The sequence below is a fragment of the Oerskovia turbata genome (genome assembly GCF_000718325.1).
GTDB lineage: Bacteria > Actinomycetota > Actinomycetes > Actinomycetales > Cellulomonadaceae > Oerskovia > Oerskovia turbata.
In genome coordinates this window covers 284,775-342,445 of the sequence record NZ_JOFV01000005.1, presented here as the reverse complement: position 1 = coordinate 342,445, position 57,671 = coordinate 284,775, and the positions used below count along the sequence as shown (strand labels likewise).

The following is a 57,671-nucleotide window of genomic DNA, read 5'->3' as shown; positions in this document are numbered from 1 at the left end:
TCGGCTCCGGCTGCGCGATCGACGGTCGCACCGACCTCGAGTACGTGTACGAGAAGGACATGAAGGTCCTGCCGACCTTCGCCGCGATGCCGATCGTCGACTCCGAGGTCACCCGGACCATCGACTACGGCTATAACTACGCCGGGTCGCTGCACTGGAGCTTCGACGTCACCTTCCACCGGCCGATCACCCAGCTGGACGGGAAGCTCTCGACCAAGGTGCTGCTCAAGGGCCTGTACGACCGGGGCGAGGGCAAGGGGCTGCTCGCCCAGCACGTCGGCGACACCTACGACGACGAGGGCAACCTTCTCTTCACGAACGAGAGCTGGGACTGCCTCATCTACGACGGCGGGTGGGGTGGGCCTGCCGCGCCGAAGGACATCGTCGAGATGCCCGACCGGGAGCCCGACGTCGAGACCATCGAGACCATCCCGGAGAACCAGGCGCTGATCTACCGCCTCTCGGGCGACTACCACCCGCAGCACGTCGACTGGGAGTACGCGGCCGAGAACGGCCAGCCCCGCCCGATCCTGCACGCCGTGAGCTTCGCCGGCATCGTGTGCCGCCACTTCGTGCGCGCGTTCGTCCCGGGCGAGCCCGAGCGGCTCAAGCGCTTCAAGACGCGCATCACCGCCTCCGTCCTGCCGGGGACCCGGGTGGCGACGCAGATGTGGCGCATGGAGGACGGGCGGGTGCACTTCCGCCTGGTGGACGCCGACGACCCGTCGGCCAAGCCCTTCCTCAACTTCGGCGTGATCGAGTGGGCCTGAGCCAGGACGACCGTCGCCCCACGGGGGCGGCGGTCGTCACCGCGGCCCCCGCGCGGGTCATGCTCGACGACGTCGAGATGACCCCGTTCCTCAAGCGGGTCACCCTCTTCTCGTCGGGGGGCCCGTTCCTCGACGGCTACGTGCTGTCCATCATCGGCGTCGCCCTCATCCAGCTCGGCCCCGCGCTCGACCTCGACGCGACCTGGACGGCCGTCGTCGGGGTGGCCGCGCTCGTCGGCCTCTTCCTGGGGACCTCGGTCGGCGGTTGGCTGACCGACGTCATCGGGCGCAAGAAGATGTTCGTCATCGACATCGTGGCGATCGCGGTCCTCTCGGTCGGCACCGCGTTCGTGGGCACGCCGCTCATGCTCGTCGTCATGCGGTTCCTGATCGGCATCGTCATCGGTGCCGACTACCCGATCGCGACGTCGCTCATCGCGGAGTTCACCCCGCGCAAGCACCGCGCGATCTCCATGGGCATCGTCGCGGCCGCGTGGTACCTCGGCGCGAACGTCGCCTTCCTCGTCGGCTACCTCCTCATGGACGTCGACGGCGGCTGGCGGTGGATGCTCGCGAGCGCCGTCGTGCCGTGCCTCGTCATCCTCGTCGGCCGTTGGGACATCCCCGAGTCGCCCCGCTGGCTCGCCCGCAAGGGGCGGGGCGAGGAGGCGCGCGCGATCGTGCGTCGCATCTTCGGCGCGGACGTCGAGCTCGAGCCAGAGACCACCTCGAAGGTCGGGTACGCGACGCTCTTCCGCCGCGGGTACGTCGGCAAGATCCTGTTCGTCGGGACGATCTGGATGTGCCAGGCCGTGCCCATGTTCGCGATCTACACGTTCGGCCCCCGGATCATGACGGAGTTCGGGTTCGGAGCCGGCCAGACGGCGACGATCGGCGAGATGATCATCGGCACGTTCTTCATGGTCGGGTGCATCCCGGCCATGTTCTGGGCGAACTCGATGGGGCGGCGCAAGCTGCTCGTCGGCAGCTTCGCGATCATGACCGTCGCGCTGGCTGTCCTGGGTGTCCTGCCCACCGCCGCCATGCCCGTCGTGATCGTCTGCCTCGCCCTGTACGCCTTCTTCTCGGGCGGCCCCGGCAACCTGCAGTGGCTGTACCCGAACGAGCTGTTCCCGACGGACATCCGGGCCTCCGCCGTCGGGGCCGCCATGGCCTTCAGCCGCATCGGCACCGTGGTCTCGACCTACGTGCTGCCCGGCTTCCTCGCCGCCTACGGCACCCGCGCCACGATGACGGCGGGCGCCGTCATCTCCGGCCTGGGCCTGCTCGTCTCGGTGCTGTGGGCACCCGAGACCCGCGGCCTGACCCTCGTCGAGGCCAGTGCGCTGCGCCTCGGCGTCCGAGGCCGGCGGGCGGGCTCCGGCCCCCGCACGGCCGGGACGCCCGACTCCCCGACGGGGACGGGCACCCCCCTCACCACCAGCGACCGCGGACCCCGCGGCGACCTCCAAGGAGATGGATCACGATGAAGATTGCCGTTGCCTACAAGTGGGCACCGAACCCGCAGGATGCCGCGGTGGGAGCCGACGGGACCGTCGACTGGGTCCGCGCCAAGGCGTCGGTGTCCGAGTACGACCCGGTCGCCGCGGAGCTCGGCCGCCGCCTCGCGGACGCCACGGGCGCCGAGCTCGTCGGCATCAGTGTGGGCGGCCCCGACGTCACGTCGCCGATGGCCCGCAAGTCCGCGCTGTCCCGAGGATTCGACCGCGCGGTCGTCGTCGCGGACCCGGCGCTCGAAGGCGCCGGCCCGACGCTCACCGCCACGGTCCTCGCCGAGGTCGTCAAGCACGTCGGCGACGTCGACCTGGTCCTGACGGGCGACTCCTCGCAGGACGTCGGCGCGCAGCTCGTCCCCGCGATCCTCGCCGGCGCGCTCGGCTGGCCCGCCCTCGCGAACGTCACGGCGATCTCGGGCGGCGCGGGCGACCTCGTCGTCGAGCGCCTGCAGGACTCCGGCTCGCAGGTGCTGCACGCCACGGGCCCCGTCGTCCTCGCGGCCGCGACCGACGCCGTCGTGCCGCGCGTGCCGGGCATGAAGGACATCCTGGCGGCCGGCAAGCGCCCCGTCGAGGTGCTCTCGCTCGCCGACGTCACGCCTGCCGCACCCGTCGCCGCCACCGCGGTCGTCGCCACGGCCCGCCCCACCCTCGCAGCGCGCAAGCAGCACGTGATCGACGGTTCCGACCCGGTGGCCGCAGCCGCCGAGCTCGTCGCCGCCCTGCGCGCCGACAACGTCCTCTGACCACCCCCGATCTCCCGGGAAGGAACACCCTCATGAGCACCACCTACATCCTCGTCGCCGGGGACGCCCGCATCGACGCCCTCGTCGAGCTCGCCCAGGGCACCAGCACCACCGCGGTCGTCGTCGGCACGCGGTCCGTCGCGGAGGCCGTCGCGGCCTCGGGCGTGGACGCCGTCACCTGGCTCGGCGAGCCGGGCGACGCCCCGGTCGAGGCCTACGCCTCGACGGTCGCCACCCTGGTCGCGTCCGCCCAGCCGGACGTCGTCCTCGCCTCGAGCCGCCCGGCGGACCGGGTCCTCGCGGGGGCCGCGGCCGCCGTCCTCGGTGCACCGGCGTTCACCCAGGTCTCCGCGGTGACGGTCGTGGCCGACGGCGTCGAGCTGACCCGGTCGGTCTTCGGCGGCATCGCGCAGGAGACCGACCAGGTCTCCGGCCCGGCGGTCGTCGTGGTCGACGGCGGTGCCGTCGCCACGGGCGGCAGCGCCGCGATCGCCGAGGTCACGGCCTCGGCGATCCCCACGCTCACGGTCACGGAGAACCGCCCGGCCGAGCGCGCCGTCGTCGACCTCGGTCGCGCACAGCGCATCGTGTCGGCCGGACGCGGCGTCAAGGCCAAGGACGACCTCGGGCTCGTCGAGTCCCTCGCGGCGGCGCTCGGCGCCGAGACCGCGTGCTCCCGCCCCCTCGCCGAGGGCCTCGGGTGGTACACGCACGACCGCTACGTCGGCGTCACCGGCCAGCAGGTCTCCCCCGAGCTGTACCTCGCGGTGGGGATCTCCGGGCAGCTCCAGCACACGGTCGGTGCCCGTGGCGCGCGCACCGTCGTCGCGATCAACTCCGACAAGGACGCGCCCTTCTTCGCCGAGGCCGACTACTGCGTCGTCGGCGACCTGTACCAGGTCGTCCCGGCCCTCACGGCGGCGCTGTCATGACGAGCGAGGCGGTCGAGCCCGACTTCGACGTCATCGTCGTCGGTGCCGGCGTCGCCGGGTGCGTGACCGCGTACCGGCTCGCCGAGGCCGGCCGCTCGGTCGTGCTCATCGAGCGGGGCGAGGCGCCCGGCTCCAAGAACCTGTCGGGCGGCGTGCTCTACTCGCGGGTCATGGAGGAGGTCTTCCCCGACTTCCTCACGCAGGCCCCCGTCGAGCGGCGCATCACCCGCAACTACGTGCAGTTCCTCAACGGCACGTCGTCGGTCGGGATCGACTACCAGGACTCGCGGCTGTCCGACCCCGTGAACGCGGTGACCGTGCTGCGCGCCCGGCTCGACGCGTGGCTGGGCGAGAAGTGCGAGGAGGCCGGCGTGTTCCTCATGCCGGGGGTCCGCGTCGACGAGGTCCTCACCGAGGACGGCAAGGTCGTGGGCGTCCGCGCCGGCGACGACGAGCTGCGCGCCCACGTGGTCGTGGCCGCCGACGGCGTCAACTCCTTCCTGGCGCGCGCCGCAGGCCTGCGCCCCCAGGAGCCGACCAACCACCTGGCGCTCGGCGTGAAGGCGGTCGTCTCGCTGCCCGCGTCGACCATCGAGGAACGGTTCCACTGCGCCGACGACGAGGGCGTGGCCTACGCCGTCGTCGGCGACTGCACGCTCGGGATCGGCGGCGGCGGGTTCCTGTACACGAACCGCGACTCGATCTCGGTCGGTGTGGTGCTGCGGCTCGACGACCTCGTCGCCAAGGGCGTGCCGTCGTCGGAGGTGTTCGAGCACTTCCTGACCCACCCGTTCGTCGCCCCGCTGCTCGCGGGCGGCGAGGTGTCGGAGTACGCGAGCCACCTGGTCGCCGAGGGCGGCCTGGACATGGTCCGCGAGATCACCACGGACGGCATGGTCGTCGTGGGCGACGCCGCGGGCCTGACGCTCAACACGGGCCTGACCGTCCGCGGCATGGACCTCGCCGCGGCCTCCGGCATCGCCGCGGCCACGGGGATCGATGCGGCGCTGGCTGCGGGAGACACGTCCAAGGCCGGGCTGGCGGGGTATCGGACGGCGCTGACCGCGTCGTTCGCCGGACAGGACATGCAGACCTACGCCAAGGCGCCCGCGTTCCTCGAGCGCGAGCGCATGTACGAGCAGTACGGCTCGCTCCTCGCCGACATCATGTACGGCGCCTTCAACCACGACCTCAGTCCGCGCCGCCATCTGCGCGACGTGGCGAAGAGGGCCTTCAAGCGCTCGCCCGTGCGCCTGCGGGACCTGTTCTCCGACGGGCTGGCGGGGGTGCGTGCGCTGTGACGACGACTGGATCCGTGACCCGGGGGCTCAGGATCGGGACCGTGGCCGATCGGCTGGCCGGCAACCGGTACGAGACCGACGAGGAGGAGAGCCACATCCACCTCGACCAGGACCTCGCCCGCACCACCGGGTGCGCGCGACGGCTGGTCGCGATCTGCCCGGCCAAGGTCTACGCGGAGGAGGCCGACGGGACGATCTCCGTCGAGTACGCCGCGTGCTTCGAGTGCGGCGCCTGCGCCGCCGTGGCCGAGCCCGGGGTGCTCACCTGGCGCTACCCGCGCGGCGGCACGGGCATCTCGCTCCGCGAGGGCTGAGCTCTCACGCACCGGTGGTCCGGGCGCCCTCGGGCAGGACGCCCGGACCACGCGGGCAGGGCCCTGCGCCGACGTCAGCGCCGACCGCACGTGAGCCAGGTGCGTGCCGCGCGCGCCAGCCCCTCGCGACCGTCCGCGCCGACCTTGTGGCTGGCGCTGAAGACGTGGTTCTCGACCGTACGGACGCTGAGCACCATGCGTGCGGCGATCTCCGGGAGCGAGTACCCGCGGGCGACGAGGACGGCCACCTCGCGCTCGCGCACCGTGAGGTTCACCGCGCGGTCGAGCGGCGCGAACAGCCCGCACAGGTCTCGGCCCCGCAGGCCCGCCTGGCTCCAGGCGGAGTCGGCGTGCTCGAGCGCGGCCTGCGCCTCGCCCGCCTCGAGCAGGAGGACGGACCGGGAGACCGCGGTCCGCACGGCGAACTGGCGCAGACCCGCGCGGTACAGCGCCGACTCCTGCACCGCTAGCTGCTCCTCGTCGCCCGACGCGATCGCGACGGCATAGTCGGCGAGACGGCTGAGAAGGGGCGCTTCGCAGGTGGCCGCCATCGCAGCCACCTGGGTGGCCCGCTCGACCGACGGCGAACGCTCGACGGCTCGCACACCGGCCGTGACCGCGGCGGCGAGGAACCCGGCCTCGGCCCGCTCCAGGGCGACCTGCCAGATCGCGTCCGCGGCCGTGTCGTCGTCGGCGTCGTGCGCGAGCGCCGAGAGCAGGTCCGCGGACATCCACGGGTGCGGGCCACGGGGGCCGCGCAGGGCCGAGGCCTGCAGGGCCGTGGTGCGGGCGTAGTCCCGCCTGCCCTGCCACTCAGCGGCGTTCGCGGCGAAGGTCAGCAGCGCCGCCTGGACGTGCGGCAGATGCCGTGGCGCCGTGCCGAGCGCGAGGACCGACGACGTGAGCTCGTCGAGCTCCACGACCCGACCCTGGAGCTGCATACCGTAGCCGGCGACGTACGCGTGCTCGTGCAGCGCCTCGGGTGCCAGGTCGCGACGGGCACGTTCGACCCCGGCGAGAGCATCGTCGACGGCGCCGCGCACGTCGCAGGCCAGCAGCCTCGACAGGGCACGCAGCGAGGCGACGTGCTCCCGCCGCCCGTCCACGTCAGGGACGGCGTCGAGCAGCTCGTCGGCGCGGGCCGGGCGACCCGCGGCGAGCGCGGCGGCCGCCCGGCTCACGAGGAGAGCCGCGCGGGCGACAGGCTCGTCGTCGGCGGGCGGTGCCGCGGCGTCGAGCGCGGCGGCGGGCACGGCACCCACCAGGAGGCTGACGTCGATCGCCGCCGCGTCGAGCAGGCTCTCGCAGCCCGGCAGCGTGCCACGGTACCGGTCGACCTCGCCCAGGGCTCCGGCGGCCGTGCCGGACGACAGGGCGCGGTGGGTCGCGGTCCACGCGACGAGCCGGGCACGCTCGAGCGCCGTGCCCTCGGCGGAGGTGCCCTGCAGCACGGCCTCCACCTCGTGGTGGGCTCCGGTGGTGAGGACCACCGACTCCAGGAGCGCGACCGCTGCCGCGGGCGTCGCGCTCCTCTCCCAGGCATCCCGTCGGGCGACGCGCTCGGCGGTCCAGTGCTGCGCGAGCAGGCGCGCCTCGAGCGGGCCGCCCGCCGCCTCCGCGCCCCGGTCCACGTGCACCACGGGGACGACGTGCCGGTCGACCTCGGCGAGCCGGTCCCGGGCCAGGAGGTTGCGCATCGTCGCTCCCTCGTGGGTGATGAACTCGGCGACGAGCGGCGGGAACACGCCCACGACCGGCTCGTCGCCGTCTGCCAGGACCTGCAGCAGCCCGGCGTCGTCGAGCGACGCGAGGGTGTCGGGCGCCACCATGCGCTGCGCCGTGCGCAGGGGCAGGGTCCCGGCGAACGACAGCAGGGTCACGGCGTCGAGCCCTGCGTCGTCGATGTCGGTGAGGAACGGCTCGACGGACTGGGACATCGCCGTCGTCCACAGGCTGTCCCGCGTGACCCAGAGCCCGTCGCGCTGGACGATCCGGTTCTCCCGGCGGCCGGTGTCGACGACGGCCGCGACGAGGCCGGGCAGCCCGCCCGACTTCGCCGCGACGCGCGCGACCGTGGCCGGGTCGACGGCGCCGCCGAGCAGGTCGTGGACGAGCGTGTGGACCCCCTCGAAGCGCAGCGGGGCGAGGGTGACGCGCGCTCCGGGCTGCAGCTCGGCCGTCAGGGCGCTCGTACCCGGCTGGCGGCGCCCGCCCGGACGGGACGTGGTGAGCACGGGTGTCCGGGCGCGCGAGTGGACGGCGACGATCGCACCGACCGTCGTGGGGTCCAGGTCGTCGGCGTCGTCGATAACGAGCACGGAGGGGCGCGCGGACAGCAGGACCTCGAGGGACCCGACGGCCGAGCTGAGGGCGGGCAGCTGCCCGGGGGTGGCGGCGATCTGCACCCCTGCGACGGCGAGCGCGCTCAGCGGACGGTCCTGCAGCGCGCGCACCCCGCAGATGCGGGTCACCGAGGCCCCGCCGGCGTTGAGCCTCTCGATGACGCGGCGCACGAGAGCCGATCGACCTGAGGACCGCATGCCGACCACGTTGACGTTGGTGCCGTCGCGCAGGTATCCGAGCACCTGCTCGAGATAGCGGGCGTGGAGCACGACGTCGTCCTTGGTGGGACGGACCGGCGAGGGTTCGGGGTGGGTCGCGGGGGCGGACCCGGGGACGGGCTTGGGCATGTGGGGCGTCTCCCTCCGCCCTCCATTCTGCCTACCGTTCCGGCCGGTGGGCGCAGAGACCGGTGCGTGGTCGGTTCCTGTCCGCGGCGGCGCCCCGGTAGTCCGGCCCGTCATGCCCGACGGCGTCACTCGCCCGGGAGCGCCGCTCGCCCCGGTGCACGAGTGCACCGGAGCGAGCGGCGTCGTCGGGCAGGGAGCGGGCTGCTCACCGCACTGCTCAGAACGAGGAGAGGCCCGCCTTGGCCACGTTGAACCCCTTGCCGGTCTCGCTGTCCGTGCAGCGCATGCCGGTCTTGGAGCTCGTGCACGTGAACGACCCGACGGTCTCGGTCTGGTCGTAGTCGAGCACGGTGACGTCGTCCCCTGCCTTCTTCGGCTGGTCCGCGGTCGGGACGCACGGGATCTCGACGCCCTCGGCGGTGAGCGTGACGACGTAGCCCGTGGTGCCCTTGCAGCCGTCCACCGGGGCGGGCTGGTTCGCGAGCTCGGCGATGCCGCACGAGACGCCCTGCTCACCGATCGTGCAGGTGATGTTCCGGCTGGGGCTGGTCACGGACTCTCCCGTGACGGCGACCGGACCGGGGTTCTCGGCCGGGGCGTCGGGGGTCTCGGCCGGTGCCTCGACGGACGTGCCCGCCCCCTCGGCCGGAGCCGGTCCGGGAGCACCTCCGGCGAGGTTGATCGCGAACGCGATGACGATGCCGACGAGGATCACGTCGAGCGCGATGAAGGCGATCCACCCGGGGCTGAGCCGACGTCCGCTCCTGCCCGGACGGTCACCCGAGCCGTTGCCCGACCCGCCACCGGGGGCGGGTGCCGTCGCCTGCTGCTGCGGTGCGGGCTGGTAGGTCTGCTGCTGCGGCTGCTGAGGGGCGTACTGCGGCTGGTACGCGGGCTGCGGCTGGTACGCGTACTGCGCGGGCTGCTGCGGGGCGAACCCAGGCTGCGGGGCGACCGGCTGCGCTGGGTAGGCGGCCTGCTGACCACTGCCGGGGGCGAAGGCGGGCGGCGGCTGGTACGCGGGCTGCGCCGGCTGCTGCTGGTAGGCGGGCGGCGCCGGGGGCTGGTACGCGGGCGGCTGGTGGGACTGCTGCGCCCCGGGCCGGAAGACCGGAGGCTGCTGGGCAGGCTCGGAGTGCGGGGGCGGCGGAGGCACGGGGGCGTTGCCGGACATCACAGCTCCTCAGGGGACTCGGACCCCGCAGTTTCGGGGCAGAAGTACGCAGCATTGCACGGCCGTCCCGCCTCGGTCGAACCGCCGCCCTGTCCGATCGGTCCCGTATGCCCCCGACGCGAGGTCGGTTCGCCCCGGAGCCGCGCCGACCTTCCGTCCCGTCTCAGTCCCGCTGCTCGACGACGTCGACGCCGGTCCCGGGACGCCAGGTCTCGGCCCGTGTCACGGCGCCCTCGACCGTGGTGAGAACGACCCGGGTCAGGTCGAGCCAGAAGAGCTGGAACGGCTCGGCGCCGCCGGTCTCGGCCAGGACGGCCGCACGGTCCGGGTCGTCCCGCGGGGCGCTGCGGACCGTCCCGTCGACCTTGACGTCCCCGTCCGCGCGCGACCCGTCGCCGGGGTTCGAGTGGAGCACGAACCGTGGGTCGACGAGCAGGTCCATCGACCTGCCGGAGCGTGAGGTGGAACCGATCCACACCTCGTCCCGCCAGAACCCGACCTCGGTGCCGCTGACGCGCGGCGAGCCCGTGAGCGTCCGGGTCGCCAGGACGTGCCGGTCAGCGGCCTCGAAACGGGAGCGCACGCGGGCGGCGAGGTCGGGGGCGTCGTCGACGAGCTGCTTCCAGGTGGCCATGGCGTCGATCCTTCCACGGCTCGTCGGGGTCCGGGTCGTCGTCCCGCGCCCCGTGCGGACGGCGCACCCTCGCGCGGGGCGAGGATGCGCCGTCGGGCGGGTGGCGTCTGCCGGTGCCGGCAGGTCGGCGGACCCGTCGACCTGTCAGTCGAAGACCGGGTCCTGCGTGCGCGTGCGCTTGAGCTCGAAGAAGCCGGGCGTCGAGGCGACCAGGACGCACCCGTCCCACAGCCGTCCCGCGTCCTCGCCCTGGGGTGCGGGCGTCACGACGGGGCCGAAGAACGCGACGTCGCCGAACGCGACGACGGGCGTGCCGACGTCCTCACCCACGCGCGAGATGCCCTCGGCGTGCGAGGCGCGCAGCTCGGCGTCGTAGCGGTCGCTCGTCGCGTGCTCGGCGAGCGAGGCGGGCAGGCCGACCTCCGCGAGCGCCTCGGCGATCACGGCGTCGAAGTCGCTGCGCCCGCCCGGGTGCAGGCGCGTGCCGATCGCGTCGTAGAGCGGCTTGACGACCTCGTCGCCGTGCTCCTGCTGCGCCGCGACCACGACGCGGACCGGGCCCCAGCCCCGCTCCATGAGGTCGCGGTACTTCTCGGGCAGCTCGCGGCCCTCGTTGAGGACCGACAGGCTCATGACGTGCCAGCGCACGCTCACGTCGCGGACCTTCGAGACCTCGTCCATCCACCGGCTCGTCATCCACGCCCACGGGCACAGCGGGTCGAACCAGAAGTCGGCGGTACGCACGGGCGCGTCGCTCGCGTGCAGGTCTCGGGCGGTGTCCGACGTCGTCACAGCAGTCACGGGGCAGCTCTCCTCAGCGGGTGGGAAGGTCGGGAGGGGGCGCGGACCCGCTCCCCCGGCAGACCCAACACGCCCGATGACCCGGACATTCCGACCCGCTGGAGTCCGCGGCAAACACGGCGACCCGCGAGGTGCCCCGTGGGACAATCGACGCGGCCCACCCGGCCAGCCCGACCCGTACTGAGGAGTTGTTGTGCCCGGAGAGAACCTCACCCGCGCCGAAGCCGCCGAGCGCGCCGGTGTCGTCACCGTCCGTTCCTACGAGGTCGCTCTCGACCTCACGACCGGACCCACGACGTTCGGCTCGACCACGGTGGTGCGGTTCGCCGCGACCGCCGGGGCGAGCACCTTCATCGACCTGATCGCGCCGGCCGTCCACGAGGTCGTGCTCAACGGCGAGCCGCTCGACGTCGCCGACGTCTTCGCCGACTCCCGCATCCGGCTCGACGGTCTCGCCGCCGAGAACGAGCTCCGCGTCGTCGCGGACGCCGCGTACACCAACTCGGGCGAGGGCCTGCACCGCTTCGTCGACCCCGTCGACGGCGAGGTCTACCTGTACAGCCAGTTCGAGGTCCCCGACTCGCGCCGCGTGTTCGCCGCGTTCGAGCAGCCCGACCTCAAGGCCACGTTCCAGTTCACGGTCACGGCGCCCTCCGCCTGGCAGGTCGTCTCCAACTCGCCCACGCCCGAGCCCGTCCCCGCGACCCACGCGACCGACTCCGCCGTGGACGCCTCGACGTGGACGTTCGAGCCCACGCCGGTCATCTCGACCTACATCACGGCGATCGTCGCGGGCCCCTACGTGGTCGAGCGCAGCGAGCTCACGTCCTCGGACGGTCGCGTGATCCCGCTCGGCGTGTTCGCGCGCAGGTCGCTCGCGCCCCACCTCGACGCGGACTACATCTTCGAGAAGACCCGTCAGGGCTTCGCGTTCTTCGAGGAGAAGTTCGACTACCCGTACCCGTTCGCGAAGTACGACCAGCTCTTCGTGCCCGAGTTCAACGCCGGGGCCATGGAGAACGCCGGCGCCGTGACGTTCACCGAGACGTACGTCTTCCGGTCCAAGGTCACCGACGCCATCAAGGAGCGTCGCGTCGTGACGGTCCTGCACGAGCTCGCGCACATGTGGTTCGGCGACCTGGTCACCATGAAGTGGTGGAACGACCTGTGGCTCAACGAGTCCTTCGCGGAGTGGGCCTCGACGCTCGCGACCGCCGAGGCCACCGAGTGGCACGAGGCCTGGACGACGTTCGCGGCCATGGAGAAGTCGTGGGCCTACCGCCAGGACCAGCTCCCCTCGACGCACCCGATCGTCGCGACCATCAACGACCTCGAGGACGTGCAGGTCAACTTCGACGGCATCACGTACGCCAAGGGCGGCTCGGTCCTCAAGCAGCTCGTGGCCTGGGTCGGCATCGACGCGTTCATGGCCGGCGTCGCCCAGTACTTCAAGAAGCACGAGTACAAGAACACCGAGCTCACCGACCTCCTGACCGAGCTCGAGGCCACGAGCGGGCGCGAGCTCGGCTCGTGGGCGCGCCTGTGGCTCGAGACCGCGGGCGTCAACACGCTGCGCCCCGAGATCGAGCTCGACGCGCACGGCCGCATCGTCTCGTTCGCGGTGCTGCAGGAGGCCCCGGCCGACTACCCGACGATCCGCCCGCACCGTCTGGCGATCGGCTTCTACAACGTGGTCGACGGGAACCTGGTGCGCGAGCACCGCATCGAGATCGACGTCGACGGCGAGCGCACCGAGGTCCCCGAGCTCGTGGGACTCGACCGGCCGCAGCTCGTCCTGCTCAACGACGACGACCTCGCGTACGCCAAGATCCGTCTCGACGAGGCGTCGCTCGCGGTCGCGGTCGAGCACCTCGCGGACATCACGGACCCGCTCGCGCGCTCGCTCGTGTGGGGCTCGGCGTGGGACGCGACGCGCGACGGCGAGACGCCGGCGAGCGAGTACGTGCGCCTCGTCCTGGGCAACATCGCCCGCGAGACCGAGTCCACGACGATCCGGACGACGCTCAACCAGCTCGCGCTGGCAGCGAAGTCCTACGTGACGCCCGGCAAGCAGGCCGCGACGCTCGCGGTCGTCGGTGACGAGCTGTGGCGCCTCGCACAGTCGGCGCAGGCCGGCACGGACTCCCAGTTCCAGTTCGTGAAGTTCTTCGCGCACCTCGCCTCGACGCCGGCCCACGCCGACGCGCTGCGCGGGCTGCTCGACGGGGCCGTGACGCTCGAGGGCCTCGAGATCGACACCGACCTGCGCTGGGAGATCCTCGAGGGCCTCGTCCTGCTGGGCCGTGCGGACCAGGCCGAGGTCGACGCCGCGCTCGCCCAGGATCACACGGCCACGGGCCAGCAGTCGGCCGCACGTGCGACCGCGACGGCCCCGACGACCGAGGCCAAGCTCGCCGCGTTCGCGTCCCTCGTGGACTCGGACGAGGCCCCGAACGCGATCGTGCGCGCCACGACGCAGGGCTTCCAGCACGTCAACGACCCTGCGGTCCTGGCGCCCCTGGTCGAGAAGTACTTCTCGGCGCTGATCACGCTGTGGGCCGAGCGGAGCTACCACATCGCCGAGACGCTGGTCGTGGGCCTGTACCCGGCGCCGCTCGCGAACACCGCGCTGCGCGACGCGACGCAGGACTGGCTCGACGCCCACACCGACGCGGCCCCCGCGCTGCGTCGCCTGGTCGTCGAGAACCTCGCGGGCGTGGAGCGCGCTCTCACGGCGCAGGGCGCGGACGCCTGACGCCCTGAGGGACGGCCCACGGCCGGGGTGGAGCGGCGACTCCCTCCACCCCGGCCGTGGGCCGGGACCGCGAGATAGAGGAATCACGTCGAGGTAGAGGGCTGGAACCCTCTACCTCGACGACAGGCCTCTACCTCGACGAGGGGTCAGGACAGCGCCTCCCGCATGACCTTCGCGAGCGAGAGCAGACGGGCGTTGTCGAACAGGTCCTCGAGCAGCACCACGTTGCCCGACGAGTCGCCCAGCGGGACCTTCCAGTTGGGGTACTCCTGGTCCGTCCCGGGCTGGTTCTGCGTGCGACGCTCCCCCACCGCGTCGGCGAGCGAGACACCGATCAGGGCCGCGGGCGTCTGCGCGATCAGGACGTGCAGCGCCTCGACGAGCTCACGCTCGGACGGGTCGTCACCGATCAGCCCGCGCTCTGCCAGGAAGGCCACCATGCCGTCCCGCTCCGCGCGGGCCGCCTGGCGGACCTGGGTGGCCGGCTCGGTGAGCAGGCCCAGACGCTCACGCAGGTCGACGTGCTCGCCCGCGAGGTATCCCGCGGTCGGGGGCAGATCGTGCGTCGTGACCGTGGCCAGCGCGAGCCGGCGGTACGCCTCGGGGGCCAGCGGACGCCCGCCCTCGCCCTTCTCGAACCACAGCACGGAGGTCCCGAGGATGCCCCGCTCGGCGAGGTAGTCGCGGACCCAGGGTTCGTACACCCCGAGGTCCTCGCCGATGACCATGGCCCCGGCGCGCTGCGCCTCGAGGCACAGGATGCCCACGAGCGCCTCGTGGTCGTAGCGGACGTAGGCCCCGGCGTCGGCGCGCGCCGCACCCGGGATCCACCAGAGCCGGAACAGACCGATGACGTGGTCGACCCGGATCGCGCCCGCGTGACGCAGCACCGTGCGCAGCAGGTCGCGGAAGGGCGCGTACCCGGCGCGGGCCAGGGCACGCGGGTCCCACGGCGGCTGCGACCAGTTCTGCCCCTGCTGGTTGTACATGTCCGGCGGCGCGCCGACCGTCACCCCGCCCGCGAGGACGTCGTGGTGCGCCCAGGCGTCGGCCCCGTGCGGGTGGACGCCCACGGCGAGGTCGTGCATGATCCCGATCGACATCCCGGCGTCCAGGGCCGTGCGTTGCGCGACCTCGAGCTGCTCGTCCGCGACCCACTGGAGCCAGCAGTAGAACTCGACCTGGTCGTCGAGCTGCTCGCGCAGCGCCGCGACCGCGGGCGACGTCGGGTCGAGCACCTGCGGGGGCCAGTCACGGTCGCCGAAGTGGTCGGCGAGCATGCACCACGTCGCGAAGTCCTCGAGCCCCTTGCCCTGCTCGGCCCGGAAAGCGTCGAACGCCGCCTGGCGCGCGGTCGACCGCGGCGCCGCGAAGACGACCTCGAGCGCGGCCTTCTTCGCCTCCCAGGCAGCGTCCCGGTCGATCGGGCCCGCGTCGGAGCTCAGGTCCCGCACCGGGTCGAAGGCCCACTCGACGAGCGAACGGTCCGCGGCCGAGAGATAGCCCGTCTCGCGCACGTCCTCGACACGGATGTACAGGGGATTCACGAAGCGCCTGCTCGTGGGCAGGTAGGGCGAGGGGGTCATGGGGGTGCGGGGCTCAGCCGCCGCCAGCGGGTTGACGAGCACGAAGTCGGCCCCCGCCCGGTGCGCTCCCAGCCACGCGAGGTCAGCGAGGTCCGCCAGGTCCCCCACGCCCCACGACGCCCTGGACCGCACCGAGTAGAGCTGGGCCATGAGGCCCCACGCCCGCCCCTCGCGCACCGCCCGGGGCAGCTCGAGCCGCTGCGGCGTCACGACCAGCGTGGCTCGCGCCTGCGTGCCCTCGCTCGTGGCATGGATCTCGTGCCAGCCCAGCGGGAGGTCCGCCGGGACGGCGAACGTCGCCCGCCCGACCGCCCGGCCGTCGACCGTGCGGGGCTCGACGTACGCGTCGACCTGGCTCAGGGCACGGTGCGCGCGCACCGCGGGCGCGGTCGACCGGTACCCGGTCGGCTCGACCGGCTCGAGCTCGACCCACACCTCGACGGGTGCGCCGTCGGCGACGTGCACAGGGAACCGCAGCTCGTCGCCCTGGCGCACCACGACGGTCGGGGGCAGCATCTGCCGCCACTCGTCGTCGACCGAGTGCTCGAGGCTCACGGCGACCTTCTCGGGGGACGACGCGGGCACGCCCAGCGCCTCGAGCACCGCGACGAGGGTCTGCGCGCTCACCTGACGCTGCGTGCCGTCGAAGCCCCAGAAGTCGGGCGCGACACCATGGGCCGCGGCCAGCTGGACCAGCGGTTCGGGCACGTCGGCCGCGACATGTTGTGGAACGCTCACGAGGGTGATCCTGCCAGAGCACGGGGGCGACGGCAGGCCTTGCGCCCGGTGTGGCGCGGGTGGTCGCCAGGTTCAGCCCCTCGGACCCGTGCGCACACCGCCCGCGCACCGTCCTCACAGGCCCTCCGCAGGACCCGTCCCCCGCGGCCGGTGAGGCTCGTCACGTGAGGCGCCCGACGTCGTCGGGCCGCTCGCTGCGGCGGGTAACCTGCCGGGATGGCTTCCCCGTCCCCGTCCCCCACCGACATCGGCGACGAGATCGCCGAGCACGCCAACGTGTGGCTCGACTGGTTCCTCGGCACGCCGCTGCGGATCATCCTCATCGTCGTGATCGGCTCCGTCCTGCTGGCCGTGATCCGCCGCGTCATCCGCCGCGTGACCGAGCACATCGCCGACGGCACCCCCCTCACCGATCGGCGCGGCATGACGGGCCTCAAGGGCCTGTCCGCGTCGCCCGTGGGCAACGTCCTGCTGCGCGCCAACCCTCTCGCGAGCGCACGTCGGGCCCAGCGTGCCCGCACGATCGGCTCGGTCCTGCGCTCGACCGCGAACATCCTGCTCGGATCGACGATCGTCCTCATGGTGCTCACCGAGCTGGGCATGAACATCGCGCCGTTCCTCGCATCCGCCGGGATCGTGGGCGTCGCGCTGGGCTTCGGCGCACAGAGCCTCGTCAAGGACTTCCTGTCGGGCACGTTCATGCTGCTCGAGGACCAGTACGGCGTGGGCGACTCGGTCGACTTCGGCGTCGTGGCCGGGACGGTCGAGGAGGTCGCGCTGCGCGTGACCAAGGTCCGCGACGGCGACGGCACCCTCTGGTACATCCGCAACGGCGAGATCCTGCGCACGGGCAACAAGTCGCAGGAGTGGGGCCGCGCCTCGGCCGAGGTACACGTCGCCTACTTCGCGGACCTCGACCAGGTCGAGCGGGTCCTGCGCGAGGCCGGCGAGGCCGTCGCCGCCGACCCCGTCCTGGGCACCTACCTCCTGGAGCAGCCCGCCGTGTCCGGCATCGAGTCGATGACCCCCGAGGAGATGGTCCTCAAGGTCTCCGTCAAGACCCAGGCCTCGATGCAGGGCGAGATCTCCCGTGCGCTGCGCACCACGGTCCGCGAGCGCCTCGCCGCGGCGCACGTGCCGCTGGCCGGCGCCGAGCCGCCCGCTGCCCTCGAGGCAGCACCGCAGGACGCGGTGCACGACAAGGACGCGGTGCACAACCGTGACACCGCGCAGAACCCGGACGCCCTGCAGGCGCGCGACGTCGTGCAGCCGAAGGACGAGGTGCAGGCCAAGGACTCGCTGCAGACGCGCGACGCGCTGCCGGACGACCCGGCACAGCCGGACAGGTAGCCGACCGGCAGCGGGCCGGTCCTCAGCCCCAGGCGAGGATCGGATCGCCCGCCCGGACGGCCGCGCCCGGGCGGACGAGCGACGTCAGGAGCGACGGGTCGCCCTGGAGCGCGATGACCGAGCACACTGTCGCCAGGCCCAGCGCGGCCACTCGCGGCGGCTCCCAGGACAGCAGGGTCGCGCCCGCCTCGACCCGGTCTCCCGGCTCGACGTGGAGCTGGAACCCCTCTCCCCCGAGCCGCACCGTGTCGATGCCCAGGTGGACCAGGACGGTGCGCCCACCGGTCGCCTCGAGCGCGAAGGCGTGCGGGAACAGTGAACCGACCGTGCCCGCGGCGGGGGCCACGACCGTGGAGATCCCGTCGCCGTCCACCGAGGGTTCGATCGCGAGTCCGGGCCCGGCGAACGCCTGCGCGAACACGGGGTCAGGGACGTCGCGCAGCGCCACGACCGTGCCGCTCACCGGTGCTCCCACGCGTAGGCGTTCGCGGGGCCCGGCCTCGTCCGTCGACGTGCCGGAACCTGCGGGGGGCGCTGGAGGTGCGGAACCGGTCGGTGGCATCTGCTCGTGTCAGCGCAGGGTGTCGAGCTCGGCGGCGAGGTTGTCCGCCTCGGGGCCCACGATCACCTGGATGACGCGGCCCGAGCGCACCACGCCGAACGCCCCCGTGGCCTTGAGGCCGACCTCGTCGACGAGCGCCGGGTTGGTCACCTCGACGCGCAGCCGGGTGATGCAGGGTTCGAGGTCGACCACGTTCGACTGTCCGCCGAGCGCCTCGAGGATCTGCTGTGCCTTGCTCATCTACGAACTCCTGACTCCTGTGCTGCGGGCGCCGTTGCCGGGGGGAAGGCCTGCGAACAGGCCTCTTTCCTCCACCCTAGTCTCACAGCACGTGCGGCCGAGGGAGAACAGCGGGCGATTTCCCCCCGCCCCGTCGAGCTGCCGCCTGCCCGCTTGGCGCTCGGCTCGCGGCTGGGGAACACTGCCAGGGAGGGGAACCCGGCCGACCGCCGGGACCGGGCGAGCTCAGGAGGACGTCGTGGCCAGCGAGGAACAGCGGACGATCACCGGTATCGGGGTGTGCCCCGGGAAGGTCGTCGGGCCGGTCGTCTTCCTGCCCGAACCGCTCGCGGAACCCTCCCCCGGGCTCCGCCTGCGCCCCACGGCCGACCTGCGCGCCGAGGCCGACCGTATCCCGGTCGCAGCCGCCCAGGTGCAGGCGGACCTCGAACGGGCTGCGGCCACCGCGACCGGGGACACGCGCGACGTCCTGGAGGCCACGGCCGCGATGGCCGCCGACCCCACGCTCGCGGCCGACGCCGCCCGGCGCGTCGTCGACGAGCACCTGATCGCCGAGCGTGCCGTGTGGGAGGCCGCCGAGTCGGTCGCGCAGCAGTTCGAGGCCCTCGGCGGGTACTTCGCCGAGCGTGCGCGCGACATCGCGGACGTGCGCGACCGGATCGTCGCCGCGCTCTCGGGCCGCCCCGCACCGGGCGTGCCGGACCACCCCGAACCGTTCGTGCTGGTCGCGCTCGACCTGGCCCCGTCGGTGACCGCGGGCCTCGACCCGGCGCGTGTGCTCGCGATCGTGACCGACGGCGCCGGGCCCACGTCGCACACCGCGATCGTCGCCAACGCCATGGGCATCCCCGCGGTCGTCGCCGCGGCCGGGGCGAGCGAGGCGCTCGACGCGGGCGACACGGTCCTCGTCGACGGGTCGGCCGGGACCGTCCTGGTCCACCCCACGGACGAGCAGGTCGCGACCGCCCGGGCGCTCGCCGCGACCGTGCGGACCTTCTCGGGCGAAGGACGCACCGCGGACGGCCACCGGGTCCAGCTCCTGGCCAACATCGGCGACCCCGCGGGCGCCGAACCCGCCGCGGCCGCCGGGGCCGAGGGGGTGGGGCTCTTCCGCTCCGAGTTCGCGTTCCTCGACCGTGAGGAGCCACCGACGGTCGCCGAGCAGGTCGACGCCTACCGCACGGTCTTCCACGCGTTCCCCGGCCGCAAGGTCGTGATCCGCACGCTCGACTCGGGCGCCGACAAGCCCCTGCACTTCCTGTCGGTCGACGACGAGGAGAACCCTGCACTGGGGGTGCGCGGGCTGCGCACGGCCGAGAAGTGGCCCGACCTCCTGGAGCAGCAGCTCGAGGCCGTCTCGCTCGCAGCCGCGGCCGAGGAGGCCGTGGTGTGGGTCATGGCCCCCATGGTCTCGACCGTCGCCGAGGCCGAGTGGTTCGTCGCCCGGTGCGCGGCCCACGGGCTGGACACCGCGGGCGTCATGATCGAGGTGCCCAGCGCAGCCCTGCTCGCCGGTCCCGTGCTCGCCCGCGCGCACTTCGCCTCGATCGGCACCAACGACCTCACGCAGTACACCATGGCCGCCGACCGCCTCCTGGGCTCGCTCGCCGAGCTCAGCGACCCGTGGCAGCCTGCGGTCCTCCAGCTGGTCGCCGCGACCTGCCGCGGCGGGGACCTCCAGGGGCGGCCCGTGGGCGTGTGCGGCGAGGCGGCGTCGAACCCCGTGCTCGCGGCCGTGCTCGTCGGGCTCGGCGTGTCCTCGCTGTCGATGACGGCGCGCGCGATCCCCGACGTCGCCGCGCTGCTGGGCGCGGTCACGATCGCGGAGTGCCGCGAGGTCGCGCAGCTCGCGCTCGCGGCCGAGAGCGCGGCCGACGCGCGCGCCTCGGTCCGGGCGGCCCTCCCCCAGCTCGACGGGCTGGGGCTGTGAGGAGCCCGACAGCGGCGAGCGTCACGTCGCCCGGACGCCCGGACGTGCGCGACCGGATGGGATGATGGCCGCGTGACCAGCGATCCCGTCCCCCACCCCGGCGGCACGCCCGCGCCGCCGCCTGGAGGCCCCTCCGCTGCCCTCCCGGTGAGCGCCGCGCCCCCGCGCCTGCGCGAGTCCGTCGCATCCTCGGACAGCTTCTACGACGCGATCGGGGGGCACGAGACGTTCGTGCGGCTCGTCGACGTGTTCTACGAGGGGGTGGCCGCGGACCCCGTCCTCAAGCCCATGTACCCCGAGGAGGACCTCGGCCCCGCCAAGGTCCGGCTGACCATGTTCCTCGAGCAGTACTGGGGCGGCCCCACGACGTACTCGGAGCAGCGCGGCCACCCCCGCCTGCGCATGCGCCACGCCCCCTTCAAGGTCAACCCCGACGCGAGGGACCGCTGGCTCGCGCACATGCGTGCCGGCGTCGACTCGCTCGACCTCGCCCCGCTGCACGAGGCCACGCTCTGGGACTACCTGGAACGTGCCGCCCACTCGCTGATCAACACCTTCGAGGAGTGACGTGACCGACGTGAGTGCCCCCCGCGCCGACCAGACCCGGCAGCCCGGCCAGACCCACCAGCCCGGCCAGCCCGACGAGACCGCCCGCGCTGCCCAGGCCACTCCGGCCGGGCCCCTGCGCACCAAGGTCACGGCCGACGAGCTCGCGCGCGACCCGCTCGGCAACCTGCTGCGGGCGCTCCAGCTCCAGCAGAAGCCTGCCGACGACTCGCGTTCCGACGGCGCCGACGTGCGCTTCGGCGGCCTGAGCGTCGACCAGCCCAACGCCCGGATCTACGGCGGACAGGTCCTCGCCCAGGCGCTCATCGCCGCGGGGCTGACCGTCGAGGGTGATCGCCGACCCCACTCGATGCACGGCTACTTCCTGCGCGCGGGCGACCTCGACGCCCCCATCGAGTTCGCCGTCGAGAAGCTGCGCGACGGCCGCTCGTTCAGCGCACGCCGCACGCACGCCGTCCAGCACGGCAAGCCGATCCTGTCGATGATCGCGTCGTTCCAGGAGGAGCAGGACGGCGTCGACCACACGTCGCCCATGCCCGAGGCCCCGGACCCCGAGACCCTGCCGTCGGCGTTCGACGAGCTCGGCAAGATCCCGCACCCCGCCGCGCGCTCGCGCTCGCACGAGGCCGCGTTCGACCTGCGCCACGTGGGCGGCTCGCTCTACCTGGGCCCCGGTGCCGAGCGCACCGACCAGCAGATGGTGTGGATGAAGGCCCGCGGGCCCGTCGAGGGCGACCAGCTCCTGCACCGCGCCCTCATGGCGTACGCGTGCGACCAGATCATGCTCGAGCCCGTGCTGCGCAAGACCGGGTCGAGCTGGGTCACGCCCGGTGCCTCGATCGCGAGCCTCGACCACGCCATGTGGTGGCACCGCGACGCACGCGTCGACGAGTGGCTGCTCTACGTCCAGTCCTCCCCGAGCGCGCAGGGCGGGCGGGGCCTCGGCGCCGCCCGCGTCTTCACGCGCGACGGGACGCTCGTGGCGAGCATCGCGCAGGAGGGCATGCTGCGGCTGCCGGTCTGAACGTTCGGCTGACGAGCGAGTCCCTGGGGCGCGGGGCAGGATGACCGGATGGTCCGCCTGCGCCGCGTCTCGGTCTCCTCTCCCGGGTACGGCCGACGCCGTCACGGGAAGGGGTTCTCGTACCTCGACGTGGACGGCTCGCGGCTGAGCGACCCGGACGAGGTCGCGCGCTGCACCCGCCTGGTCGTCCCGCCCGCCTGGTCGGACGTCTGGATCTGCCGCTACCCGAACGGCCACATCCAGGCCTTCGGGTACGACGACGCAGGACGCGGCCAGTACCTGTACCACGACCAGTGGCGTGAGCGCAGGGCCCGGCGCAAGTTCGACCACGTCCTGGCGGTCGGCGCGCGGCTCCCTGCCGCGCGCCGCCGGGTCGCCCAGGACCTCGCGGCGGACGGGATGCCGCGGGCCAAGGTCCTCGCGCTCGCGTTCCGGCTCCTGGACCTCGCCTACTTCCGCGCCGGCAGCGAGGCGTACGCGAAGCAGAACGGCAGCCACGGGCTCGCGACGCTGCGCACCGAGCACGTGCGCGTGCGGCGCGACGGCTCGGTCCACTTCCGCTACCCCGCGAAGTCGGGGCAGGTGCGCGACGTCGTCGTCGAGGACGGACGGGTGCGCGAGGTCGTCACGACGCTCGTGCGGCGTCGGGGCGCGGGCGACCTGCTCGCGTGGCGCGAGGAGACGCCGGGCGGCGTCGCCTGGCACGACGTGTCGAGCGCGGACGTGACCTCCTACCTCAAGGAGCGCCTGGGCGAGGACGCGACCGCGAAGGACTTCCGCACCTGGCACGCTACCGTCCTCGCCGCCCGCGCTCTCGCGGACGCGGGCGCACCGCCCTCGTCCGCCCGCGCCCGGCGGGCCGTGGTCGCGGGCGTGGTCCGGGACGTCGCCGACGAGCTGGGCAACACCCCGGCCGTCGCACGCTCGTCGTACATCGACCCGCGGCTGATCGACCTCTGGGAGCGCGGGCAGACCATCGAGCCGCTCCTGGGCAGGCGGCGCAGCCGGGCCGCGGCCGAGCGCGCGGTGCTGGAGCTGCTCAGGTGAGGGGGACGGAGGGCCGCCGGTCGCGAGCGGCCGCCGCCCGCGTCACCATGGGAAGCACCATGACCACAGCCGACGACGCCGCTCCCCCGCCCACTCCGCCCACCCCCGCCGAAGGGCCCACCGGGCCCGCCCCCGGTCCGGATCCTCTGACCGTCGCCGTCACGGGCGTGACGGGCTACGTCGGCGGCCGCCTCGTCCCCGAGCTCCTGGGCGCCGGGCACCGCGTCCGCGCGATCGCCCGCCGCCCTGAACGCCTGGCCGGCCGCGACTGGGCGCAGCACGTGGACCTGGTGCAGGCGGACGCGTCGGACCTGGACCAGATCCGTGAGGCCCTGCAGGGGGCGGACGTCGCGTACTACCTGATCCACTCGCTCGGCACGGGCCGCTCGTTCGCGGCCCGTGACCGGCGTACGGCCCTGACGTTCGCCCGGGCGGCCCGCGAGGCGGGCGTCGGACGGATCGTCTACCTGGGCGGCCTGTTCCCCGACGTCGACGACGCCGACCTGTCGCCGCACCTGGCCTCGCGCAAGGAGGTGGGCGAGATCCTGCTGGCCTCGGGCGTCCCGACGACGGTGCTCCAGGCCGCGGTGATCCTCGGCTCGGGCTCGGCGTCGTTCGAGATGATGCGCTACCTCACCGAGCGCCTGCCCGCGATGACGACGCCGCGCTGGGTCGACAACCGCATCCAGCCGATCGCGGTCCGTGACGTGCTGCGCTACCTCGTCGGCAGCGCGACGATGCCCCCCGACGTCTCGCGCGCGTTCGACATCGGCGGGCCCGACGTCCTGACCTACCGGCAGATGATGCAGGGCTACGCGCAGGTCGCCGGGCTGCCGCGACGGCTCATCGTGAGCGTCCCGGTCCTGACCCCGCGCCTGTCGAGCCACTGGGTGGGTCTTGTGACGCCTGTGCCCGCGAGCATCGCGCGGCCCCTGGTCGAGTCCCTGGTCCACGAGGTCGTGTGCGACGAGCACGACATCGCGCGGTACGTCCCCGACCCGCCCGGCGGGCTGATCGGCTTCCGCCGCGCGGTCGAGCTCGCGCTCCAGCGCGTCCACGACGGCGAGGTGACCACGCGCTGGTCGTCGGCCGCGGTCGAGGGCGCGCCGAGCGACCCTCTGCCCTCGGACCCCGACTGGGCGGGCGGCTCGTTCTACGTCGACGAGCGCCGACGCGTGGTCGACGCCCCCGCCGACGTCCTGTGGTCCGTGATCGAGTCGATCGGCGGGCAGCGCGGCTGGTACTCGTGGTCGCTCGCGTGGCGGGTGCGCGGGCTCCTCGACCGGCTATCGGGCGGTCCGGGCCTGCGGCGCGGGCGTCGCGACGAGCGCACGCTCGTGGTCGACGACGTCCTGGACTTCTGGCGGGTCGAGGCCATCGAGCCCGGTCGGCGCCTGCTGCTGCGTGCCGAGATGCGGCTGCCGGGTCTGGCGTGGCTCGAGCTGCGCGTCGACGATTCGGCCGAGGAGATCACGGGGCCCGACGACGTCGGTCCAGCTCCCGAGGAGGCGTCCGGGCCGGGACGGTCCTACTTCGCGCAGCGGGCGCTGTTCCACCCGCACGGGCTCGCCGGGCAGGTGTACTGGTGGTCGGTCGCGCCGTTCCACGGCGTCGTGTTCGGGGGCATGCAGAAGAACATCGCCGAGGCCGCGGAGCGAGCAGCGGCGGCAGCGGCAGCGGCCGAGGGCAGGTAGGCCGGGCGACCGACCTGCTGCGACCTACTCCTCGAGCGCGGTGAGCATCCGGTCGACGAGGGCGAACGCGGTCTCGCTGACGACCATGCCGGCGAGCGTGACGTCGGTGAGGTCGGCGTAGTCCTCGATGAGCTCGCGGATGTCCTCGTCGAGCACACCGGGCCGGTGCACGGCCCCGCGAGCGGGCACGGCACCCGAGACCAGGTCGAACGTGAGCGAGGCGATCGCGGCGAGCAGCGGCTCGTCGGCCGCGACGAGACGGGCGATGGCCGCACGCCCCGCGGCGGACGTCGCCTCCCCGGTGACGGCCTGGAACGCGAGCAGCGCGACCTGGAGCGTCCGGGGTCCGTGGAGGAAGGACTCGTCGAGGCCGGGCAGGACCTCCTGCGCGGCGAGCAGCACCTCGAGCTGGAGGTCCACCTGGTCGGCGGGCTCGCCGGGCAGGTGGGCGGCGCCCATGGTCAGCAGGAGGAGCGCGACCCCGCTGCGCACGTCCTCGGGCTGGCTGTCGTCCCGCACGACCGCCGCGAGCACGCGCAGCGCGGGCACCGACACGCCGTAGAGGGCCCCGTCGTGGTTCACGACCTGCCACAGCAGGTCGAGGGCCTCGTCCTGCTCGGCCCCCGCCGGCCCGACGACGGCGCGCACCAGGGCAGGGATCACGTCGGCCGCGCCGAACGCCCCCTGGTAGGCGCCCCAGTCCACGGCGTCGAGCTCGAGCTCGACGTCCGAGAGGGGCGCCTCGGACCGGGGCAGAACGGGCAGAACGTCTTCGGGTCCGGCGTCGACGGCCACGTCGGCGCCTACAACCTCTACGGTGTCCACGCGCGCATCATGACATCTACCGGGGGCATCCGTCACGGTCGTGTGCGTCACGGGACCGGCGGACGCCCCCCGCGGGCGAGGACGTCGGGGGGACGTCGACCGGTCCGGACAGGCTCAGCGTCCTCGGCGTCGGAACTCGAGCGGCTCCTCGACGAACGGCTGCCAGGCCGCGCGCTCGGGCTCGGTGATGCGCCGCGGTGCGCCCGTCGCCGCGTCCACGACCACGATGGTCGTCGCGGCCTTGGCGTAGGGCCTGCTGCCGATCGAGGGCCCGGTCCGCTCGGCGCCGTCGGGCCACTCGGTGTGCACCTCGTAGCAGACCTCGAGGCTCGCCCCACCCAGGTGCCCGAGCCACATCTCGACACGCACCGGGCTCCGCGTGAACCCCAGGGGCCGCAGGTACTCGATCTCCTGCCGGGCGACCAGGGTGTGCGACGTCGCGTGCGGCCCCGTGTCGAGGACCGCCGTGGGCCAGCTCTCCTCGAGCGACGCCTCGGGGTGACGCCAGAACGCGGTGATGCGGGCATCCTCCAGGAGCCGCAGCATCTCGACGTTGTTGACGTGCTGGTAGGCGTCGAGGTCGGACCAGCGCAGGGCGACGGGGACGTGCAGGCGGGTCATGGAAGTCCTTTCTTCACGTGGGGCGCGCGCCTCTCGTCCGCCGGGGATCGGCGATGAGGCACCCGGGTCACCTTACGCCCGCCTCAGGTCGCCGCGACCTGGGCGGCCACACGGCACGTGGTGAGCGCCGAGAGCTCCTCCGCGACGGGGAGCCAGACGAGGCGCCCCGCGACCTTCCCGATGCTCTCCCGCAGCCTGCGACGCGCACGGGCCGCACGCCGTCGGGCACCGAGAGCCCCCGCGACACGCGACGCGAGGGCCAGCACGACGCCGACCGCCGCCCCGCCCACGACCAGGAGCGTCGGCCAGGGGAACCCTCGCCACGCCGGGGTCTCGGGGGCCGGGAGCTGGAGGTAGGCGAGCACCGCGAGCACACCCAGCCAGACGAGCCCCACGACCAGGGCCCCCAGCACGACCCACTGGAGGAGGCTCACGACGCCCCACCAGCGCGGGCGCCGCGCGGCCTCGAGCTCGGTGCCCGCGACCGCCTGGTCGAGCTCGTCGGCAAGCCCCCCGGTCCTGTCGGTCACGCGCTCTCGCGCGGCGAGGGCCCAGTCCTGGGGGGCACCGGCCGTCATGGTCGACACGTACTCGCGGACGGCGACCTGCGCGCGGGCCGCGACCGTGGGCGAGGCCCGCGGGACGGACGTCCGGGCGAGGTCGGGCCGGTCCGTGCCGCGCGTGAGCCCGAGGCGCCGCAGGGGGTCCACGCGCAGCCTCCCGATCCACCGCGTGGGCGGCCACCCGGTCGCGGCGCGGGCGCGCCGGTTCGCCGAACCGCGGACGGCGTCGACCACGGTCGGCACACCGGCCGCGGCCTCGAGGGCGTCGACGAGGCGTGACCGGGCCGCGTCCTGCGACCGCTCGGGCACCTTGTCCCCGCACGCGTCCGCGATCCGGCGCGCGACGCCGCGCACGTCCGCGACCATGCGCGCGACCGCGGCCTCGCGCCGGGCGGCTGCCTGGCCCAGGAGCGCGTCGAGCTCGTCGACCCCCTGCCCCGTCGTCGCCGAGACGCCCAGGACGCGCGCCGAGGAGAGGCCGTCCTCGGCCACGAGCCGGCGCAGGTCCGCGAGGCACGCGGTCGCCTCCTCGGGGGTCAGCCGGTCGATCTGGTTGAGCACGACCACGACGACGTCGCCGTGGCCCGCGAGCGGGCGCAGGTACCGCTCGTGGAGCGCCGCGTCCGCGTACTTCTGCGGGTCGACGACCCACACCAGCAGGTCGACGCGCTCGACCAGGCGCTCGGCGATCGCGCGGTGCTCGGTCACGACCGAGTCGTGGTCCGGCAGGTCGAGCAGCACGAGCCCGTCGGTGGCGACGCCCGTGCGGTCCGCGGCGTGGTGGCGGTCGCCGACCTCGAGCCAGCTCAGCAACGGGTCGGCCCCCGGCCCCCAGACGACCGCCATCGGGCGCCCCGTCGTCGGGCGGGTGATGCCCGGGCGGGCGAGCGGGGCGCGCGCGATCGCGTTGAACAGCGAGGACTTGCCCGACCCGGTCGAGCCCGCGAGCGCGACGACCGTGTGCTCGGCCGACAGCGCGGTGCGCGTCGCGGTGTGCGCGAGGACGGCGCGGGCGTCGTCGAGCAGGTCGTCGGGCAGGCGGGCCGTGCCGGCGGAGACTGCGGTCTCGAGCGCGGCGGTGCGGGCCGTCAGGTCGAGGCGGGCCATCAGGGCTCGTCCCCGGTGGCGGCGGCCTCGCCCGGCTCGACCGGACGACCACCGAACAGGCGGCGCCAGAACCCGGGACGCTCGGTCGCCGAGGTGTCGGTAGGGTCCGGTGGCGCGGACGCGGGGACGGCGCGCGCCCCGCGCAGGGCACCCCCCTGCCCGACGGCGCCGCTCCCCTCTCCCGTCGCGCCCGCCCGGTCGCGGGTCTTCTGCTCGCGCCGCGCGGCCTGGCGCACGTCGTACGCCGCGGCCCGGAGCGGGGCCCCCGTGGCGTCCCCCGTACCGAGCGCGTCGAGCTGCGACGTGTAGCGCCGGGCCTCGCCGTCGAGCACCGCCGCGACGCGGCCCGCGAGCCGGTCCTGCGCGGTGCGGGTCAGGCGGCGGACCGCGTCGTCGCCGAACACGGCCTCCAGGAGCTTCTGCGCGAGGACCGCGGTCCCGCCCGCGATCCCGATCTCCGCCCCGGTGATGCCGCCCGTCGAGGCGAACACGAGGATCATGAGCGCCACGCCCAGGCCGTTGAGGCCGAACGACAGCGCACGCGCCGTGCCGCGCCTGCCCGCGGCCTGCTCGCCGACGAGCGCGAGGACGTCCGACTGCCAGCCCCGGATCTCCTCCGCGACCCGGGGCCGCAGCGAGGCCGAGGCGCGGGACAGGTCGAGCCCGTCGAGCAGCGCGGCTCCGGCCGGGTCGGCACGCCACGCACGGTAGGTGCGCTCGGCGGCCTCCTCCGCGGCGTCGAGCACCACGGACTCCAGGCCGTGCGAGATCGCCTCCTCGACGCCCGGGACCTTGCGTCCCTTGCCCCGGAAGAAGCCGCCGATCGCGTCGCGGACCGAACCGACCTTCTGCTCGACCGCCCGGAAGAACTCGCCCGTACCCACGAAGTCCTGCCAGCGTGCGAGGACCTCGCCGCGCAGCATCGCGCCGTCGCTCGTCGCGGCCAGGACCGTGCGCCGCGCGTCGTCGTACGCCGCGTCGACCGAGGACCGCAGGTGGTCGTCGGCCTCGTGCTGCACGTCGACCGCGCCCGCGAGCCGCAGCGCGCGCCGCACCAGGTCGTCGACCACGCCGTCCCGCGTCGCGTCGATCACGGCCGAGCGCGCACCCGCGTCGCCACCGAGCGCAGTCAGCCAGCGCGAGATCTCCCCGACCGCGGTCTCGGGCAGCAGACCGTCCGTGAGCGGCGCCTCGGGCACGACGAAGATCGGTGCGTCGCCCAGGCCGTTCTCCGAGGCCAGGCGATGAAGGTCTGCGCCGACGGCCTCCGCCCCGGGGTCCACCCGGTCCAGGACGAGCGCCACCTGCGCGCGCCGGGTCGCGGCCTCGTGGAGCAGGTCCCAGGGCACCGCGTCGGCGTAGCGGGCGGCCGTGGTCACGAAGAGCCACAGGTCCGCGGCACCCAGGAGCTGCGCGGCGAGCTCGCGGTTCTCGACCACGACCGAGTCGACGTCCGGGGCGTCGAGGAGCGCCAGGCCCTGCGGCAGGACCTCGGACGCGACCAGCCGGACCGACCGCTGCGCCCCCTCCGCGGAGCCGTGGTCCGCGGGCCCCGCGACGCGCGCGAGCCCCGGCAGGATGCGGTCAGTGCTGAACCAGCGGGCGTCGAGCGGGTGGTGGACAAGCACGGGCGAGCGGGTCGTGGGCCGCAGGACCCCCGGCACCGTGACCTTCTCCCCCAGGACCGAGTTCACGAGCGTCGACTTGCCCGCGCCCGTCGAGCCACCGACCACCACGAGCAGCGGCGCGGACCGTGACCGCAGGCGCGGGAGCAGGTAGTCGTCGAGCTGGTCGACCGCGAGCGCGAGCGTCCGACGGTCCTCCTCGACGCCCGGTGTCACGAGAGGCAGGCGCTGCGCCGTGAGCTCGCCCCGCAGGACGTCGAGAGCGGCGACGAGCTCGTCGGTGCCCGCCGCCGTCCGCGCGGGCGCGTTCCCCGCGCCGGGGTCCTCGTCGGCCGCGTGACGACCGTGGACCGCTTCCTCGGAGGCGCTGTCGACGGGGTCACCGCCGACGGGCGGGACGGCGTCGTCGCTCGGCTGGGTCATGCGCCTCAGTCTGCCGGACGGAGCGCCCGCGCGACCGGTGAGCGCGCCGGGACGACGAAGGCCCCCGGCGGATCCGCCATCGCCGGGGGCCTTCGGTCGCGGTGCCGCCCGTCAGCGGGGTGAGCACCGGTCGTGCGCTGGTCAGTCGCGCGTCAGCTTGCGGTACGTGACGCGGTGCGGGCGCGCTGCGTCGGCACCCAGGCGGCTGATCTTGTTCTCCTCGTACGAGGCGAAGTTGCCCTCGAACCAGTACCAGTTCGCCGGGTCCTCCTCGGTGCCCTCGTACGCGAGGATGTGCGTCGCGACGCGGTCGAGGAACCACCGGTCGTGCGAGACCACGACGGCGCAGCCGGGGAACTCGAGCAGGGCGTTCTCGAGCGAGCCCAGGGTCTCGACGTCGAGGTCGTTGGTGGGCTCGTCGAGCAGCAGGAGGTTTCCACCCTGCTTGAGGGTCAGCGCGAGGTTCAGACGGTTGCGCTCACCGCCCGAGAGCACGCCGGCCGGCTTCTGCTGGTCCGGGCCCTTGAAGCCGAACGCCGCGACGTACGCCCGCGAGGGCATCTCGACGTTGCCGACCTTGATGAAGTCCAGACCGTCCGAGACGACCTCGAACAGCGTCTTCTTGGGGTCGATCCCGCCACGCGACTGGTCGACGTAGGAGATCGACACGGTCTCGCCGACCTTCAGGTCGCCGCCGTCGAGGGGCTCGAGGCCCACGATCGTCTTGAAGAGCGTCGTCTTTCCGACGCCGTTGGGGCCGATCACGCCGACGATGCCGTTGCGGGGCAGCGTGAAGCTCAGCCCGTCGATGAGCTGGCGGCCGTCGAAGCCCTTCTGCAGGTTCTGGGCCTCCAGCACGACCGAGCCCAGGCGTGGGCCCGGCGGGATCTGGATCTCCTCGAAGTCCAGCTTCCTGGTGCGGTCCGCCTCGGCAGCCATCTCCTCGTAGCGCGCCAGACGCGCCTTCGACTTGGTCTGGCGGCCCTTCGCGTTGGAGCGGACCCACTCGAGCTCGTCCTTCAGACGCTTCGCGAGCTTCTGGTCCTTCTTGCCCTGGATCGCCAGGCGCTCCTGCTTCTTCTCCAGGTACGTGGAGTAGTTGCCCTCGTAGGGGTACAGGCGACCGCGGTCGACCTCGCAGATCCACTCCGCGACGTGGTCCAGGAAGTAGCGGTCGTGGGTCACGGCGAGGATCGCGCCGGGGTACGACGCGAGGTGCTGCTCGAGCCACAGGACGGACTCGGCGTCCAGGTGGTTGGTGGGCTCGTCGAGGAGCAGGAGGTCGGGCTTCTCCAGGAGGAGCTTGCAGAGCGCGACACGGCGGCGCTCACCACCCGAGAGCACCGACACGTCGGCGTCCGGCGGCGGGCAGCGCAGCGCGTCCATGGCCTGCTCGAGCTGGGAGTCGAGGTCCCACGCGTCGGCCGCGTCGATGGCCTCCTGCAGGGTGCCCATCTCGGCGAGCAGGGCGTCGAAGTCCGCGTCCGGCTCGGCCATGAGCGCCGAGATCTCGTTGAAGCGGTCGAGCTTGCCCTTGATCTCGGCCACGCCCTCCTCGACGTTGCCGAGGACCGTCTTCTCCTCGTTCAGCGGCGGCTCCTGCAGCAGGATGCCGACCGAGTAGCCCGGCGAGAGCCGGGCGTCGCCGTTCGAGGGCTGCTCGAGGCCGGCCATGATCTTCAGGATCGTGGACTTGCCGGCACCGTTGGGGCCGACCACACCGATCTTGGCCCCGGGAAGGAAGTTCAGGGTGACGTCGTCGAGGATGACCTTGTCACCGTGCGCCTTGCGCGCCTTGTACATGGAGTAGATGAACTCAGCCACTGGCTCTGTTCCACCGTTCGATCGCTCGCGGGATGCTGTGCGCCCGCCCCGGACCCGGGGTGCCCCAGGTGGGGCGGGCGTCTTCGACCCCCCAGCCTACGCGGTCGGGCCTCAGCGCGTCGCCAGGAGCCCGCCGGTCAGCACGTCCTCGTGAGCGTGGTCGGCCTCGATCTTCTCGTCGGTCAGGCCCGCGTCGTCGGCGCCCGGTCCCTGCTCCCCCAGCGCGTCGTCCACCAGGCCGTGCTCGGCGTCGTCGTCCTCGGGGAACGGCTCCCCCAGCCCGCCCAGGTCCCACGCGCTGCCGTCGCCCGGTCCCTCGCTCAGGCCGCCCGTCCGCTCACCGGACCCCGGGCTCCCCGAGGCCGGGACGCCCCCGGGCGAGGCGGGCGCCGGGGCGTCCGCGGCGCCGTCGGGCTGGGCGGTGCGGTGGACCGTGTGCTGGAACTGCGCGCGACCGCGCGTCAGGTCGGGGCCGAGCGCGCTCGCCTCGATCACGAGGTTGGTGCGCGGGCCCTCGGGGCTGGTCCACTCGTCGACCGCGAGGCGGCCCGTGACCACGACCGCGTCGCCCTTGCGCAGCGACGCCGCGACGTTCTGCGCCATGGCCCGCCACGCCTTCACGGTGAACCAGATGGTGCGCCCGTCGACCCACTCGCCGCGCGAGCGGTCGAGGTAGCGCGTGGTGCTCGCGATGCGAAAGCTCGTGAAGTCGTTGCCGGTCGGGGACGTGAAGAGCTTGGGGGTCGTGCCCATGAAGCCTGCCAGCGTCACCGTGACGTCGTTGCCCATCGTTCCTCCTGGGTGCGGGGCCGGCCTGGTGCCGACCGCGCACTCAGGCTGACGGTTCGCGCGTCGCAGCGTCCTGGGCCGAAGGGGCGTCTGTGGACAGGTCGCTCAGGTCCTGGGCTGTGGGCAACGTCAGAGGCCCGGTGAGCGGCGATGCCTTGCCGGTGTCGCGCGCCGACTGCGCCAGCTCGCGCACCCGCCGGTGCTCGTCGAGGAGCTTCTGCGTGGGCCTGCCCATGGTCTCCTGGACCACCCGCTCGACGGCGCCGTGCCCCGAGGCCACGACCGTCGCCTCCCGGCGGCGCGCCAGCGTGCGGCGGATCTGGAGCCCCGCGAGGAAGAAGCCCAGGGCGACCAGGACCGCGGCCCCGGCCACGATCGCGAACGTCGCGACGATCGCCTTGTCCAGGTCCAGCACGCCCAACGAGCTGAGGATCGCGAGCGCCCCCGTGACCACCGCAACGCCGATCGCCGCGAGCGCCGTGGTACGGGTCGCGCGCGCGGAGGACGGCCCGCGGGTGTCGAGCGAGACCTTCGACAGCGCGCGCTGCGTGTCCTCGACCAGCCGGTCCGCAGGAGCGACCGCCTCGTCGAGCGCGTGCTTCCAGCCCGGACGCAACGCCTTGCCGGCCCGCGCGAGCCACCGGCTACGGGACAGCGCGACGGCGTCGACCTGCGGCGGGGCGAACTCGGGGCGGCCGTACCCGTTGCGCACCGCCGCCGCGACCTGCCCCGCGACGGCCGCCAGGCCCGTGGCCTCACCGATCGCCGCGACCTCCTCGTCGACCGCGGTGCTCATGGTCCACGGCACCTCGCCGGGCGTCTCCTCGAGGAGGAGCGCACCCGCACGGTCGAGCTCGCCCGCGACGCGGCTCGCGGCCACGCTCCGGCGGGCCACGGCCTGCTCCAGGAGCTCGCGCACCTGCCCGAGGCCCTCGCCCGTGCGCGCCGAGACCATCGTCACGAACACGCCCGAGAGCCCGTCCTCCTCCAGGAGTCGCCCCATGTCCGCGACGAGGTTGCCGCGCTGCGTCGTGGGCACGGTGTCGATCTGGTTGAGCGCCACGACCATCGACGCCTCGAGGCCGACAGACTTCTGCAGGTAGCCCGAGTGCAGCGCGTCGTCCGCGTACTTCTGCGGGTCCACGACCCACACGAGCAGGTCGACGAGCGGCAGGACGCGGTTGACGACCTCCTGGTGCGCGGGCTCGATCGAGTCGTGGTCCGGCAGGTCCAGCAGGACCAGGCCCTCCAGACCCTGCTCGGCGTCGCCGTCGAGCTCGCTGCCGCGCGTGATGCGCCGCTCCGGGTCGACCTCCAACCAGTCCAGCAGCGCGGTCGCCTGGTCGCTCCACGAGCACGCCGTGATGCGCGCCGTCGTGGGGCGCTTGGCGCCCACGTCCGCGAAGTTGAGCCGAGAGATGCGGTTGAAGAGGCTCGACTTGCCCGAGCCCGTACCGCCCGCGAGCGCCACGACCGTGTGGTCCACGCCGAGCGCCAGACGCTCCCGCACCCCGCCGATCGCGGTGCGGACTCGGGCCGCGACCTCCGGGTCGAGCCGGTCGCCCGCGAGGTCCAGGGCCTTGGCCAGGTCGTCGGTCCGGGACCGGAGCAGGGTGTCGTGGGACGTCATGAGAGCCTCCTGAGCTCGGCGAGGCGCAGGCGCAGCCCGACGGCGGCATCCGGTGCGAGGGCGGGGATGTCGAGGCGGTCGTGCAGGTCGAGCGCCTCGCGGGCCACCACGACGGCGGCACGGTCCGCGAGGTCCGACGTCAGGGTCGTGACCGACGCGTCCCCGGCGTCGCCGAGGAGGCTGTGCACGAGGCGAGCGGCGTCGTCGGACCCCGCGGCGGCCGTGAGGAGCAGCGCCGCCAGGCCGGTGGTGCCGAACGCCTTGACCGCGGCCTCGGCCCGGCGCGTCTCGGCCGTCTCCTGCGGCGCGATGCCGGGCTCGTCGACGCCCCGCAGGGCCTCGACGGCACGGTCCGCGACGGCGACCCACTCGTGGACCTGCGTCGCCGCGGCCTGCTCGCGTGCTGCCTCACGGACCGGGTCACCGTGCTCGGGGGCGAACGCCGGGCCACCCGGAGGGGCCGACGGGCCGGAGAGCGCAGCGCGCAGGGCGTCGTCGGCGGTGACCCCGGCGGCGACCAGCGTGCGGGTCGCCGCGGCGCGCACCTCCTCCAGCAGGGGTTCGAGCGCGACCTCGCGCGAGCGGCCCCTGCGCCTGGTCGAGCGCGCCTGCCCGTGCCGGACCTTGACGCGGTCGATCTTCTCCGCACCCGCGAGCTGGGCCCAGCGCGAGGCGACCGATCCCCCGGCCACGACGCCTGAGGCGACGGCCCGGCGGGCGGAGGCCTCGGCGTCGGGCAGCGCGCGGTCGATCGTCTCGCGCAGGACCTCCGCGGCCTCGACCTGCTCCTGCACCGCGTCCGCGATGCCCGTGACCCACGCGGGCAGCGCCGCGAGAGACCCCTTGAGCGTGCGCACGATCACGGCCCGCGAGCGGTCCGGCCCCGCGAGCATCGTCAACCAGCGCGCGATGGGTGCGACCGTCGCACGGTCGAGCATGCCCTCGTGCGGGCCGACGTCGGGGATCACGAACAGCGGGACCCCCTCCATGCCGTGCTCGCGCAGGCGCGCCAGGAGGTCGCCACGGATCGTCGTGAGGTTGTGCTGCGGGACCCGGTTGAGGACCATCGCGACGCTCGCGCCACGCTCCATGGCCTGCCCGAGCGCGACCCAGGGCAGGGCGTCCCCGTAGCGTGCGGCCGTGGTCACGAAGAGCCACAGGTCCGCGGCCTCGAGCAGCTGGGCCGCGGTCGACCGGTTCTCCGCGAGGAGCGAGTCCAGGTCCGGGGCGTCGAGCAGCGCGGTGCCGCGCGGCACGCCGTCGTGCTCGACCACGCGCGACATCGCCGTCGTGGGGCTGTGGACCAGGACGTCGACATCGAGCGGGTTGTACGCGAACACGGGCTCACGGGTCGTGGGGCGCAGGACGCCCGCCGTCGAGACCTCCTCGCCCAGCAGCGAGTTGTACAGCGTCGACTTGCCCGCGCCCGTCGACCCGGCGATCACGACGACCGCGGGCGAGGACAGCTCCTTGAGCCGGGGCAGCAGGTGCTCGTCGAGCTGGTTCAGGAGGCGCTTGCGGGCCTCCTCGGCGTCCCCGGCCCCGTCGAGGTCCAGCGGCAGGCGGGCGTCGGCGACGTCGCGGCGCAGGTCACGGCCCACGTCGTAGACCGTGGTCCCGATCTCCTCGGGGGCGTTGCCAGGCGTGATGCCGGGCGTCCGGCCCGAGGCGGAGAAAGCCCGCGGGGCACGGTCGGCAGCATGTCGGGTCGTCACCCGTTCATCTTCTGTGGTTCCCGAGGCGATGCCAAACGCGCGCGCCGATGATCGGGTGACGGACTGCGACAGGGGCGGGTGAGATGGCCGACCGGGGGCGTGGGGCTGGGTCGAGGTGGTGTGCGAGGCGTCGCTCCAGCCCTCGGCCAGAACTGCCCGACGGCGCCGCTCGCCCCGTGCGACACGTCCGCCTCGCGCGCGTGCGCGCAGGTCACGGCCGGATCCCACTACGATGGTCCCCGCGCCCCGATAGCTCAATGGATAGAGCAACGGCCTTCTAATCCGTAGGTTGCAGGTTCGAGTCCTGCTCGGGGCACCCCTCTGACCAACACCGTCGTCCGACTCGTGACCATGGCCGCCGCGACGCGCAGCAGGAGTGCAGCACACGCAGCCCCAGGAGTTGAGTCCCTGGGAGCGGTGTAGCGGCGCTCGATCCGGGTGGGGCGATCGGTTCGTGTCCTGCTCGGGCGCTCCTCCCGTCCCCGGACCTTCAGGGCCTCCGGACCCCGCTCCCCAGCGACACGGAATGTCACCGTACGCTTACATCCCGGAATGTCCGGGTGCGTTGACATTCCGGGATGCTGGAGTACCTTGACATGCATGGACATGACGAGCGCGACCGGGTTGGGTGCCCAGGTGCGCACTGCGCGCCTGGGTGCAGGTATGACGCAGCAGGACCTGGCGAGAGCCTCGGGCGTCTCCCGGTTGACGATCGGGCTCATCGAGCGTGGGCATCCGAACGGTGAGGTGGGCAAGCTCTTGGCGGTCGCTCGGGCGTTGGGGATGGGGTGGCGGTTGGAGCCGTTGGCGCCCGCGGCGTTCTCGCTGGACTCCCTCGAGCAGGACACGGACCCGCTGTGAGTCGCGAGCTGATCGTGCTGTTGTACGGGGCGGCGATCGCCACCGTGACACAAGATCGTCATGGGCGTCACCAGCTCACGTACGCGCAGGACCACGACGGCGTCGATGCGACGCCCCTGTCGTTGTCGATGCCCGTCGGTGCCCGAACGCATGGCGGGCGGGTGCTGGACGCGTACATGGCGGGCCTGCTGCCGGACAGTCAAGCGGTGCGTGAGCGGTGGGCGGACCGCTGGGGTGTCAGCCCGGAGAACTCGTTCGCGCTCCTGGAACGGATGGGGTTGGACTGCGCGGGCGCGGTGCAGTTCGTGGCTCCCGACCAGGTGGATCAGGCACTGACGCGTCCAGAGGACCTGCGAGCGCTCACAGATGGGGACGTCGCCGAGCGGTTGGCCGCGCTGCGCAAGGACGACAGCTCGTGGGCCGCACCTGGGGAACGGTGGAGCCTGGGCGGCGCGCAAGGCAAGTTCACGCTGGCACGCAACCGCGACGGCGCGTGGTTCGAGCCGACCGGCGGGGCCGCGTCCACGCACATCGTCAAGCCGGGCGTCAGCGGGTACCGCGACCAAGCGTTGAACGAGCACCTCTGCTTGCTGACCGCTGTTGCGTGCGGACTGAGTGCAGCCAGCACCCAGTTCCTCACGTTCGACGATCAGCCGGCGCTGGTCGTCGCGCGGTACGACCGGCGACGGCGCGGGGACGACATCGTGCGCATCCATCAGGAGGACCTGGGACAGGCCCTGTCGGTATACCCCCGCAAGAAGTACGAGGCGAGCGGAGGTCCTGGCGTCGGTCGTATCGCGACGCTCCTGCGCGACCGTGCGAGCGACGCGGACACGGACGTCCGCCGGTTCGTTTCCGGGGTCATTTTCAACTACCTCATCGGCGCCCCGGACGCGCACGTGAAGAACTACTCCGTGCTGCTCGCGGGGCCTCAGGTGCGCTTGGCGCCGTTGTACGACGTTGCGTCCGCGTTGCCGTACGACATCACCGACCCCGACTCGGAGCTCGACCGCGCAGCGATGTCGATAGGTGGGCACCGGGTCTTCGGCGCGGTCCACGGGCGCCACTGGGACAAGATGGCGCGCTCGTGCCGCGTACCCGTCCCCGACGTGCGGGCGAACGTCACCCGGCTCGCACACGACCTGCCCGGGGCACTGGAGCGTGTGGTCTCCAAGCACGTGAGCGGGCACGACGAGCTCGGGACACGTCTGGTCGACCGCGTGCGTGCGTTGTGCCGCGCGACGCTGGACACGCTGGACACCTAGCCCGCAGAGGCGGTCCGGCCCCTCCTCTCACAGCGGGGCCCACCTCAGGACCGGGTGAAGATCGCCCCGGACGGCGGGCCACGATCCAGCCACCCCGGCCAGGAATCCCGTCGCCGGGAGTTCTCTCCTCTCCCGGGGCGTGAAAGAGTAAAGAACCGGCCACCCGTCGCGGATATACTCCCCGGACCGGCCGGTCGACCGGCTTGCCCGGTTCGCCGGGTTCCAGGGGTGGGTCTCGCACCGACCCCGGTCAGTCACGAGCGAAGGATCACGATGACCGAGGCAGCACCGCTCCAGCCCCCCGCCGCGACCGAGCACCTCGTGCTCTCCGCGCCCGAGCCCGTGAAGCCCGTCGCGACCACGCAGGCTCCCGCGATGGCTCCGCGCGTCGACGAGGCCGCGATCCCCGGCCTGGACCAGAAGGTCACGTCCTACCTCGACGCGCTCATGGCCTCCGACGCACGCTCGCCCGAGTTCGCGGCCAAGGCCAACGACGTGCGCACCATGGGCGACCAGGACATCCGCACCGCGGCCGACTCGTCGAACCGCCTCCTCGCCACGCCCGTGCGCGCGCTCAAGGAGGGTGGCCTGTCCGAGGGTTCCAAGGTGGGCAGCACGCTCCTGGAGCTGCGCCGAACGGTCGAGAACCTCGACCCGTCCGAGGCGAGCGTGGGTCGCAAGCTCCTGGGCATCATCCCCTTCGGCGACAAGCTGACCGACTACTTCCGCCGCTACGAGTCCGCGCAGGGCCACCTCAACGCGATCATCCGCGCGCTCTACGACGGCCAGGACGAGCTCCGCAAGGACAACGCCGCGCTCAACCTGGAGAAGCAGCACCTGTGGGACACCATGGCGCGCCTCAACCAGTACATCTACGTGGCCGAGCGCCTCGACGCCCAGCTCTCCGCGAAGACCGCCGAGCTCGACGCGACGGACCCGGAGAAGGCCAAGGCGCTGCGCGAGGACGTCCTGTTCTACGTGCGCCAGAAGCACCAGGACCTCCTGACGCAGCTCGCGGTGTCCATCCAGGGCTACCTCGCGATCGACATCGTCATCAAGAACAACGTCGAGCTCATCAAGGGCGTCGACCGTGCGACCACCACGACCGTCTCGGCGCTGCGCACGGCCGTCATCGTGGCGCAGGCGCTCGCGAACCAGAAGCTCGTCCTCGACCAGATCACCGCGCTCAACACGACGACGTCGAACATGATCGCCTCGACGTCCAAGATGCTCGCGGACCAGTCGGCGACCATCCAGTCGCAGGCCGCGAGCGCGACCGTCGGTCTCCCCCAGCTCCAGGCCGCGTTCCAGAACATCTACGCGACCATGGACTCGATCTCGACGTTCAAGGTGCAGGCGCTGGACTCGATGGCGCAGACCATCGGCGTCCTGGAGACCGAGACGACCAAGGCGCGCGAGTACCTGGACCGGGTGGCCCAGGGCGACCAGTCGGGTGCGGCCTCGGGCTCGCTCGACCTCGGGAAGGTCTGACCCGCACACATGGGCTGGTTCCAGAACCTGTTCGGCGGCGGGCGCAGGCGCCCGCCGGAGGTCCCCGTGCTGCCGCCGGCACCGACGAGCGCGGACATCCTGGCCTCGGTCGACGCCGTGCAGGCGCAGATCGAGGGCCGGGTCCCGCCCGCCGTCACGGCGCGTGTGAACCGCATCGCGAAGACGGTCGACGACATGGCCCCGCGCCTGGACCGCCTCGGCGGCGGCAGCGCGCAGGCGCACACGGTCGTCGCGACGGCCACGAGCTACCTGCCGGAGGCCGTCGGCGGCTACCTGCGCCTGCCGCGCGACTTCGCGGACACGCGCGCGGTCAACCGCGGGAAGACCTCGCTCATGATCCTGTGCGACCAGCTCGACCTCCTGGGCGTGACGCTCGACAAGATCTCGGACGCGGTCTCGCGTGCGGACGCCGCGGCACTCGTGGCGCACGGTCAGTTCCTCGCGGAGAAGTTCCAGTCGTCCTCGATCGCGCTCGCGCCCGACGCGGGCGTGGGCACGGCCCAGCCGCAGGCGCCGGGCACCCCGGGCGGGTTGGAGCGGCCGTGAGCGCTGCGCGCCAGGGGGCGCTCGCACGGAGCATCGAGGCGCTCGTGACGGTGGGTCGCGGCGCGGGCCTCGTGCCCGACGACGTCGCGCACGAGGGCGAGCAGCTCGCCGCCGCGGTGGCCGAGTCGTCCACGGGCGCAGCCCCTGCGTGGCTCGAGGCCGTGGGCCGCGACCCGGGCGACTACACGGCGTTCTTCGAGTCGGCGCAACGAGGCCGACGGTGGCGTTCGGCCCCGACCGACCAGCTCACGGCTCTCGTCGTCGCGGGCTCGGAGCACGCGGCCGCGTACGCGGAGGCGCTCGCGACCGTGATCGACGCGGCGAGCGCACTCGGCTCCCCCGGGCTCGCGGCCTCGGCCGGCGCCGCGTCCACGACGGCCGTCCAGCGGGCCGCGGCCCAGCCGCACACCGCCGCACCGCGACCTCAGCAGGCGCCGAGCACCACCCGTTCCCCCGCGCCGACGTTCGACCCGACGCTGCCGAGCGCCACGAACCCGTTCGACCTCGGCTCGCTCGTCGGCGCGGGCGGTCTCCGTCCTCCGGCGCAGGACGTCGTGCCGACCGTGGACGCGATCCTCGACGCGCTGGGCGCCCGCACCCCCGGCCAGCCCGCGGGCGGGCCGGTCTCGGGGACGCACGCGACGCCGTCGGGCAGCGTGGACGGCGCGACCTCCGACGGCGCGCAGACCGCGACCAGCGGCGACGCCCCCGCCGAGGCGGAGGAGGAGGCGGAGCCGCCCCGCTCGCTCGAGGAGCTCCTCGCGGAGCTCGACGCACTCATCGGGCTCGACCGGGTCAAGCACGAGATCCGCCAGCAGACCGAGCTCCTGCGCGTCGAGAAGCTGCGCACGGCCGCGGGCCTCACCACGCCCACGCTCACGCGCCACCTCGTGTTCCTCGGCAACCCGGGCACGGGCAAGACGACTGTCGGGCGCCTCGTCGCAGGCATCTACCGCGCGCTCGGGCTGCTGAGCAAGGGGCACCTGGTCGAGGTCGACCGCTCCGAACTGGTCGCCGGGTACCTGGGGCAGACGGCCGTCAAGACGTCCGAGGTCGTGGCGACCGCGATCGGCGGCGTGCTGTTCATCGACGAGGCGTACGGCCTCGCGGAGGACCAGTACGGCGCCGAGGCCATCAACACGCTCGTCAAGGACATGGAGGACCACCGCGACGACCTCGTGGTGATCGTCGCCGGGTACCCCGGCCCCATGGCCGGGTTCATCGCGACCAACCCTGGGCTCGAGTCGCGCTTCTCGACGACCATCACGTTCGACGACTACTCGGACGCGGAGCTGCGCGGCATCTTCGAGCGCATGGCCTCGTCGGCCGACTTCGAGGCGCTGCCCGAGACCCTCGACCGGTTCGAGGAGATGGTCTCGCTCGTGCCGCGCACCGAGGGGTTCGGCAACGGCCGCCACGCGCGCAACGTCCTGGACGCGGCCATCGCACGCCACGCGTGGCGCCTCAAGGACACCCCGGAGCCCACGCTCGACGAGCTGCGCCGGATCCTGCCCGAGGACCTGCTGCCCCAGGACGGGACCGCCGCCGAGGGCTCGGCCGGCATCCTGACCGACGCGGCCGAACCCGCCGACCTGCCGGAAGACCTCTCCGACCACCCGACCGTCTCCCCCCAGGAGGAGCCTGCATGAGCCAGACCCTGACGCCGCCGCCCGGGTCCGCCCCGGCGACCGGTCGGGCCGTCCAGCCCTCCTACCCCGGGCAGCCGTCCGCGCGGCCGGGGGCACCTGCCGCCACGCAGGCCGAGGAGCGGGCCGCGCGCCGCGCGGGCGTGCGCAGCGCGCTGCGGCGCTCGCCGGGCAAGCTGCGGATTGCGCTCGCGCTGTGCGTGCTCGCGGCGGTCGTCTTCGGTGCGCTGGGCTTCCAGGCCGCGCGCGTCCAGGGCATCGCGCTCGACGACGCCCGTGCGGACACGAGCCAGCTCGTGGGCGTCCAGGACGTGCGCAACGACCTGGTCGTGGCGGACGCCGCGGCGACCAACGCGTTCCTGGTCGGGGGCCTGGAACCCGTGGACCAGCGTGAGCGCTACGACGACGCGATCGCGAACGCCTCGATCCGCATCGCCGAGCTCGCGGGGTCCAACAGCGCGGACGCCACCGAGCTCGGCCAGGTCGCCTCGCAGGTCACGGTCTACACGGGCCTGATCGAGCAGGCGCGCGCCAACAACCGTCAGGGCTTCCCGGTGGGGTCGGCCTACCTGGACCAGGCCTCGACGCTGCTGCGCGACGAGATCCTGCCGACGCTGACCACGCTCGTGGACGACAACGCCGACCGTGTGGCGTCCGACCTGTCGATGGTGCGCAACGCGCTGTGGATCCTCGCGGCGGGCATCCTGTGCCTGGCGCTGCTGATCGCGACGCAGGTGTGGCTGGCCAAGCGCACGCACCGGGTGCTCAACGTGGGGCTGCTCGCGGCGAGCGCGGTCGTGCTGGTCGTGGGGGTCGTGGGCGCGGTCCTGCTGAGCCAGACCAACAGCGCGGCCGCGGCGGTCCGCGACGGCCCGTACGCGGCGACGCTCGCGGCCTCGACCGCGTACTCCGAGGCCAACGACGCCAAGGCCATGGAGAGCTTCACGCTCATCAAGCGCGGCTCTGGCCAGGCGTACGAGGAGTCGTTCGTCGAGCTCACGGCCGACGCGACGCAGCGCCTCGACGAGGCGGGTGCGGCCGGGGTCCTCGACGGGACCGCGGCCGCGAACCTGGCCGACTGGGTCACGCAGCACCAGGCGATCCGTGCGCTCGACGACGCGGGCGACTGGGACGGGGCTGTCGCGCTCGCGACGGGCTCGGCCGAGGGCAGCCCGAACGCCGCGTTCGCGGCCTTCTCCCAGTCCGTCACGGACGACATCACCGACAACATCCGCGCCACGCAGGCCGACCTCGCCTCGGCGGGCACGAAGTCCGCCCTCGCGGGCTGGCTGCTGCTGGCCGCGGGCCTCGCCGCGGCGGTCCTCGCCTGGCGTGGCCTGAACGTCCGACTGGAGGAGTACCGGTGATCACCACGACCTTCCGCAAGAGCGGGCGCCTGGGCGCCCTGGTGGCGCTGGGGCTCTCGGGCGCCCTCGTCCTGGCCGGTTGCGCCACGCCCGACGCCGGATCGTCCGCGGGTGCACCCGTGGCCTCGGTCGTCGGCACGGCGGGCAGCACGGCGGGCAGCACCGCGGCCGGGAGCGGCCCGGCGGGCGCCGCTGTCTCCGCGGCCACGACGTGCGAGAACCCGGTCACGTCCTACGCGCCCGACGGGCCGCTGCCCGGACCGGGAGCCCTCCCGGCGGGCAGCACCATGGCGGCGATCCGTGACCGGGGCTCCCTCGTCGTCGGCGTCTCGGCCGACACTCTCCAGCTCGGTGCCCGCAACCCCCTGACGGGGCAGATCGAGGGCTTCGACATCGACGTGCTCCGCCAGGTGTCGACCGCGATCTTCGGCGACCCGGACCGTCTGCAGTTCCGCGTCATCACGTCGGGGCAGCGGCTCGAGGTCCTGGAGAACGGCGAGGTGGACGTCGTGGCGCGCGCGTTCACGATCAACTGCGAGCGGTGGGAGACCATCGCGTTCTCCTCGGAGTACTACCACGCGGGCCAGAAGGTCCTCGTGACCAGGGACTCCGAGGCGCAGGGCATCGCTGACCTCGCGGGCCAGCGGGTCTGCGCCCCGGACGGCACCACGACGCTCGAACGTCTCCAGGAGTACCCCGACATCGAGGCCGTGCCCGCGACGACCCACACGGGCTGCCTCGCGCTGTTCCAGCAGGGCAGGGTCGACGCGATCACGGGCGACGACACGATCCTCGCAGGCTTCGCGGCGCAGGACCCGTACGCGAAGGTCGTCGGGCAGGCGATCTCCGACGAACCGTACGGCCTGGGCATCCCGGCGGCGAACATCGACATGGTGAAGTTCGTCAACGGCGTCCTGGAGCAGATGCGCTCCAACGGCACCTGGACCGCGCTGTACGACGAGTGGCTCGGCGTCCTCGGCCCGGCCCCTGCCCCGCCGGTCGCCGTGTACGGCCGCACGCCGTGACGCCAGGCTCCTCGCCCTCCCCTGCGGCTGCCGGACCGCCCGTGGCCCCGCGCACGCAGCAGGCCCCGACCGCGCCCGGACGCCTGGGCGAGGCGAGCCCCGCCGCGGAGCTCTTCACGTACCTCGCGGCGCTCGAGGAGTGGCTGCGTGCCCGGCGGACCGAGCTCGACCGCCTCGACACCGCGGCGCAGGCAGCCGCGTCCCCCGAGACGTACACCGCGGACATGCTGCTCGCCATGACGTTGTGGCAGGCTGCCCGCACGCGGGCCGACGAGATGGCCGCGGTCTGGGACTCGGGGCGCGCGGACGCGGTCGCGCGCGAGAAGATCTCACAGCTCATCTGGGGGCGGCTCAGCTCGCCCGACGGATCGTCGCTCGTGTCGCTGGTCGAGGCGACGCGGCTGTGCGACGCGATCGTGGCCGCGCTGCGCACGCGCCTGTCGTTCGACCCGAACGCGGCCGACGAGGTCGCCCGGTTCCGTGGGCTGCGCGCCGAGCTGGCCCGGTGCGACGAGCTCGCCGGCTCCGACACCGAGGCCCGTGGCCGGGTGGATAAGCTCCGTGGGCGCTGGACGCGCCTGCGGGACAAGGCGTCGCACGGCGCCGACGTGACCGGCCCCCTGACCGAGCTCGAGGCCGAGGTCGCCCGCACCGAGCGAGACCTCATCGTGGGTGCGTCCGAGCGCCGCGAGCTGGCCCGCGACCGCGCGCAGGCGGTCGAGCGCTACGCGGCCCTGGAGGCACGCGAACCCTCGCTGCGCAAGCTCGCGGCCCGTGCCCGCCGCGAGATCGCCGCTCCCCCGCGCCTCGCGGTGCCCGACGTGTCGCGCCTCGGTGAGGTCCCGCACGACCGCGCGGGGCTCGACGGGTTCCTGACGCGGCTCGCGACCGTCGCGCGCGCGTTCGACACGGTCGAGTCCGCGTACACCGCGCCGCTGCGCGAACGGGCAGAGCTGCGCTACCGGCTCGACGCCTATCGCGTGAAGGCCGACGCCAACGGCCGCAGCGCCTCCCCCACGGTCCGTTCCGGGCTGGCCGAGGCCCGCGAGGCGGGTGAGGCCGTGCCCTGCGACGTGGTGCTCCTGCGCTTCCTCGTCGAGCAGTACCAGTTCCTGTCCCGTGACCTGCCCGCACACCTCTCGTCGCCCGGACCGTCGCCCACGCCGGGCCAGGAAGGATCGTCCCGATGACCACGACCGCTCAGGAGCCCTGCTCCCAGCCGGGCTGCACCGGCTTCATCGAGGACGGCTACTGCAACGTCTGCGGCTCGCCCGCCGCGCCGTCGGGCGCGGCCGGTGCTCCCGGCGCGGCAGGGTCGTCGACGACCGCGACGGCAGCCGCCGCCTCACCGTCGGCCATGCTCGGCACGGGCATCGCGCAGGCCGCGCCGAACTACGCGGCCGGCCCCGGCCCCGAGGGCGAGGCCGTCTCGACCCGCACCGGGCGCACGAGCTCGACCCAGCTCGCGAGCGCCGCGCTCGGCTCGGCCCGCTCGGCCGTGACGGGCACCAAGTCCACGCGGCGCGTGGGGACGTCCTCGACGCGTCTGCGCGGTCACCGCCTGGGCGCAGGCCTGACGACCGTGCCCAGCGCGCCGGTCCGCGACCCGCTCCAGGCCATCATGGCCGTGCCTGAGCTCGCCGAGTCGAAGCGTTTCTGCCCCACGTGCGGCGCCAAGGTCGGCAGGTCGCGTGACGGCGTCCCGGGCCGCACCTCGGGCTTCTGCCCGCAGTGCCGCACCGCGTTCTCGTTCGACCCGCAGCTCTCGCCGGGCGACGTCGTGGGCGGCCAGTACGAGGTCGTGGGCTGTCTGGCGCACGGCGGCCTCGGCTGGATCTACCTGGCCCGCGACCAGAACGTGTCGGGCCGGTGGGTCGTGCTCAAGGGCCTGCTCAACTCGGGCGACCCCGACGCGTTCGCGGCCGCGATCTCCGAGCGCCAGTTCTTGGCCGAGGTCGAGCACCCGCTGATCGTCGAGATCTACAACTTCGTGATGCACGACGGCGCGGGCTACACCGTCATGGAGTACGTGGGCGGCAAGTCGCTCAAGGAGATCCTCAAGGACCGCCGCGACGACAACGGCGGTGTGGTGAACCCGCTGCCCGTGGACCAGGCGCTGGCCTACGTCCTGGAGATCCTCCCGGCGTTCGCGTACCTGCACGACCTGGGCCTGATCTTCTGCGACTTCAAGCCCGACAACATGATCCAGCAGGGCGACGGCGTCAAGCTGATCGACCTGGGCGGCGTGCGGCGCCTGGACGACATGACGTCCGCGATCTTCGGCACGGTCGGCTACCAGGCTCCCGAGGTCGCGGAGATGGGGACGTCGGTCGCGTCCGACGTCTACACGATCGGGCGCACGCTCGCGACGCTCGTGCTGGACTTCCGCGGGAACCAGACGACGTACGTCGCGTCCTTGCCGCCGGTCGCCGAGACCCCGGTCTTCCAGCAGTACGACTCGTTCTACCGCCTGCTCGCCAAGGCGTGCGCGCTCGACCCGTCCGACCGGTTCGCGACGATCGACGAGATGCGCGCCCAGCTCATCGGCGTGCTGCGCGAGGTCGTCGCGACCGACCGCGGCCCGGGCAGCGGCGCGCTGCACTCGGCGGCCTCCGTCCTGTTCGAGGCGCCCGTGTCCGACGACGCCGACCACCCGCTGACGTGGGACGCCCTGCCGACGCTCAAGATCGACGAGTCCGACCCCATGGCGAGCTGGCTCGCGGGCGTCAACATCGCCGACCCCGCGGCTCGCATGGCTGCCCTCGCCGCGGCCCCCGAGTCGACGGTCGAGGTGCGGCTCGCGTACGCCAAGGCCGCGATCGAGCACCGCCGGTTCGCCGAGGTCGACAAGACGATCGTCGAGATCCTCGCCGACGACCCGTGGGAGTGGCGTGCTGCCTGGATCGGTGGGCTCGCCGAGCTCGCACGCGGCGAGGCTGCGGACGCCCGCGCCTCGTTCAACGCCGTCTACGGCCAGGTCCCCGGCGAGCTCGCACCGAAGCTCGCGCTCGCGGTCGCGTGCGAGGTCAGCGGGGAGCCGGACGTCGCCGAGTCGCTGTACGTGATCTGCGCCCGGTCGGACGCGAACTACACCGCGCCCGCGGCGTTCGGGCTCGCCCGCATCCGGCAGGCGCGCGGCGACCTGGACGGGGCCCTGCACGCCCTGGACCTCGTGACCCCGACCCGCAGCTCCTACACCGACGCGCGCATGCGCCGCGCCCGGCTCCTCGCCGGGTCCGACCGGGGGCTCACGGCCCTGGCCGAGGCCCTCGCGAGCGTCGAGTCGGTCGCGATCCCCCAGCGCGACCGCGTGGCCCTCTCGATCGACGTCCTGCGCTCCGCGCTCGAGGAGGTCACGGTCAAGAAGCAGGTCGGCACGGCACGACTCGGTGGGGTTGAGCCCAAGGAGCCACCGCTGCGCGACGCCCTCGAGGGGGCCTACCGCGAGATGGCGACGCTCACCGAGGACCGCGTCGCGAAGATCGACCTCGTCGACCGGGCGAACGCCGTGCGCCGCTGGACGACGACGTGAGCGCGCAGGAGAGCCCGCCCGGCCTGCTCGCGCCGTGCGCCACGTGCGGTGAGGTGCCCGCCCCCGGGGCGAGGTTCTGCGAGAACTGTGGCTCCGACGTCGGGCCTGCGGTGGCCGCCGGGGACGGGCCGCCCATCCTGGCGCGCCCGCCCGTGCCCGCGCTGCCTCCCCTGACCCTGCCGCTGCCCCCGCCGGACCTCAAGCCCACGGACCCCGACTCGGGCTCTGTGCCGCCGCCCCCTCCTCCGCCGCCCCCCGCGGCCGGGCGACCCTGCACGAGCTGCGGCGGGACCGTCGCGGACGACGGGTACTGCGAGCAGTGCGGCGAGAAGGCCCAGGTCGAGCGCGACCACTGGGCCGAGCAGCCCGCACCCTGGGTCGCGGGCGTGTGCGACCGCGGCATCCGGCACTCGCGCAACGAGGACGCCATGGCGCTCGCCGCGTCGGGCGACCCGGCCACGGTCGGGCGGTTCGCGGCCCTCGTGGTGTGCGACGGGGTCTCGGCCGCGCCCGACTCCGACGTCGCGAGCCTCGCGGCCGCGCGTGCGGCCCGCGACGTGCTCGCGTCCGGCGGGCCCGACGGCGCCGCGCCCGTCACGGGCGACGTCACCGAGCGCATCCAGGCGTGGCAGGCCCTCATGGTCGCCGCGTCGACGACCGCGAACGACGCCGTCCTGGTCGCTGTGGGCGACAAGGCCGAGCGGGCCGAGCCGCCGTCGTGCACGTTCGTCGCGGCCGTCGTCGACGGCCCGCTGGTCGTCGCGGGCTGGGTCGGCGACTCGCGCGCCTACTGGATCCCCGACGCCGGGGCGGCCCGTCAGCTCAGCGTCGACGACTCGTGGGCGCACGAGCTCATGGCCATGGGCACCCCGCGCCACGTCGCCGAGAACGCACCCCAGGCGCACGCGATCACGCGGTGGCTCGGGCCCGACTCGACCGACCCGGCGGCCCGCTGCGCCCCGACCGTCCCCGACTCCTCGGGCTGGCTGCTGGTCTGCTCGGACGGCCTGTGGAACTACTGCTCCGCGGCCGACGACCTCGCGGACCTCGTGCGGCGGGTCGAGGCCACGACGGGACGCGAGCCCCGCGCCCTGGCCGCCGAGCTCGTGCGCTGGGCCAACGCCCAGGGCGGCCGGGACAACATCACCGCGACCCTTGCCCGTTTCGAGGCGCTCGCCGCCCCGGACACCTCCGATAGCCTGCACACAGACGCTTTCTCGGGCGACGAGCCCGCGACGCACGCCCTCTGATCCACGAAGGAGCCCAGAACCCATGGCCGAGTTCTCCGCCGAGGTCTTCCAGAACGAGTTCCTGTCCGAGGGCGCCACGGATGTGCACGCCATCGTGACGGTGACCGCCCGAGGGGCAGGTCAGGCGGGGGCGGCGACGTCGGGCGGGGGCGGCGACGTCGGGCGGCGGCGTCGCCGAGATCATCATGGTCGACACGTCCGGCTCGATGTCCGGGCGCAACATGGAGTCCGCCAAGTACGCCGCGCAGGTCGCGGTCGACCAGATCCTCGACGGGACCTGGTTCGCGATCGTCGGCGGCAGCCACGTCGCGCAGCGCGCGTTCCCGTACCCCAACGCGCGCGTCGCGATGGTGCAGATGGAGCCCGCGGCGCGCGAGGAGGCCAAGCGAGCCATCGCCATGATGAGCCCGTCGGGCGGCACCGCGATGAGCACCTGGCTCCAGCTCGCGGCCCAGCTCTTCGACACCGTGCCCCAGGCCGTCCAGCGACACGCGATCCTGCTGACCGACGGCAAGAACGAGTCGGAGCCGCGCGAGAACCTGTCGCAGGTCGTGCGCGCCGTGACCGGGAGGTTCCAGTGCGACGCGCGCGGCGTCGGTTCGCGCTGGCAGGTCGACGAGCTGCGCGAGATCTCGACGGCCCTGCTCGGGACGGTCGACCTCATCGCCGACCCGAGCGAGATCGCGGCCGACTTCTCCTCGCTCGTCCAGAAGTCCATGTCGCGCGGCGTGGCCTCCGCGGACCTGCGCGTGTGGGCCCCGCAGGGCGCCCAGGTGCTGTTCGTGCGCCAGGTCGCCCCGACGGTCGAGGACCTCACGACGCGCCGCGCCGTGGTCAACCCGCTCACGGGCTCCTACCCCACGGGCTCGTGGGGCGACGAGTCGCGCGACTACCACGTGGCCGTGCGCGTGGCCTCGAAGCCCGTGGGCTCCGAGCAGCTCGCGGCGCGCGTCCAGCTCGCCGTGAACGGCGAGGTGGTCTCGTCGGGTCTCGTGAAGGCCAAGTGGTCCGACGACGGCGCGCTCACCACGCGCATCAACCCGGAGGTCGCGCACTACACGGGCCAGGCAGAGCTCGCGTCCGCGATCCAGGAGGGCCTCGCGGCCAAGGCGGCGGGCGACGAGGCGACCGCCACGGTCAAGCTCGGCCGCGCCGTGCAGCTCGCGGCCGAGACCGGCAACGACGAGGCGACTTCGCGCCTGCGCAAGGTCGTCGAGATCGAGAGCGAGGAGCAGGGCACCGTGCGCCTCAAGCGCCACACCGACAAGCTCGACGAGATGGCCCTCGACACCGCCTCGACCAAGACGACCCGGGTCAAGCGATGAGCGCGACCTGCCCCAACGGGCACGCGTCCGAGTCGACCGACTACTGCGACGTGTGCGGCGAGCCCATGGGGGCCGCGAGCGGCGCGTCGGCGGCGGTGGCCTCCGGGTCTGTCGGGGCCGCAGCCGGTGCTGCTGGCAGTGGTGGCGCGGCGCCGGGTGGCGAGCCCATCGCGTGCCCGCACTGCTCCTTCCCGGCCGCGGCCGGGGCGCTGTTCTGCGAGAACTGCGGCTACGACTTCACGACGGGCTCGCTGCCCGAGCCCGCCGGGGCGCCGTCCGCCGCGACCCCGGTGTCAGCGGGTGCGCCCGCCGGGTCGCCGGGGCCGCTCGATCCCCCGGCGTCGTCGCTCGACCTCGACCCGCTGTCGGCCCCGGTTGCTCTCGCGCCGCCCGTCGGCGACCCTGAGTCGGGTGACTCGTCGTCCGCCTCTGCCGGTGCCGGCGACCCGAGGACCGGACCTCTCGTCGCTCCCGGTGCTCCTGGTGCTCCCACCGGCCCGGCAGAGGGCGAGGCGGCGTCCGCGCGGACGGGAGCGACGCCGTCGGGCACGGGGACGCACCTGCCCACCCCGCCCGTGCCGGGCGAGGACCAGTGGGTCGTCGAGGTGTGGATCGACCCCGACTGGTACCAGGCGCAGAAGGCCGAGGACCCGCTGCCGTCGGCCGGGCTGCCCGGCCTCGTGGTGCTGCGCGAACGCAGCGTGCTCGTGGGACGCCCGTCGGTGTCACGCAACATCCACCCGCAGATCGACTGCGGCGCAGACACCGGCGTCTCGCGACGGCACTGCCAGCTCAACACCGACGGGCAGCGCTGGTGGATCGAGGATCTCCAGTCGTCCAACGGTACGTACCTGAGCCCCGCGGGCGGCGAGCTGCCGATCGACCCGATCCCGGCCGGACAACGCCGCGAGGTCGCCGACGGCGACCGCATCTACCTCGGCGGGTGGACCAGGCTGGTGATCAGGAAGGCGCTGCCTGGGGAGGTCTGACCCTGGTGGTGTGACGGGTGGCGCGGTCACCGGCTGAGGCTGGGGCCGCGCCACCTTCGTTCGGCGCTCCGCAGGCGCGGCCCGCACATCTCTTCGACGTCGACCTGCCGATCGGGCTACCTGCCGTCCTCCCAACAGTTCGAGCGCGTTCATCGTCGATCCCCGCGGGTGGGGGTGGCCTGCGCAACGTCGTCCGGGTGCTCGCACCTCGACGGTCGAATCTCCGTGCGACTCGACAACTGGTGATCGGGCCTCCGTCATCGCCTGAGTACTTCGGCGGGATCGACGCCGAGCTCTTCGAGATCGGACTCGACCATGGCGACAATGAGTCGACAGCGCTCTTCGACGCCGGAGCGATCAGTCGGCGCTGTCGTCAGCCCCGGCGCGAAGACCGAGCCGACCACCCAACCCGCTTCCGTCTGCTGTATCCGGATCGCGCCGCTCTCCTCGTACGACATCGATTCGAACTCGAAATCGCCGTCCGCGAAACCGTCGAGCCAGGCGAGCAGGCTTCGAGCAAGCTCTACGACGGGGAAGCCTGTCTCTTCGAGGAGCGTGACGCCGCCGTCGATGAGGCGGAGACGGGCGTCGAGAGCAATCACGTAGTCCGCCTGTGTCGTTCCCTGGAGTTCGTCAGTTCTCCACTGGTCGTAGGACATCTCCAGCTCCATCACCCCCGATGACGAACGCCACACCCAACCCTGACCCTGCCGGGCGAGCCCCGACGGACTCTCGGACAACAGCCAGCCAGCAGCGGTAGCTGGACACTAGGGCCACGACGGACTTCCGCACAAGCTCGGGGACGACGAGCGCTCGCACGGGAACGGTCTGCGCGCCCGCGGGGACAACCTTGCCCGCTCGCGTCGTCACCGACGGCCGTCCGATCGCCCCTCGACCCCTGGTCGTCAGAGGTCGTCCAGCGTGGACGTCAACCTGGGGTCGGCCTCGACGGCGTCGAGAAGCCGGGAGTGCTCTGCGATCAGGGCACCGGACACGTCACCGGTCAGGACCGTTGCCTTCGCGTCACCGAGCGAGACGTCGAAGGCCGTGGCGACGACGAACATCGTCTCGACCACCGAGAGACCGGCGGCTCTCAGCCGCTGGGCCTCATCGATCATGGCCGCTGGATCACCGGGGGGCTTGCCCGGCCTCAAACCGGCCGCGAGTACCTCAAGCTCCTCTCTGCTCCTCACCGTCACTCCCTCCGCGAAGCCATCGCGCGCCACCACGACTCGTCACGCCCGGCAGTCTCGAAGGCCTCGGTCGTCGTCGCCACGTGCGAGACGAACTCCTGCGGAAGACGCACGTCGTGGTCGACGACGTAGTGCCTCAGCCCCTCCGGCCAGACGTTGACGCCGTCGCTCAGCTCCAACGCGCCGTTGTTCATCCCGCAGAGCCGGCACGGCGAATACCCTATGTAGTACCGGACCACGAACCCCCGCGCGAAGTAGCGGACGACGAGATCGCGCTCGTCGTCGTCCCAGTCAGGGTCGACGAAGTCCGCAGGGTCGGGCCAGCCGTCGGCCCCTCTGCCCTGCCAATAGCCGATCAGGACGAGGTCGGGGAGGTTCACGGGCTCTCCTTCGAGCTTCGGTCTCGTCGAGCGACTCACCTTCTCACATCACGATGCCCGCTCCAGGACCGTGTCACGGCTCGAAGGAGGCGCGGTGGTCACCGGCTGAGGCTGGGGTCCACTCGGGCAACACCAAGCGTCTGCCCGGCATCCTCGGCGGTCGTTCGCTGGTCAAGAACTCTCCGTCTCGCGACCTCGAACGAGCCACGTGTGGCAGCGGGTCGCCACCTCGCGGTCGTCGAACAGAAAGTCGTGTTCTCGATCGGGCGCCGAGGGGTGGTGCTCACGGCCACCAACCCGAACCAGGTCGAACCCGTGGATCGCCTGGGCACCCGACTCCGCAAGCCGCGTGGAGGGCAGGTCTCCGACGACCCACGGTGTCACCAGCTGGCACGCGATCGTTCGATCGATCGCTCCGCTGAGAAGGAGCCGCATGACGAGCTCGACAGTGTCTTCGGTGAGCAGAAGACGATTCGTCATCACTGCCCCCCTCCCTCGTCGATCCGCTTGATCGGACCGGTACCGCCCCCCCCCCGGAACTTGCCGGACTCGTCGATCGTGGGCGTCAGATGGGAGTGGTCCCCGACCGGGGTGACCGCTCGTCCGACGGCCTCCGAACGTTCGGCACACCAGCCGGCGTTCCCCGACCTCGCAGCCTCGTGTCCATCGATCCGCAACGTCCGAGCGCCGTGACGAATCGCTAGTCCAGAGCAGGTCGCGAGGCGATCACCATTTGTTCGGCACCCACGGGATGAGACACCAGGAGCAGCGTCACGATCCTTGGAGTCCCACCCCGTCGTCCTGCCCGGCCACGCGGGCGACATCATCGCCGTCAACCACCGGAGTCGTTGCGTCTCGATGCGCCGCTCAGGCCTCCACCCAGCGCGCCGCAGCAGCACGAGCGCGTCGGTCATCGGTCGCGGCCGCTCGGCGGCGTCCAGGCGCTCGTCGCGGTCTCCTTGTCGTCGCGGATCTCTATCGTCGGAACCCCTGATTCGATGACGAACTGCCCGAAGTCGCCGCTGAGGGTGTACGTCCCATCGGACACGTCGAACTCGTCGAACGAGCCGAGGTCCAACGCGCCTGAAGCGTCGACGGCTGGCGGGGCGCCCTGCTTCACCCACGAGAGTGCCCGGACTTCCCCGAAGCGAATCACTCCCCTGCGATAGCAGAACGGCTCGCCGGCCAGTCGTGATCGATATGTGGGGTGCGCCGTGGTCAGGACCAGGTCTGCCTCGATGACGAGCTCCGCAGGGGTGGCGATGACGGCCAGGATCCAGCTGTCCTCGAGAACGAGAGCCTCGAATCCCGGCAGAGGGTGTACGTCACCGTGGCGCCTTCCTGTGGCGGGTTCATGCGGCTCCGTCCTCGACGAGGCCGGGCGCGACGTCGGAGACGCGAATCCGGACTTCTCCCTCCCAGGACTCGAGTCGCACGAGGCCCCGGTCGAACAGCAGGTCGACGTCCATCCAATAGTCGTATTCGTCGAACTCGCGGCGGACGCCGAGCAGCCTGCCTCCGACGACGCTCGACAGCGGGTCGGGTGGCCTCGCCTCCTCGAGGACGAAGATCCCGTACTCCTGGTGGATCGCCGCCCTCTCGGCCTCCTCGACGTCCCGGTAGGGGTCCTCCCACCGGGTGGATCCTCCGACGAGCGTCCAGTCGGACCGGGTGTCGACCGTCGTCGCGCCACCGCGTTGCCAACAGAACTCGACGGTTCCTCGGGACCGGTCGACCTCGCCTCGAAAGCTGAAAAAGACCCGTGCGACGGCCACGCAGACGCTCCCGACCGGGAACAGGTCGTCCTTGTCGATCACCGTTCTCCCCTCCGCCGTCGAGCCGTGGCCGCCGGGGCCAGGAACGAGGATCATAGCGACGGCCCAGACCTCCCGGGGCAGCACGGGACCGGCCCCAGGGCCCCGCCGAGGCTGAGACTCAGCGCACGAAGGCCGTCCGCAGCGAGCCGTCTCGTCACACCGTCGTCGGCCGTTTGGTCAGTTCCTCTATCAGGCAGCCAGGACCCCCTGCTGTTCTTGGTGGTTTCCTCCAGTCGTTTGTCGACTTCCACCATCCTGACCCCGTCGCGCTGAGGGCCATGCCCGACGCGTCCGATCGACCGGCTCGGCCAGAGTGGACTCGTGCCGCCTGGTACGTTCACCCACCCGAGGAGTTCCCGTGGCCCGCGCCGTGCCGACAGACCTGCCCCCTGACGTGCCCACGGACCAGCGCTCCGACCGTCCGATCACAGCCGACGAGCCGGGGACGCCCGAGCCCCACGAGCCACTCACGTCCCGCTGGAGCATCAGCGCGGCCGACGCGGCCCGCATCGCGACGTTCGCCGCGCTCACCGCGGTCCTGGGCATGCCGGGCGCGCTGGCCCTGTTCGGCAACGCCGTCCCGATCACGCTCCAGACCCTGGGCGTCATGCTCGCCGGCGCGCTCCTCGGCGCATGGCGCGGCGCGCTCGCGATGCTCACGTTCCTCGCGCTCGTCATGGCGGGTCTCCCGCTCCTGTCGGGCGGCCGCGGCGGCCCGGGGGTCTTCGTGGGCCCGTCGGCGGGCTACCTCGTCGGCTTCGTGGTGGGCGCCGCGGTGATCGGGCTGATCGTCCAGCGGTTCGAGGCTCTGTCCTTCTGGCGCGTCCTGGCGGCGTGCGTCGTGGGCGGCATGCTCGTCATGTACGCCCTGGGCATCCCGTTGCAGTCGCTCGTCACGGGCTTCTCGCTCCGGACGGTCGCGACCGGCTCGCTCATGTACCTCCCGGGCGACCTCCTCAAGGCCGTGGTCGCGGCTTCGGTCACGGTCGGCGTGGTCCGCGCCTACCCCGCTGCGTCACCGCTGCGCCGCGGTCCGAGGACGCCAGAGAACCAGCCCACCGCGAGCCCCGCGGCCTGATCGACCTACGATCCCCTCATGCCCGTCGCCCACGCCGTCATCGCGCACGCCCGCAGCTCCGCAGGGGGGCGCTGCGCGCTGCGCTCCCCCGATCGCTCTCGCACCTACCGAGCCCTCGCCGCGGACGTCGCGGCAGGAGCGGAGTTCCTGCGGGCGACCGGAACGGTCGTGGGCGACGTCGTCGCGATCTCCCTGCCCGACCCCGTCGACCTCCTCACGGCCCTCCTCGCGGTCGACCTCGCGGGCACCACTCCCCTCGTCTGCGACCACACGTGGTCGCGCGCCCAGCGCGCCGAGGTCCTGCGCACCATCGCCCCGGCGGGCTTCGTCGAGGTCCCGCTCCCGCGGGGCAGCGCGACGGACGCGCTCGCCCCGCTCGGCGGCTCGGTCGCAGACAGCGGGCCCGACGGCGCCGCTCCCGCCGAGCCGTCGGCCGCGGATCTCGCGTGGGCCGGCTTCTCGTCGGGGAGCACGGGTCGCCCGCGCGCGGTCGTCCGGACGCGCGGTTCCTGGACGGGCTCGTTCCCAGCGGCCGCGCGCCTCACGGGCACAGGGCCCGAGGACACCGTCCTGGTGCCGGGTCCGCTCGCGTCGTCGCTGTACTGCTTCGCGGCCGTGCAGGCCCTCGCGACCGGTGCGTGCGTCCAGCTCGCCAAGGGGGACGCCGCGATCACGACGGCCCTGGCGACCTCCGACGTCGTGCATCTCGTGCCCTCGGCGCTCGAACCGATCCTCGACGCGATCGAGGCGGGCGCCCCGAGCCGCCTGCGGACCGCCGTGGTCGGGGGTGCGTCGCTGCCGAACGACGTGCGCGAGCGCGCGGCCCGCGCGGGGGTGGGCGTCGTGACGTACTACGGGGCCGTCGAGCTGTCGTTCGTCGCGATCGACACCGACGGCACGGGCCTGCGCCCCTTCCCGGACGTCGAGGTCGAGGTGCGCGAGCTGCCGGGGGCGACGCTCGGCGAGGTCTGGGTCCGGTCGCCGTGGGTCGCGCAGGGGTATCTCGCCCGCGCGACGGGTCCGTTCCGCCGCGACGGCGAGTGGTGCACGGTGGGCGACCTCGCGGAGGTCCCCGTCCCCGGGCCCACCCCAGGCGAGGGCGGCGCCCCCCTGGTCCTGCGCGGCCGGGGCGACGGCGCGATCCTCACGGGCGGCGCGACCGTGGTTCCCGAGGACGTCGAGGTCGTGCTGCGCGCGATCCCGGGCGTCGAGGACGTCGTGGTCGTGGGGACCCCGCACCGCCGCCTGGGCGCGGTCGTGACGGCCGTGGTGCAGTGCGCGGACCGGCCGGGGCTGCGCGCGCACCTCGAACGCGTGGCCCGGGCCTCGCTGTCCTCGGCCCAGCGCCCGCGCCACTGGTACGGCGTGCGCGAGCTGCCGCGGACGCCGTCGGGCAAGGCCGCGCGCGGCGCGATCAGCGAGGCGCTGCTGTCCGGGGAGCCCGCGTACGAGGCGCTGCGGTGAGCGCGTCGCCTGACTCCCCCGTGGTCGTCGCCGCGCGGCGGACCTGGATCGGGACGGCGGGCCACGGGCACGCCGACGTCGACGCGGCAGACCTCGCCGCCCCCGTCCTGAGCGCGACGCTCGCGGACCTGCCCTCCGGCCACGGCCTGACCGTCGAGGACGTCGTGCTCGGCAACTGCACCGGCCCGGGCGGGAACCTGGCGCGGGTCGCGGTGCTGACCGCCGCGCTCGCCGACCCGGCAGGTCCACTCACCGAGCAGGTGCCCGGTCTGACGGTCGACCGGCAGTGCGGCAGCGGGCTGGCCGCGATCCTGCTCGCCGCGCAGTGCATCCGTGCGGGCGACGGGAACCTGGTCCTGGCGGGCGGTGTCGAGAGCCCGTCGACCGCGCCGGTCCGCGCGCGCCGCCCCCGACGAGGCTCGACCGCCGCCCCGGTCCCGTACGACCGTGCGCCGTTCACCCCGCCCGAGTACGGCGACCCCGACATGGGCGCCGCCGCCGACGCCCTCGCCCGCGCCCATGCCATCGACCGCGAGCGCCAGGACGCCTACGCCGCACGCTCTCATGCGCGCGCCCTCGCGGCGCACGCAGCGGGCCGGTTCGCCGACGAGACGGTCCCGGTCGGGAGGCTCACCCACGACGAGCGTGCTCGCCGGCTCGACCCGGCGCTGCTCGCACGCCTCCCGGCCGCGTTCACGCCGCGCGGGACGGGGACGGCGGGCAACGTGAGCCCGATCAGCGACGGCGCGGCAACCGTCGCGATCGTCCCCGAGCACGTGCGGGCGCGGCTCGGCCTGCCTGGACTGCGCCTCGTCGGCGGCGTGACGCGCGGCTGCGACCCGCGCCAGCCCGGCTGGGGCCCTGTCCCGGCGGTGCGCGAGGTCCTGGCCCGTACGGGCCGGAACACCGACGACCTCGCCGCGATCG

Annotated in this window: 49 protein-coding genes and 1 tRNA gene (2 of these 50 cut by a window edge); 29 read left to right on the top strand and 21 right to left on the bottom strand. The window is 73.4% G+C overall.

Annotation, left to right across the window (positions count from 1 at the left end; all coding sequences use genetic code 11):
- The 6 genes in view from IE95_RS0107160 to IE95_RS0107135 are tightly spaced (at most 41 nt apart) and all read left to right on the top strand, a layout consistent with a single transcriptional unit that may run on beyond the window.
- Positions 1–770, top strand: partial view of a MaoC/PaaZ C-terminal domain-containing protein gene (locus IE95_RS0107160; protein WP_030150946.1) — the 3' portion only. It extends 85 nt beyond the left edge of the window; the window shows 770 of its 855 coding nt (coding positions 86–855); its start codon lies off the left edge, out of view; the stop codon is at positions 768–770.
- The gene (locus IE95_RS0107155; protein WP_206053289.1) at positions 761–2,260 is read left to right on the top strand and encodes an MFS transporter; all 1,500 of its coding nucleotides are present in this window, start codon (positions 761–763) and stop codon (positions 2,258–2,260) included. Before IE95_RS0107160 ends, IE95_RS0107155 begins: the two co-directional genes overlap by 10 nt.
- Entirely contained in the window at positions 2,257–3,033 is a 777-nt protein-coding gene (locus IE95_RS0107150) for an electron transfer flavoprotein subunit beta/FixA family protein (protein WP_030150944.1), read from the top strand. The genes IE95_RS0107155 and IE95_RS0107150 overlap by 4 nt, the downstream gene beginning before the upstream one ends.
- Before the next feature lie 32 nt (positions 3,034–3,065).
- Entirely contained in the window at positions 3,066–3,965 is a 900-nt protein-coding gene (locus tag IE95_RS0107145; RefSeq protein ID WP_036571256.1) for an electron transfer flavoprotein subunit alpha/FixB family protein, read from the top strand.
- Entirely contained in the window at positions 3,962–5,266 is a 1,305-nt protein-coding gene (locus IE95_RS0107140) for an FAD-dependent oxidoreductase (RefSeq protein ID WP_030150942.1), read from the top strand. Before IE95_RS0107145 ends, IE95_RS0107140 begins: the two co-directional genes overlap by 4 nt.
- Positions 5,267–5,307: 41 nt before the next feature.
- Positions 5,308–5,580, top strand: coding sequence for a ferredoxin family protein (locus IE95_RS0107135; protein WP_206053288.1), 273 nt, complete (start codon positions 5,308–5,310; stop codon positions 5,578–5,580).
- Positions 5,581–5,654: 74 nt separating this feature from the next.
- Here IE95_RS0107135 and IE95_RS0107130 read toward each other — a convergent pair whose 3' ends face one another.
- The 4 genes from IE95_RS0107130 to IE95_RS0107115 form a co-directional block, all read right to left on the bottom strand.
- Positions 5,655–8,270: a helix-turn-helix transcriptional regulator gene (locus IE95_RS0107130; protein ID WP_030150940.1), complete on the bottom strand. Its 2,616-nt coding sequence runs from the start codon at positions 8,268–8,270 to the stop codon at positions 5,655–5,657.
- Positions 8,271–8,487: 217 nt separating this feature from the next.
- Positions 8,488–9,444, bottom strand: coding sequence for a hypothetical protein (locus IE95_RS19510; RefSeq protein ID WP_051702838.1), 957 nt, complete (start codon positions 9,442–9,444; stop codon positions 8,488–8,490).
- Between the two features lie 163 nt (positions 9,445–9,607).
- A complete protein-coding gene (locus IE95_RS0107120) occupies positions 9,608–10,078 on the bottom strand; it encodes a hypothetical protein (protein ID WP_030150938.1) in 471 nt (156 codons plus the stop codon).
- Positions 10,079–10,222: 144 nt separating this feature from the next.
- Positions 10,223–10,870, bottom strand: coding sequence for a mycothiol-dependent nitroreductase Rv2466c family protein (locus IE95_RS0107115; RefSeq protein ID WP_051702837.1), 648 nt, complete (start codon positions 10,868–10,870; stop codon positions 10,223–10,225).
- A gap of 202 nt (positions 10,871–11,072) precedes the next feature.
- Here IE95_RS0107115 and pepN point away from each other — a divergent pair, with 202 nt between their 5' ends.
- Positions 11,073–13,634: an aminopeptidase N gene (gene pepN / locus IE95_RS0107110; protein ID WP_030150936.1), complete on the top strand. Its 2,562-nt coding sequence runs from the start codon at positions 11,073–11,075 to the stop codon at positions 13,632–13,634.
- Positions 13,635–13,780: 146 nt separating this feature from the next.
- Here pepN and malQ read toward each other — a convergent pair whose 3' ends face one another.
- Positions 13,781–15,958: a 4-alpha-glucanotransferase gene (gene malQ / locus IE95_RS0107105; RefSeq protein WP_051702836.1), complete on the bottom strand. Its 2,178-nt coding sequence runs from the start codon at positions 15,956–15,958 to the stop codon at positions 13,781–13,783.
- A gap of 216 nt (positions 15,959–16,174) precedes the next feature.
- On the opposite strand from malQ, the gene IE95_RS0107100 reads away from it, so the two are divergent.
- On the top strand, positions 16,175–17,308 hold the full coding sequence (locus tag IE95_RS0107100) for a mechanosensitive ion channel family protein (protein ID WP_051702835.1): 1,134 nt from the start codon (positions 16,175–16,177) through the stop codon (positions 17,306–17,308).
- A 22-nt stretch (positions 17,309–17,330) separates the two neighbouring features.
- Here IE95_RS0107100 and IE95_RS0107095 read toward each other — a convergent pair whose 3' ends face one another.
- Together IE95_RS0107095 and IE95_RS0107090 are read right to left on the bottom strand one after the other, a co-directional pair.
- Entirely contained in the window at positions 17,331–17,771 is a 441-nt protein-coding gene (locus tag IE95_RS0107095) for a PTS sugar transporter subunit IIA (protein ID WP_240666219.1), read from the bottom strand.
- A gap of 108 nt (positions 17,772–17,879) precedes the next feature.
- On the bottom strand, positions 17,880–18,110 hold the full coding sequence (locus tag IE95_RS0107090; protein WP_030150932.1) for a PTS sugar transporter subunit IIB: 231 nt from the start codon (positions 18,108–18,110) through the stop codon (positions 17,880–17,882).
- A 238-nt stretch (positions 18,111–18,348) separates the two neighbouring features.
- Here IE95_RS0107090 and ptsP point away from each other — a divergent pair, with 238 nt between their 5' ends.
- The 5 genes from ptsP (at position 18,349) to IE95_RS0107065 (ending at position 24,372) form a co-directional block, all read left to right on the top strand.
- Positions 18,349–20,040 carry a phosphoenolpyruvate--protein phosphotransferase gene (gene ptsP / locus IE95_RS0107085; RefSeq protein WP_030150931.1) on the top strand — a complete coding sequence of 564 codons (1,692 nt, stop codon included), beginning with the start codon at positions 18,349–18,351 and terminating at the stop codon, positions 20,038–20,040.
- A gap of 147 nt (positions 20,041–20,187) precedes the next feature.
- Complete coding sequence (locus IE95_RS0107080; protein WP_420819368.1) at positions 20,188–20,607, top strand: globin; 420 nt, start codon at positions 20,188–20,190, stop codon at positions 20,605–20,607.
- Between the two features lie 115 nt (positions 20,608–20,722).
- Positions 20,723–21,631: an acyl-CoA thioesterase gene (locus IE95_RS0107075; RefSeq protein ID WP_030150929.1), complete on the top strand. Its 909-nt coding sequence runs from the start codon at positions 20,723–20,725 to the stop codon at positions 21,629–21,631.
- A 48-nt stretch (positions 21,632–21,679) separates the two neighbouring features.
- Complete coding sequence (locus IE95_RS0107070) at positions 21,680–22,678, top strand: DNA topoisomerase IB (protein WP_030150928.1); 999 nt, start codon at positions 21,680–21,682, stop codon at positions 22,676–22,678.
- 59 nt (positions 22,679–22,737) lie between these two features.
- A complete protein-coding gene (locus IE95_RS0107065; protein ID WP_084689938.1) occupies positions 22,738–24,372 on the top strand; it encodes an SDR family oxidoreductase in 1,635 nt (544 codons plus the stop codon).
- 24 nt (positions 24,373–24,396) lie between these two features.
- Here the strand turns inward: IE95_RS0107065 and IE95_RS0107060 are convergent, their stop codons facing one another.
- The 8 genes from IE95_RS0107060 to IE95_RS0107025 form a co-directional block, all read right to left on the bottom strand.
- Positions 24,397–25,197, bottom strand: coding sequence for a hypothetical protein (locus tag IE95_RS0107060; RefSeq protein ID WP_129429385.1), 801 nt, complete (start codon positions 25,195–25,197; stop codon positions 24,397–24,399).
- A gap of 114 nt (positions 25,198–25,311) precedes the next feature.
- A complete protein-coding gene (locus IE95_RS0107055; protein ID WP_030150925.1) occupies positions 25,312–25,818 on the bottom strand; it encodes an acyl-CoA thioesterase in 507 nt (168 codons plus the stop codon).
- Between the two features lie 83 nt (positions 25,819–25,901).
- Positions 25,902–27,488 (bottom strand): GTPase family protein, encoded by a 1,587-nt coding sequence (locus IE95_RS0107050; RefSeq protein ID WP_030150924.1) that lies wholly within the window; start codon positions 27,486–27,488, stop codon positions 25,902–25,904.
- A complete protein-coding gene (locus tag IE95_RS0107045; RefSeq protein ID WP_051702834.1) occupies positions 27,488–29,536 on the bottom strand; it encodes a dynamin family protein in 2,049 nt (682 codons plus the stop codon). The genes IE95_RS0107050 and IE95_RS0107045 overlap by 1 nt, the downstream gene beginning before the upstream one ends.
- Before the next feature lie 141 nt (positions 29,537–29,677).
- The gene (ettA, locus tag IE95_RS0107040) at positions 29,678–31,360 is read right to left on the bottom strand and encodes an energy-dependent translational throttle protein EttA (RefSeq protein WP_030150922.1); all 1,683 of its coding nucleotides are present in this window, start codon (positions 31,358–31,360) and stop codon (positions 29,678–29,680) included.
- Between the two features lie 111 nt (positions 31,361–31,471).
- Complete coding sequence (locus IE95_RS19505; protein ID WP_051702833.1) at positions 31,472–32,149, bottom strand: single-stranded DNA-binding protein; 678 nt, start codon at positions 32,147–32,149, stop codon at positions 31,472–31,474.
- A gap of 43 nt (positions 32,150–32,192) precedes the next feature.
- On the bottom strand, positions 32,193–33,779 hold the full coding sequence (locus IE95_RS0107030; protein ID WP_036571253.1) for a GTPase: 1,587 nt from the start codon (positions 33,777–33,779) through the stop codon (positions 32,193–32,195).
- On the bottom strand, positions 33,776–35,494 hold the full coding sequence (locus IE95_RS0107025) for a GTPase (RefSeq protein WP_084689911.1): 1,719 nt from the start codon (positions 35,492–35,494) through the stop codon (positions 33,776–33,778). Before IE95_RS0107025 ends, IE95_RS0107030 begins: the two co-directional genes overlap by 4 nt.
- A 243-nt stretch (positions 35,495–35,737) precedes the next feature.
- On the opposite strand from IE95_RS0107025, the gene IE95_RS0107020 reads away from it, so the two are divergent.
- The 13 genes from IE95_RS0107020 to IE95_RS0106960 all read left to right on the top strand — a co-directional run bounded on the left by IE95_RS0107020 (position 35,738) and on the right by IE95_RS0106960 (position 50,812).
- A tRNA-Arg gene (locus tag IE95_RS0107020) sits at positions 35,738–35,810 on the top strand.
- A gap of 284 nt (positions 35,811–36,094) precedes the next feature.
- Positions 36,095–36,355 (top strand): helix-turn-helix transcriptional regulator, encoded by a 261-nt coding sequence (locus IE95_RS18735; protein WP_051702832.1) that lies wholly within the window; start codon positions 36,095–36,097, stop codon positions 36,353–36,355.
- The gene (locus IE95_RS0107010; protein WP_051702831.1) at positions 36,352–37,620 is read left to right on the top strand and encodes a type II toxin-antitoxin system HipA family toxin; all 1,269 of its coding nucleotides are present in this window, start codon (positions 36,352–36,354) and stop codon (positions 37,618–37,620) included. Before IE95_RS18735 ends, IE95_RS0107010 begins: the two co-directional genes overlap by 4 nt.
- Positions 37,621–37,893: 273 nt before the next feature.
- Positions 37,894–39,111 carry a toxic anion resistance protein gene (locus IE95_RS0107005; RefSeq protein WP_030150916.1) on the top strand — a complete coding sequence of 406 codons (1,218 nt, stop codon included), beginning with the start codon at positions 37,894–37,896 and terminating at the stop codon, positions 39,109–39,111.
- A gap of 9 nt (positions 39,112–39,120) precedes the next feature.
- The gene (locus IE95_RS0107000) at positions 39,121–39,678 is read left to right on the top strand and encodes a hypothetical protein (RefSeq protein WP_030150915.1); all 558 of its coding nucleotides are present in this window, start codon (positions 39,121–39,123) and stop codon (positions 39,676–39,678) included.
- Positions 39,675–41,327: an AAA family ATPase gene (locus IE95_RS18730; protein WP_036571252.1), complete on the top strand. Its 1,653-nt coding sequence runs from the start codon at positions 39,675–39,677 to the stop codon at positions 41,325–41,327. The genes IE95_RS0107000 and IE95_RS18730 overlap by 4 nt, the downstream gene beginning before the upstream one ends.
- Positions 41,324–42,691 carry a hypothetical protein gene (locus tag IE95_RS0106990; RefSeq protein WP_030150913.1) on the top strand — a complete coding sequence of 456 codons (1,368 nt, stop codon included), beginning with the start codon at positions 41,324–41,326 and terminating at the stop codon, positions 42,689–42,691. The genes IE95_RS18730 and IE95_RS0106990 overlap by 4 nt, the downstream gene beginning before the upstream one ends.
- Positions 42,688–43,716: a glutamate ABC transporter substrate-binding protein gene (locus IE95_RS0106985; RefSeq protein ID WP_036571250.1), complete on the top strand. Its 1,029-nt coding sequence runs from the start codon at positions 42,688–42,690 to the stop codon at positions 43,714–43,716. The genes IE95_RS0106990 and IE95_RS0106985 overlap by 4 nt, the downstream gene beginning before the upstream one ends.
- A complete protein-coding gene (locus IE95_RS0106980; RefSeq protein WP_240668868.1) occupies positions 43,713–44,906 on the top strand; it encodes a hypothetical protein in 1,194 nt (397 codons plus the stop codon). Before IE95_RS0106985 ends, IE95_RS0106980 begins: the two co-directional genes overlap by 4 nt.
- Positions 44,903–47,248, top strand: a complete 2,346-nt coding sequence (locus IE95_RS0106975; RefSeq protein ID WP_030150910.1) for a serine/threonine-protein kinase — start codon at positions 44,903–44,905, stop codon at positions 47,246–47,248. The genes IE95_RS0106980 and IE95_RS0106975 overlap by 4 nt, the downstream gene beginning before the upstream one ends.
- A complete protein-coding gene (locus tag IE95_RS0106970) occupies positions 47,245–48,498 on the top strand; it encodes a PP2C family protein-serine/threonine phosphatase (RefSeq protein WP_084689908.1) in 1,254 nt (417 codons plus the stop codon). Before IE95_RS0106975 ends, IE95_RS0106970 begins: the two co-directional genes overlap by 4 nt.
- A gap of 185 nt (positions 48,499–48,683) precedes the next feature.
- The gene (locus IE95_RS18725) at positions 48,684–49,823 is read left to right on the top strand and encodes a VWA domain-containing protein (protein WP_338068420.1); all 1,140 of its coding nucleotides are present in this window, start codon (positions 48,684–48,686) and stop codon (positions 49,821–49,823) included.
- Positions 49,820–50,812 carry an FHA domain-containing protein gene (locus IE95_RS0106960; protein WP_030150908.1) on the top strand — a complete coding sequence of 331 codons (993 nt, stop codon included), beginning with the start codon at positions 49,820–49,822 and terminating at the stop codon, positions 50,810–50,812. The genes IE95_RS18725 and IE95_RS0106960 overlap by 4 nt, the downstream gene beginning before the upstream one ends.
- Positions 50,813–51,069: 257 nt before the next feature.
- On the opposite strand, the gene IE95_RS0106955 is transcribed toward IE95_RS0106960, so the two are convergent.
- The 6 genes from IE95_RS0106955 to IE95_RS0106930 all read right to left on the bottom strand — a co-directional run bounded on the left by IE95_RS0106955 (position 51,070) and on the right by IE95_RS0106930 (position 54,202).
- On the bottom strand, positions 51,070–51,471 hold the full coding sequence (locus IE95_RS0106955) for a DUF7878 domain-containing protein (RefSeq protein WP_129429386.1): 402 nt from the start codon (positions 51,469–51,471) through the stop codon (positions 51,070–51,072).
- A gap of 246 nt (positions 51,472–51,717) precedes the next feature.
- On the bottom strand, positions 51,718–52,005 hold the full coding sequence (locus tag IE95_RS0106950) for a hypothetical protein (protein WP_129464116.1): 288 nt from the start codon (positions 52,003–52,005) through the stop codon (positions 51,718–51,720).
- A gap of 2 nt (positions 52,006–52,007) precedes the next feature.
- Positions 52,008–52,385, bottom strand: coding sequence for a hypothetical protein (locus tag IE95_RS0106945; RefSeq protein WP_030150905.1), 378 nt, complete (start codon positions 52,383–52,385; stop codon positions 52,008–52,010).
- Between the two features lie 171 nt (positions 52,386–52,556).
- The gene (locus IE95_RS0106940) at positions 52,557–52,865 is read right to left on the bottom strand and encodes a hypothetical protein (protein ID WP_129429388.1); all 309 of its coding nucleotides are present in this window, start codon (positions 52,863–52,865) and stop codon (positions 52,557–52,559) included.
- A 430-nt stretch (positions 52,866–53,295) separates the two neighbouring features.
- On the bottom strand, positions 53,296–53,505 hold the full coding sequence (locus tag IE95_RS20360) for a hypothetical protein (RefSeq protein WP_129429389.1): 210 nt from the start codon (positions 53,503–53,505) through the stop codon (positions 53,296–53,298).
- A gap of 232 nt (positions 53,506–53,737) precedes the next feature.
- Positions 53,738–54,202 (bottom strand): hypothetical protein, encoded by a 465-nt coding sequence (locus IE95_RS0106930; RefSeq protein WP_129429390.1) that lies wholly within the window; start codon positions 54,200–54,202, stop codon positions 53,738–53,740.
- Between the two features lie 358 nt (positions 54,203–54,560).
- Between IE95_RS0106930 and IE95_RS0106925 the strand changes: the two genes are divergently transcribed.
- The 3 genes in view from IE95_RS0106925 to IE95_RS0106915 are tightly spaced (at most 18 nt apart) and all read left to right on the top strand, a layout consistent with a single transcriptional unit that may run on beyond the window.
- On the top strand, positions 54,561–55,280 hold the full coding sequence (locus tag IE95_RS0106925) for a biotin transporter BioY (protein WP_240666218.1): 720 nt from the start codon (positions 54,561–54,563) through the stop codon (positions 55,278–55,280).
- Positions 55,281–55,298: 18 nt separating this feature from the next.
- Positions 55,299–56,744, top strand: a complete 1,446-nt coding sequence (locus IE95_RS0106920) for an AMP-binding protein (protein WP_030150901.1) — start codon at positions 55,299–55,301, stop codon at positions 56,742–56,744.
- Positions 56,741–57,671: the 5' portion of a thiolase family protein gene (locus tag IE95_RS0106915; protein ID WP_036571248.1), read on the top strand. The gene runs 257 nt beyond the window's last position; 931 of the gene's 1,188 nt are visible here — the first part of the coding sequence; it begins with the start codon at positions 56,741–56,743; its stop codon lies off the right edge, out of view. Before IE95_RS0106920 ends, IE95_RS0106915 begins: the two co-directional genes overlap by 4 nt.

Bases quoted from the DNA above. Each gene is read 5' to 3' on its own strand.
- IE95_RS0107150 (WP_030150944.1), top strand. From the start codon at position 2,257: ATGAAGATTGCCGTTGCCTACAAGTGGGCACCGAACCCGCAGGATGCC.
- IE95_RS0107145 (WP_036571256.1), top strand. From the start codon at position 3,066: ATGAGCACCACCTACATCCTCGTCGCCGGGGACGCCCGCATCGACGCC.
- IE95_RS0107140 (WP_030150942.1), top strand. From the start codon at position 3,962: ATGACGAGCGAGGCGGTCGAGCCCGACTTCGACGTCATCGTCGTCGGT.
- IE95_RS0107130 (WP_030150940.1), bottom strand. From the start codon at position 8,270: ATGCCCAAGCCCGTCCCCGGGTCCGCCCCCGCGACCCACCCCGAACCC.
- IE95_RS19510 (WP_051702838.1), bottom strand. From the start codon at position 9,444: ATGTCCGGCAACGCCCCCGTGCCTCCGCCGCCCCCGCACTCCGAGCCT.
- IE95_RS0107120 (WP_030150938.1), bottom strand. From the start codon at position 10,078: ATGGCCACCTGGAAGCAGCTCGTCGACGACGCCCCCGACCTCGCCGCC.
- IE95_RS0107100 (WP_051702835.1), top strand. From the start codon at position 16,175: ATGGCTTCCCCGTCCCCGTCCCCCACCGACATCGGCGACGAGATCGCC.
- IE95_RS0107090 (WP_030150932.1), bottom strand. From the start codon at position 18,110: ATGAGCAAGGCACAGCAGATCCTCGAGGCGCTCGGCGGACAGTCGAAC.
- IE95_RS0107070 (WP_030150928.1), top strand. From the start codon at position 21,680: ATGGTCCGCCTGCGCCGCGTCTCGGTCTCCTCTCCCGGGTACGGCCGA.
- IE95_RS0107065 (WP_084689938.1), top strand. From the start codon at position 22,738: ATGACCACAGCCGACGACGCCGCTCCCCCGCCCACTCCGCCCACCCCC.
- IE95_RS0107055 (WP_030150925.1), bottom strand. From the start codon at position 25,818: ATGACCCGCCTGCACGTCCCCGTCGCCCTGCGCTGGTCCGACCTCGAC.
- IE95_RS0107050 (WP_030150924.1), bottom strand. From the start codon at position 27,488: ATGGCCCGCCTCGACCTGACGGCCCGCACCGCCGCGCTCGAGACCGCA.
- IE95_RS0107045 (WP_051702834.1), bottom strand. From the start codon at position 29,536: ATGACCCAGCCGAGCGACGACGCCGTCCCGCCCGTCGGCGGTGACCCC.
- IE95_RS19505 (WP_051702833.1), bottom strand. From the start codon at position 32,149: ATGGGCAACGACGTCACGGTGACGCTGGCAGGCTTCATGGGCACGACC.
- IE95_RS0107030 (WP_036571253.1), bottom strand. From the start codon at position 33,779: ATGACGTCCCACGACACCCTGCTCCGGTCCCGGACCGACGACCTGGCC.
- IE95_RS18735 (WP_051702832.1), top strand. From the start codon at position 36,095: ATGGACATGACGAGCGCGACCGGGTTGGGTGCCCAGGTGCGCACTGCG.
- IE95_RS0107005 (WP_030150916.1), top strand. From the start codon at position 37,894: ATGACCGAGGCAGCACCGCTCCAGCCCCCCGCCGCGACCGAGCACCTC.
- IE95_RS0107000 (WP_030150915.1), top strand. From the start codon at position 39,121: ATGGGCTGGTTCCAGAACCTGTTCGGCGGCGGGCGCAGGCGCCCGCCG.
- IE95_RS0106990 (WP_030150913.1), top strand. From the start codon at position 41,324: ATGAGCCAGACCCTGACGCCGCCGCCCGGGTCCGCCCCGGCGACCGGT.
- IE95_RS0106975 (WP_030150910.1), top strand. From the start codon at position 44,903: ATGACCACGACCGCTCAGGAGCCCTGCTCCCAGCCGGGCTGCACCGGC.
- IE95_RS18725 (WP_338068420.1), top strand. From the start codon at position 48,684: ATGGTCGACACGTCCGGCTCGATGTCCGGGCGCAACATGGAGTCCGCC.
- IE95_RS0106960 (WP_030150908.1), top strand. From the start codon at position 49,820: ATGAGCGCGACCTGCCCCAACGGGCACGCGTCCGAGTCGACCGACTAC.
- IE95_RS0106955 (WP_129429386.1), bottom strand. From the start codon at position 51,471: ATGTCCTACGACCAGTGGAGAACTGACGAACTCCAGGGAACGACACAG.
- IE95_RS0106940 (WP_129429388.1), bottom strand. From the start codon at position 52,865: ATGACGAATCGTCTTCTGCTCACCGAAGACACTGTCGAGCTCGTCATG.
- IE95_RS0106920 (WP_030150901.1), top strand. From the start codon at position 55,299: ATGCCCGTCGCCCACGCCGTCATCGCGCACGCCCGCAGCTCCGCAGGG.